The organism is Micromonospora sp. NPDC049891 (assembly GCF_040660295.1).
Classification (GTDB): Bacteria; Actinomycetota; Actinomycetes; order Mycobacteriales; family Micromonosporaceae; genus Micromonospora.
Genome location: NZ_JBFAML010000032.1, coordinates 1 through 57,671, shown reverse-complemented (window position 1 = coordinate 57,671; position 57,671 = coordinate 1). Strand labels below are relative to the sequence as shown.

Sequence of the window (57,671 nt, the reverse complement as noted above, 5' to 3'; positions counted from 1 at the left end):
GGGCGGCTCGGCCGCCACCGCGCGCCAGAAGAATCCGCCGTAGCCCGCGCCGCCGGGGCGGCCGTTCGTGGCCGGGCTACCCAACGTGACGTCGCGATCGGTGGGCGCGGCGAGGGTGCTGGTCAGGTCGAGCCGCCACGCGCTCCGCTGACCCGGCACCGCCGAGGCGGTGAGCACCCGCCGCTCGGTGAGCAGCACCCGACCCTCGGGGTCACACCAGTGCAGCCGGTGGTCGAGCCGGTCCGTCGCCAGGTGTTCCCATCCGGTGTGCACGATCCGGCCGTGGTCGGCGCGCCACGTGTAGCCGGTGCCCCGCACGTACGTCCGCCCGCCCCACAGGTTGGTGCCGGCCACGTCCTGCACGGCCAGCGACGCACCCAGGTGCCACACGTGATCGGCGGGCAGCACGTCGGTGACCTGGGTGCCGGCCAGGGTACGCACCGGATGCAGGTACGGCCGGGGCCCGTGCCGGACGTCGAGGTCGGGAGCGAGCACGTACCGGGCGACGGGCGTGCCGTCGACGACGAGCTGCGGGTCGGTCACGACAGCTCCGCGCGGGCGACCGGACGGCGTCGGGCGACGGCGTGCACGGCGGCCAGCGCGTACCCGGCCAGGATCGGCACCGCCACCGGAGTGACAAGCACACCCAGCACGACCACGAGGACTGCGGTGCCGGCGAGCGCGGCCCAGTTCGCGGGGTGGTCGAGGCAGGCGCGGGCGGCCCGGGTGACCGCCGACCGCCACCCGGTGCCGCCGGCACGCCCCACCTCGACCACGATCGCGGCGGCGTAGCCGAGCAGGGCCGCCGCGACGACGATTGTGAGAACCAGCGCCACCGTACCTCCCGGAACGCGGCCGGTGGCCAACGCGGCCAGGTCCGCGACGAGCAACCCGGCGGCGGCCGACCCGATCAGGACCACCGGCAGCCCCGGCAGCAGCGCCCGACCGAAGCGCGACAGCGTACGCCGAGCGGGCGGCCAACTGCCGGTGGTGAGCCAGTCGTGCACGGCCGCGCTGGCGGTGCCGACCGCGGCACCGGCGGTCAGCACCGGTGCCGCGGCGAGCACGGCCAGGATGCCAAGCAACGCGAGGTCGGCGGCGTCGCTGACGGTGTCGCGCCAGTCCCGCCCCGACCCGCGCCGCTCGGCGCGGGCGTCAGCCCTTGAGTCCACTGGTGTTGATCCCCTCGACGAGCATCCGCTGGAAGGCCACGAAGAACAGGAAGACCGGCAGCAGGGACAGCACCGCCATGGCGAACATCGGCCCGACGGCACTCTGGCTCGTCGAGTCGATGAAGAGGGTCAGCGCCACCGGGACCGTGTAGTCGCTCAGGTTGGACAGGAAGACAAGTTGCCGGAAGAAGTCGTTCCAGGTCCAGATGAACGAGAAGATCGCGGTGGTGACCAGGGCGGGCCGGCTCAGTGGCAGGATGACGTGCCGGAAGATGCCGAACGCGTTCGCGCCGTCGATCCGCGCCGCCTCGTCCAACTCGCGGGGGATGCCGCGCATGAACTGCACCATCAGGAAGACGAAGAACGCCTCCGTGGCCAGGAACTGCGGGATCAGCAGTGGCAGATACGGCCACTCCCCGCCGACCAGACCCAGGGTGCGGAAGAGGATGTACTGCGGGACGATCAGCACGTGCCCCGGCAGCAGCAGGGTGCCGATCATGACGGCGAACCACAGCCCGCGCAGCCGGAACTTCAGCCGGGCGAAGGCGTACGCGGCCAGCAGGCAGCTCACCGCGTTGCCGACCACGGTGAGCAGGCTGACCATGGCGCTGTTGAGGAAGAAGCGGGCGAAGCTGACGTCGAAGTTGGTCCACCCGGCCGTGTAGTTGCCCGGGGTGAAGTTCCGGGGCAGCAGGCCGATGTTGTTGACGATCTCCTCCTGCGACTTGACGGAGGTGCCGATCATCCAGAACAGCGGGTAGAGCACGACCGCGACAATGGCCAGCAGCACGACCAACCGGAGCCAGGAACGGCTGCGGGGGCGTTGCGGGCGGGTCGCCACGGGCGCGGCGACGGTACCGGCCAACATCAGCGGTCCTCCCCGTCGGAGTAGTGCACCCAGAACCGGCCGGTGCTGAAGAAGATCACCGTGATGGTCGCGATGGCGATCAGGAACACCCAGGCCATCGCGGAGGCGTAGCCCATCTCCAGGTCGGTGAAGCCGGTGATGTAGAGGTTGAGCGTGTACATCAGGGTCGAGTCGACCGGCCCGCCGGTGCCGTTGCTGAGCACGAACGCGGCGGTGAAGCCCTGGAAGCCGTTGATGGTCTCCAGCACCAGGTTGAAGAAGATCACCGGAGAGAGCATCGGCAGGGTCACGTTCACGAACTGCCGGAACTTGCCAGCCCCGTCGACCGAGGCGGCCTCGTACAGCTCGGTCGGCACCTGCTTGAGCCCGGCCAGGAAGATCACCATCGGCGCGCCGAACTGCCAGATGGCGAGCACCATAAGCGTCTCCAGCGCCCAGTCCGGGTCGTTGACCCAGGGCTTGCCCTGAATGCCGAAGAGGGCGAGGAACGAGTTGAACGCGCCGTCCCGGTTGAACATGTTGACCCAGACGATGGCCAGGGCCACGCTGCCGCCGAGCAGTGACGGCAGGTAGAACAGGCCACGGAACAGCCCGACTCCGCGCCAGGCCCGGTTGAGCAGCAGCGCGACCCCGAGTGCCGCGGCCAGTTTCAGCGGTACGGCGATCAGGGCGAAGCTGAGGGTCACCCGTACCGAGTGCCACCACGAGGGATCGCTTGTGAACATCCGCTCGTAGTTGGCCAGCCCCACCCACTCCACCTCGGAGAACGGGGTGAGGATGTCGTAGTTGGTGAAGCTCAGGTAGAGCGACAACAGCATGGGTATCGCCGTGATGCCCATCAGACCGATGAGCCAGGGCGACAGGAAGACATAACCGGCCAGACCTTCTCCGTGCCGGATCCGTCCGGTCCCGCGCCGGTTGGCGTCGGGCCGGACGGATCCGGTGCCGCGTCGGGTCGGGTCGGGCGCCGTGGTCAGGGCCACGAACTGCTCCTCTCCGGTGGTGCGGCGGGTCAGGAGGCGATTGCCGCCTTGCACGCTTCGACGAACTGGGCGGCGGCGTCGGCGGGGGTGGCCCGGCCGTACTGGGCGTTCTCGGCGGCCTTGGTCAGCTCGGCGCGTACCTTGCTGTGGCCCTTGATCGGCACCTGCGGCGACTCGCCGAACGACTCGGCCAGCTTGTTCTCGACCTCGATGGACTGCTTCATCGCCGGGTCGGTGGTGTCGTCGCTGACCACCCGACGCAGGTCCATGTTGGACGGCAGACCGCGGTCGGTGCCGAGCAGCTTGACCGCGTCAGGGTCGTTCGCCAGGAAGTTGATCACGTCGACGGCGATGTCGGCGTTCTTGCTGCCCCGGAAGACCGACCAGTACATCGAGGCACGGGCCCACTGGGCGCTCGGGTCACCCGGGTACGCGATGACACCCAGCTCGTCGGCGGTGTTCTTCTTCAGCTCGGGCATCTGGTTGACCCAGACCCAGCTGGTGCCGGCCTTGCCGGTCACCACCAACTGCTTGGTGATGTCGGTGGCGTTGCCCTCGTGGATGACGTCCGGCGTCGGGGTGGCTCCCCGGTCCCGGGCACCCTTCCACAGCTCGAACCACCTGGTCACGTCCTCGGCGGTGAAGCCCAGGTCGGTGCCGGAGTAGAGGTCCTTGCCCTGCTGGCGCAGCCAGACCCAGAACGCCTTGTAGTCGGCGCTGGGGTCCTGGGTGCCGGGTACGCCCGTCTTCTTGCTGACCTGCTCGGCCCAGGCGATGTGCTCCTCCCAGCTCATCCCGGTGGTCGGCTCGGGCAGGCCGTTCTTCTCCAGCAGCGTCTTGTTGTAGACCAGACCCTGGGTGTTCTCGCCGGAGGCGACGCCGGCGAGCTTGCCGTCGACCACGCCGTATCCGAGCAGGCTGGGCGGGAACTTCGTGGTGTCGAGCTTGCCCGAGTCCTGGTACGGCTTGAGGTCCAGGGTGGTGTTGCGGGCCGCGTACTCGGCGAGGAAGTTGTCGTCGATCTGGAAGATGTCCGGCGGGTTGCCACCGGCGGTGAGGGTGGCCAGCTTGTCGAAGTAGCCCTGGTTGGCCTGCCAGGTCTTCTCGAACACCACGTCGGGGTTCTTCTGCGTGTAGAGGTCCAGCGCCTGCTCGGTGAGCTGGGCCCGGGCGTCGCCGCCCCACCAGAAGATGGAGACCTTGGTCTTGCCGTCGGAGCCGGCGTCATCGCCGCAGGCCGCAGCCATGCCGACCATCGGCAGGGCCACGACGGCGGCGAGCATGCCGCGCAGCAGCCGGCGGCGTAGCAGGGGGGTACGGTAGGTGCGCCCGTCTGGCGCGCTGACGGTGGGGTGCGTTGCGGGGTGCATGTGCGCTCAACTCCTTGGCGTTAGGAGGCGACGACGTCACCGGCGGCCACGATCGGGTTGCCCGGGTCCGCACGGCGATGCGGGCCCGGGCCAGCGGCAGCGGTTCCGGGACGTTCCCGGCCGGCGTAGGGGCCCGGCCCGGTGGAGTCGCGGATGACCAACTCGGTCTGGAGCATTACCTGTGCGGTGGTGCGACGGACGCCGACTGCCACGCCGGCACCGCCGCCCCGCGCGGTACGCGGAACATCGGTGTCCTGTTGCAGCAACATGTCGACGGCCGTCCGGCCGGCGGCCGCGGTCGGCGTGGCCACCGTCGTCAGCTTGGGGCGGGTGAGCCGGCTCAGGGAGATGTCGTCGACGCCGACGACACTGATCTCCTGCGGCACCCGGACCCCGAGTGCGTCGAGCCCCTCCAGGAGGCCGATCGCCATCAGGTCGTTGTAGGCGAGGACGGCGGTGACGCCGGCCCGGCGGACCGGATCGGCCTGGGCGAAACCGCCGGTCTCGGTGGGCGGGTTGGGGCCGAGCACCGTCAGGTCCGCTCCCGCGGCCCGGGCGGCGGCGCTGGCCGCCCGGCGGATCTCCCGGCTGGTCCACGAGCCGCGTGGCCCGCCGAGTAGCGCGATCTCCCGGTGGCCCAGCCCGGCGAGGTGCTCGATGGCCGACCGGGCGCCCTGCCCGACGTCCATCAGCACGCACGGCAGCCCGGCCAGTTGGCGGTTCACCACCACAAGTGGCACCTCCCGGCTGAGCTGCTCGATCAGGCTGTTGCTCATCCGGGGGCTGCACAGCAGCACCCCGTCGACCTGCTTGGCCAACGCGTGGACCAGTTCCTCCTCGGCGGCGGCGTCCTCGTTGGTGTCGGCCACGAAGACGTGGTAGTCGCGGTGGCGGGCCTGGCTCTCCGCTGCCTTGATCAGTGGCGGGAAGAAGGGGTTGGCGATGTCGGCGATGATCAGCCCGATGTTGTGGGTACGGCCGGTGATGAGGGCGCGGGCGGCACGGTTGGGCCGGTAGCCCAGATCCTCGGCACACGCGAGCACTCGTACCCGGGTCTCCGGATTGACCAGGTGGGGCGCCGAGAAGGTGCGGGAGACGGTGGAGATGTGCACTCCGGAGGCCCGGGCGACGTCCCTGATGGTGACTGGCATCCAGGCCCCCTTCGTCGATGTGTCGGCGGTCACGGTGCCGCCAATTAATGCAAACGGTTGCTCCAGTGTCAACGGTGGATGGTTACAGCTGTGTTTCGGCAGGCCCCTCTCCATGCACAGTTAAGCCCCCAAACCAGGGCAAGGACCGCCGATTTTCGAGCCTTCGTTGACGCGAGCCGATCGACCGTGATTACTTCAATGCAAAGGTTTGCAGAGAGATCGAGGAGGATCGGTAGGTGTCACCGCAACCTGGCAGACGCTCCCGGCACGCCGTGGTCGGCACCGGCGCCCGCGCCGAGATGTTCGTCCGGGCGCTGGTGCGCGACCACGCCGACACCGCCGAGCTGGTCGCCTTCGCCGACGTCAACCAGGCTCGGATGGACGCCCACAACCGGTGGCTCGGCGAGCTGGGCCACCGTCCCGTGCCGACGTACCACGCGGACGACTTCGCCGCGATGCTGGTCAAGGAGCACGTCGACGTGGTGCTGGTGACCTCGGTGGACGTCACCCACGACGAGTACGTGGTGGCCGCGCTGGAGGCCGGCTGCGACGTGGTCACCGAGAAGCCGATGACCACCGACGCACCGCGCTGCCAGCGCATCCTCGACGCGGTACGACGTACCGGCCGGCGGGTGACGGTGGCCTTCAACTACCGCTACAACCCGCTGCACGAGCAGGTGCGTCGGCTGCTGGCCGACGGTGCGGTCGGCGAGATCGGTTCGGTGCACTTCGAGTGGCTGCTCGACGTGCGCCACGGCGCCGACTACTTCCGCCGCTGGCACCGCGACAAGGCCAGCTCCGGCGGCCTGATGGTGCACAAGGCCAGCCACCACTTCGACCTGGTCAACTGGTGGTTGGACGCCACACCCGTGCAGGTGTACGCCGCCGGCCGGCTGTTCTTCTACGGTGCCGCCGGCCGGCGTCACGGTTACGCCCGGGACTACGACCGGGCGCACGCCTCGCCGGCCGCCGCCGACGACCCGTTCGCGTTGCGCCTGGCCGAGCACCCCCGGCTGCGCGAGCTGTACCTCGACGCCGAGGCCGAGGACGGCTACCACCGGGACCGCAACGTCTTCGCCCCCGGAGTCAGCATCGAGGACGACATGGCGGTGCTGGCCACCTACTCCACCGGGGCGACCATGACCTACCACCTCACCGCGTACGCGCCCTGGGAGGGATACCGGGTGATGGTCAACGGCAGTCGGGGCCGGCTCGAACTGGAGGTCACCGAGAGCGAGTTCGTCAGCCCGGCCGCCGCCGGTGCGCTCAAGGGTGCCGCGCTGCACGGCGACCAGGCCGCCGACGAGGGTGGCGCCGCCACGCTGACCCTGCGCCCCTTCTGGTCACCGCCACAACGCATCGAGGTCGAGGGGTACACCCGGCACGGGCACGGCGGGGCGGACACCCGGATGACCCAGGTGCTGTTCGGCGGCGTACCCGATCCGCTGCACCGCGCGGCCAGCGCCCGCGACGGGGCCCTGGCCCTGCTCACCGGCCTGGCCGCCAACCGGTCCTTCGACACCGGCACCCCCGTGCGGGTCGCCGACCTGCTCACCCTCGACTGACTCGACCACAGGAGCCGCTCCCCGTGCCCACCTCGACCAGACCCGACCTGCTCCTCCCCGCCGAGCCGGGCCAACGCGCGCTGGCCCGGGAGCTGTACGCGCTGGTGGCGCAGTTGCCCATCATCTCCCCGCACGGGCACGTGGACCCGGCGCTGCTGGCCGAGGACCAGCCGTTCCCCGACCCGTCGCAGCTGCTCATCGTCCCCGACCACTACGTGACCCGGATGCTGCTCAGCCAGGGCGTCTCCCCCGGCGAACTGGGCGTACCCAGTCACGACGGCAGCCCGGTGGAGACCGACGGGCGACGGATCTGGCGTCGTTTCGCCGACCACTGGCACCTGTTCCGCGGCACCCCGTCGCGGCTGTGGCTGGAGCAGACCTTCACCGAGGTCTTCGGCGTCGACACCCGGCTCACCCCGGGCACCGCCGACAAGGTGTACGACGCCCTCGCGGCCCGGCTCGCCGAGCCCGGCTTCCGGCCCCGGGCCCTGTTCGAGCGGTTCAACATCGAGGTGCTCGCCACCACCGAGTCACCCCTTGACGACCTGGGCCGGCACGCCAAGCTCGCCGCCGACGGCTGGGGCGGCCCGGGCGGGCGGGTGGTCACCACCTTCCGCCCGGACAACGTGGTCGACCTGGACTTCGAGGGCTGGTCGACGAACGTCGACCGGCTCGGCGAGATCGCCGGAGAGGACACCGGGACGTACGCCGGATATCTGGCCGCCCTGCGTGCGCGCCGGGCCGCATTCATCGCCGCCGGTGCCACCTCCTCCGACCACGGCCACCCCACCGCCCGCACCCTCGACCTCGGAGCCGACGCGGCGACGCTGTTCGACCGGGCCCGGCGGGGCGCGGCGGAGCCGGGCGACGCGGAGGCGTTCCGCGCGCACATGCTGCTGGAGTTCGCCCGGATGTCGCTCGACGACGGCCTGGTCATGCAGCTGCACCCGGGCGCGGTACGCAACCACAACCGGTGGTTGCACGCCCGGCACGGCCGCGACGTAGGCGGCGACGTTCCGCAGGTCACCGAGTACGTGCACGCCCTCGCGCCGCTGCTGGACGCGTACGGCAACGACCCCCGGCTGCGGGTGGTGCTGTACACCCTCGACGAGGACACCTTCACCCGGGAGCTGGCGCCGCTGGCCGGCGGGTACGCCGCCCTGCTGCTCGGTGCCCCCTGGTGGTTCCTGGACTCCCCCGAGGTGCTGCGCCGCTTCCGCGAGTCGGTCACCGAGACCGCCGGCTTCTACAACACCGCCGGGTTCGTCGACGACACCCGGGCGTTCTGCTCCATCCCGGTCCGCCACGACGTGGCACGCCGCATCGACGCCGGCTACCTGGCCCGGCTGGTGGCCGAGCACCGGCTGCCCATGGACGAGGCCGCCGAGACCATCGTCGACCTCGCGTACCGGCTGCCGAAGCGGGTCTTCAAGTTCGGAGAGGAATCATGACCAGCATCACCGAGGTCACCGTGCACGACGTACGGTTTCCCACCGCCGCCAGCGGCGACGGCTCCGACGCGATAAACCGTGGCGACTACTCGGCCACCTATGTGGAGCTGAGCACCGACGGTGGACCGACCGGCGCCGGCTTCACCTTCACCAACGGTCGCGGCAACGAGATCACCTGCGCGGCGGTACGCGCCCTGCGCCACCACGTGGTGGGTCGTACGGTCGAGGAGATCACCGCCGAGCCGGTGGCGTTCTGGCGCTCGCTCGTCGCCGACGTGCAGCTGCGCTGGCTCGGTCCGGAGAAGGGGGTCATCCACATGGCCACCGGAGCGCTCGTCAACGCGGTGTGGGACCTGCGGGCCAAGCTGGCCGGCAAGCCCATGTGGCGTTACCTGGCCGAACTGCCCACCGACGAGCTGGTGGCAAACGTCGACTTCAAGCACATCACCGACGCGCTCACCGCCGACGAGGCCGCCGCGATCCTGGACAAGGGACGCGACGGGCTCACCGACCGGCTCGGTGTGCTGGAACGGGACGGTTTCCCGTCGTACACCACCTCGGTCGGTTGGCTCGGCTACCCGGACGACAAGGTCCGGGCGCTCACCCGGGCCGCGTACGCGCAGGGGTGGCGGGCGATGAAGATGAAGGTCGGCGGGCCGCCCGCCGACGACCTGCGGCGGGCCCGGATCATCCGGTCGGAGATCGGCCCGGACGCACTGCTGATGATGGACGCCAACCAGGTATGGGACGTCGACGAGGCGATCACCAACATGACGGCGCTGGCCGAGGTCGACCCGTACTGGATCGAGGAGCCGACGCATGCCGACGACATCCTCGGCCACGCCCGGATCGCCCAGGCGATGGGTGAGCTGACCGGCGGGCGGTGCCGGGTCGCCACCGGCGAGGTGGCCGCCAACAAGGTCATCTTCAAGCAGCTGTTGCAGGCCGAGGCGATCGGCGTGATGCAGATCGACGCCTGCCGGGTCGGCGGGATCAACGAGGTGCTCGCCGAGATCCTGATGGCGGCGAAGTTCGGAGTGCCGATCTGCCCGCACGCCGGCGGTGTCGGCCTCTGCGAGTACGTGCAGCACCTGGCGATCTTCGACTACCTGCGGGTGGGCACGAGTCTGGAAGGGCGGATGGTGGAGTACGTGGATCACCTGCACGAGCACTTCGTCGACCCGGTACGCACCCGCGACGGGCGCTACCTGCTGCCGACCGCACCGGGCTACAGCGCCACCATGCACCCCGAGTCGCTCGCCACCTTCCGCTTCCCGGACGGCCCGGCGTGGCGGTGACCGTGGGCGCGTCCCGACTCGGGTTGGGCGCGGTGCGCCGGTTGCCCACCGAATCCCGCCCACTTGTCCGCCCGGGCACGGTACCGGCCGGGGTGGTGCACCTCGGGCTCGGTGCCTTCCACCGGGCCCACCAGGCGATCTACACCGAGCAGGCGATCGGCCTGGCCGGCGGCGACTGGGGCATCGTCGGCGTGGCGCCCCGCAACGCGGCGCTCGTGGCGACCCTGGCCGCCCAGGACAACCTCTTCAGCGTCAGCACGCTCTCCGCCGCCGACCGGCGCACCCGCGTGGTCGGATCGCTGGCCGGGGTACGGCTGGCCGCCGCCGATCCGCAGGCGGTGGTGGCCCTGTTGGCCGACCCGGCGATCCGGGTGGTCACCCTGACCGTGACCGAGAAGGCGTACCAGCTCGACCCGGCCGCCGGCACGCTGCGCCCCGACGCCGACCTGGTCGCCGACCTGACCACCGACCGACCGCCGGCCACCGTGCCGGGGCTGCTGGTGCGCGGCCTGCTGGCCCGCGCCGCCGCCGACGCCGGGCCGATCGCCCTGGTCAGTTGCGACAACCTGCCCGCGAACGGCCGCCGGCTGCGCGGCCTGGTGACCCAGTCCCTGGCGTACGCGGGCACGCCGCCACCGGCGGTCGACTGGGTCGAGGCGCACGTCGGTTTCCCGGGCACCATGGTGGACCGGATCGTCCCGGCCAGCACCCCGGAGACCCTCGCCGCGGCCCAGCGGGCGCTCGGCGTCGAGGATCTCGCGGCGGTGGCGGCCGAGCCGTACACCCAGTGGGTCATCGAGGACGACTTCCCCGGCGGCCGTCCCGCGTGGGACCGCGCCGGGGCGGTGCTCTGCGCGGACGCGGGACCGTGGGAGCGGCTGAAGCTGCGCGCGCTCAACGGCGTGCACTCGGCCACCGCGTACCTCGGTGCGCTGGCCGGCTGCGAGACGATCGCGGACGCTCTCGCCCTGCCGCACCTGGACACCGTGCTGCGCCGGCTGATCGCCGAGGACGTGGCCGCCAGCTTCGCACCACCCGACGGGGTGGACGTGGTCGGCTACGGCGAGCAGGTGCTGGAGCGATTCGGCAACCCGGCGATCCGGCACCGCACCCTCCAGGTGGCGATGGACGGGTCGCAGAAGCTTCCGCAGCGCATCCTGCACACGATCGCCGACCTGCGCGCGGCCGGGCGGCCGGCCCGCTGGGCGACACTCGTCGTCGCCGCCTGGATCCGGTTCGCCCAGGGCAGCGCCGACGACGGTCGGGCCCTGCCGCTGAACGACCCGCTGGCGGAGCGGATCCGCGCGGCCCTGGCCGCCGCGCCGCAGACCCCGGCGGGGGCGGTGGACGCGGTGCTCGGTCTCGACGAGGTCGTCCCGCCCGAGGTGGCCGCCGACGAGCAGGTACGCGCCGACGTGTCGGCCTGGCTCACCGACCTGCACCACCACGGCGTACGGGCCACAGTGGCCGGTGCGGCGTGACGTCCGTCGACGGTCCACCGACGGCGTCGACCCGCGGCGCCGGCGTCGACGCCGGCCGGGCTGAAGCGGGACCGGCTCGGCCGACGGTGGCGCGGGGGTCGCGCGGTGCGCAGGTGCCCCGGGTGGCGCTGGTCGGCGCGAACGGGCACGGGCGCTGGCATCGTCGGGTGATCGGTCCGCTGCACGATGCCGGCCGGGTACGGCTGGTCGCCCTTGTCGACACCCGGCCGATCGAGCCGGAACCGGCGGCGCCGGTCCCGGCCGGGGTGCCGGTGTTCACCGATCACCGGGCGATGCTCGCCGATCTCGCGCCGGACGTGGTGGTCATCTGCACCCCACCGCACACCCATCTGCGGATCGCCCGGGACGCGGTGGCCGCCGGTGCGGACGTGCTGCTGGAGAAGCCACCGGTGCTGTCCACCGCCGAGCACGAGGAACTGGCCGGCGCACTGGCCACCACCGGTCGGGTCGTGCAGGTCGGGTTCCAGGCGCTCGGTTCGGCGGCGCTCACCGCGTTGACGGACGCCGTGGCGGCTGGCCGGGTGGGCGCGGTGAGCGGCATCGCCACGGTGGCCGCCTGGCAACGACCGGACGCCTACTACGCCCGTGCGCCCTGGGCCGGACGGCGCCTGCTGGACGGGCGGCCGGTGCTCGACGGCGCGCTGGCCAATCCGCTCGCGCACGCGGTGATGCAGTGCCTGGCGGTCGCCGAGGCGGTCGGCGGCGGGCCGGTGGAGCCGGTCAGCATCGAGGTGGAGCGCTACCGGGTGCGGCCGATCGAGGTGGACGACACGGCCGCGCTGCGGGTACGGCCGCGGCACGGTCCGCCGATCGTGGCCGCGGTGACCCTCGCCGGCGAGGACTTCATCGCCGGCGAGGTGATCGTCACCGGCGAGGCCGGCCGGGCCGTGCTGGAGTATCCGACCGACCGGCTGCTGCTGCCGGGCGAGGCCACCGCCGGTGAGGTGCCCGGCCGGTGCGGGCTGCTGGAGAACCTGCTGGCCCATCGGGCCGACCCACGGGTACCCCTGATCGCGCCGCTGGCCCGGACCGCGCCGTTCACCGCCGTACTGACCGCCCTGCAGGCGGCACCCGAGCCGACGCTGCTCGATGGTGAGCTGGTGGAGGCCGTCGGTGCCGGTCCGCAGCGGGTACTGCGGGTGCGCGGCGTCAACAAGGTGCTACGTCGGGTGGTCGACGAGGGTCGGCTGCCCTCAGAACTCGGCGTGCCCTGGGCGATAGCCCCTTGGCGAACCGTTCCGCTCGGGCAAGAATAGGAGGCGTCGCCGCAACAAACTGCAAATCTCCGGTCCACACAGGATCGGAGAAAATGCGATGAACAGCGGTTTCCCGACCAGCACACGTCGGGATGATGCCACTCGACACCATTAACTGCAACAATCCTGCACATCAATAATATTGACCCCAATAAAAACGTAACCGTAACCTTCGTCATTAATACGAAACAGCGACGAAGGAAACGGAACGAGCCGATGCGCAGACTTGCCGCCACCGCGGCATCGATCATTATCGCCCTGACCACCGCACCCACCGCCGCCGTGGCACGACCGTCGAGCGACGTGGGCGCGCCCGCCGGCAGCCACCTTGAGCGGGACGCCGGGAAACCACTCGCACCGCTGGCCCGTCAGCTCGGCCGCCAGGCCCTCCCGCCCGGCGACGGCTGGGCCGCCGCCGGCCCCGGCACCACCGGAGGCTCCGCCGCCTCGGCCGATCAGATCCATGTGGTGCACAGCCGCGCGGAACTTGTCGCCGCGCTCGGCGGCGACAACGCCACGAACGCGACGAACGCCACCCCGAAGATCGTGTACGTCAGCGGCAGCGTCGACGGCTTCGAGGCCGCCGACGGCCGGCTGCTCGACTGCACCGACCTGGCCGACCCCGGGTACTCGCTGGCGGCGTACCTGGCCGCGTACGACCCGGCGGTGTGGGGTCGGGTGACGCCGAGCGGGCCGCTGGAGGAGGCCCGGGTCCGGTCGGTCACCAACCAGACCCGGCAGACCCAGATCAACGTCGGCCCGAACACCACGATCATCGGGCTGCGGGGAGCCCGGCTGACCGGTCTCACCCTGATGATCGACCGGGCGCCGAACGTGATCGTCCGCAACATCACCTTCGACGACGCCCGGGACTGCTTCCCCGCCTGGTCCCCCACCGACGGCGACGCCGGCAACTGGAACTCGCAGTACGACCAGATCTCGGTGCGCCGCAGCGAGAACGTGTGGATCGACCACAACACGTTCACCGACGGCGACAACCCGGACAGCGCCCAGCCGATCCACTTCGGGCGGCCGTACCAGGTGCACGACGGGTCGCTTGACATCACCCACACCGCCAGCCTGGTCACCGTCTCCTGGAACCGGTTCTCCGGACGCGACAAGCTGATGCTCATCGGCTCGTCCAACACCGTCGGCCCGGACGTCGGCCGGTTGAACGTCACGCTGCACCACAACCTCTTCGACAGCGTGCTCCAGCGGCTGCCCCGGGTCCGCTTCGGCCAGGTCGACCTCTACAACAACGCCTACCGGCTCGGCGGCGACGGCTTCGAGTACGCCATCGGCGTCGGCGTCCAGTCCGCGGTGTACGCCGAGAACAACCACTTCAGCCTCGGCATCGGCGTCGGCGCCGCCGACCTGCTCTACGACTGGGGCGGCACCGCGATCACCACCAGGGGCAACTGGGTCGACCCCGCCACCGGCCCGTCCCGACCGGTGGACCTGGTGGCCGCGTACAACGCCGTACACGATCCCGACCTGGACCCCGACGCCGGCTGGACGCCGACGCTGCGCCACGGCCCGGTGCTGCCGGCCCCGCTGGTGCCGCTGGTGGTCGGCCCGCTCGCCGGCGCCGACCGCCTACCGCTGTGACCCACATCTGTTGAGCGAGCCCCTCCCCCCACCGCACCTCCGGCAGGGGCCCTCCGCACTCCACCACCACCATCAACAAGGAAGGTGAGACGAGGATGAGACGACACGTCGCATTCCGACTCCTCGCGGGACTGGCCGCCACCGCCACGGGCGCCGCGGTCTGCGTGGCCCTGACGACGCCACAGGCGTCGGCCGCGGTCGGCAGCGCCACCGGCTTCGCGACAAGCAACGGTGGCACCACCGGCGGCTCGGGCGGGCAGACCGTACGCGCCACCAGCGGAACCCAGATCCACGCGGCCCTGTGCAACCGGGCCAGCAGCAGCACCCCGATCATCATCCAGGTCGAGGGGACCATCAACCACGGCAACACCACAAAGGTGTCCGGTTCGAGCTGCAACACCGCCGCCGACGTGATCGAGCTCAAGCAGATCAGCAACGTCACGATCCTCGGCGTCGGCAACGGCGCCGTCTTCGACCAGATCGGCATCCACATCCGTGAGGCCAGCAACATCGTCATCCAGAACGTGACGGTGCGGAACGTCAAGAAGTCCGGCTCGCCCACCTCCAACGGTGGCGACGCCATCGGCATGGAAGCCAACGTCCGCAACGTCTGGGTCGACCACGTCACCCTGGAGGCCTCCGGCGGCGAGTCGGAGGGCTTCGACGGGCTGTTCGACATGAAGAACAACACCCAGTACGTGACGCTGTCCTACAGCATCCTGCGCAACTCCGGCCGGGGTGGCCTGATCGGGTCCAGCGAGAGCGACCTGTCCAACGGTTACGTCACGTTCCACCACAACCTGTACGAGAACATCGACTCCCGGGCGCCGCTGCTGCGTGGCGGCATCGCCCACATCTACAACAACCACTACGTACGACTCAACGAGTCCGGCATCAACTCCCGGGCCGGGGCACGTGCCAAGGTGGACAACAACTACTTCCAGAACGCCAAGGACGTGCTTGGCACCTTCTACACCGACCAGGCCGGCTACTGGCAGGTCAGCGGCAACATCTTCGACAACGTGACCTGGTCGAGCCGCAGCGGCGACACCAACCCGGCCGGCCCCAACCCGACCTCCAACACCAGCGTCAGCATCCCGTACTCGTACCGCCTCGACTCGGCCAGTTGCGTGCCGAGCATCGTCAGCCAGACCGCCGGTGCGAACAAGGGCATCCGTACCTCGAACGGCAACTGCACGCCGCAGAGCCCGACCGCCGGGCCGACCAGCCCGACGCCGGGACCGACGAGCACCACCCCGCCCCCGACCAGCAACCCGACGCCGACGCCGAGCCAGCCCGGCGGCACCAACCTCAGCATCGGCGCCGGCTCCGACGGCTCCAGCAAGGCCAGCGGCACCAGCTACGGTGACGTGCGCGACGGCAACATGAACACCGCCTGGTCACCGAGCGGAGCCACCGGCCAGATCTCGATCAAGTGGGATTCCGCCACCGCGGTGTCGAGGATCAACATCCGGGAGGCGTCCGGCGCCGTCGGCAACATCCGCAACTGGCGGGTGCTCAACCACGACACCGGCGCGGTATTGGCCTCCGGCACCGGAGCAGGTGTCATCAGCTTCACCAGGACGTCGATGCGCAAGGTCACCTTCGACATCACCAGCTCGACAGGCACCCCACGGGTCGCCGAGTTCGAGACCTACGCCAGCTGACGTCACCGCACCGAATGGTGGGAGCCGTCGGGTGTCGACGGCTCCCACCACTGTTCTCTCCCGCCGCCTTTGCTCTGCTTCACCTGACGCAACGGATTCGCCCCGGAACCGATGCGTGGGTTGAAGCACAGCAAAGGGGCCGTGACCGGGTAGGGCAGAATCTGCGGGCGATGCACGCGGCGGCCATCCTCACCGCGCTCGCCGACCTGGCCCCGGCCGGTACCGAGCGGGTCCTCGACGTCTCCGGGCCCGGTCGGCCGCTGGTCTGGCTGCCGGAACCGCACCGGGGCCCGCGCGGCGCGCGACTGGACCGGCTCGCCGCGCTCGACGCCCTGCACCGCGACGAACGGATCCTCCGCCTCGGGCTGGCCTTCCTCATCGGCACCGCCGACCTGGACGGCACGCGGCGACGCGTCCGACTGCCGCTGCTGGCGCAACCGGTACGCCTGCAACGCGGCCGACGCGGATACCGGGTCGTGCCGGCCGGTGACCTCGAACTGACCCCCCTCATCGAGGATCGGGAACTCGCCGCCCGACTGGAGGCCGCACCAGGGCTGGCCGGACCCGGTTGGTTGGCCGCCCCCGGCACCACCGCCTGGATCACCGCGGCGGCCGAGGCCGCTGGCGTCAAGGTGGCCACGGTCCAGGCGCGACCGCCGCGCGGCATCGATGAGGATGTCACCGGGGTCGCCGCGGCAGCGATCTTCGTGACCCGCGACGTGTTCGCCGGTCGCCTCCGGGACACCCTGTTGAGCTGGGCGGGCCGACCCGGGCTGGCGGACACCGCCCTGAACCGGCTCTACCTCGGTACCGACGGCACCGCGCAGGATCCGAGCACAGACGATCTCACCGACGCGGACGACGTGCTGTCGCCCCTGCCGCTCAACGCCGCCCAGCGGGACGTCATCCGACGGACCCGGACGGCACCCGTGGTGGTGGTCTCGGGTGCCCCGGGCAACGGAAAGAGTCACGCCCTGGTCGCCGCCGCGCTGGACACCGTGGCGCGCGGCGGGTCGGTGCTGGTGGCGACCCAGTCGACCCACGCCGCCGAGGTGCTGGGGGAACTGCTGCGCCGACATCCGGGCCCACCACCTGTGCTCTTCGGCGACGCCGAACGGCGTGGAGCCATCGCCACCGAGCTTGCCGGTGGCGTCGCCGTCGGCGTGGACGACGCACAGCTGCGCCGCGACAGCACCACCGTGTCGGCCGCCCTGGACCGGGTCACCGGAGCCCGAGCGGGCATCGCCGCCGCGCTGGAGCAGGAACGGCTCGCCGCCACGCTGTCCCACTGGCAGCCGTTGCTGCCCGCCCTGAGCCACGACGCCCCGGCGGTGTTCGAGCCGGACTCCGACCTCGCCGCGGTCCGCGCCGCCCTGCACGAGGCGAGCCGGAACGGCGACGACTGGTGGTCCCGGTGGCGTCGGTCCCGCGCCACCCGCCGGCTCCACCGGCTCACCGGAGCCGCCACCGGCGTACCCGTACCCCAGGTGCGGGCGGCGGTGGACGCGGCACACGCCGTACGCGCCGCCGCCCGGCTCTCCTCACACGGCGGCACGGACCTGGCGGACGCCTGGCGGGCGCTGGCCGAGGCGGACGTCGCGCTCGCCGAGGCGGTCGGCACGGCGCTGCGGAACCAGACCGCCAGCGCACGACGGTGGACCGGGGATGCCCGGCGCGCCGCCAGCGGCCTGGGCACCGCCCTGCGGGCCGGACGCAACCGCCGCCGGGAACTGCTCGCCACACTGGACGCCGACGCGCTGGTCCGGGCACTGCCCCTGTGGGTGGGCACGGTGGCCGACGTCGAGGATCTGCTGCCCCCGGCGGCCGGCATGTTCGACCTGGTGGTGCTCGACGAGGCGGCGCACATCGATCAGTTGCGGGCCGCCCCGGTGCTGGCCCGGGCCCGCCGTGCGCTCGTCGCCGGCGATCCACGGCAGCTGCGGTTCGTCTCCTTCGTCTCCGACGCGGACGTGACCGCGACGCTGCACCGGCACGGCCTGGAACGCTTCACCGACCGGCTCGACGTACGCCGGGCGAGCGCCTTCGACGTGGCAGCCGGTGCCGCACCCGTCACCTGGCTCGGTGAGCACCACCGCTGCGCACCGCACCTGATCGGATTCTCCGCTCGTCGGTTCTACGACGACCGGCTGGAACTTGTCACCCGGCACCCCGGCAACGAACGGGCCGACGCCATCGACGTGGTGACTGTCGCCGATGCCACCGTGGTCGACGGCGTCAACCAGGCCGAGGTGGCGACGGTGCTGGACCTGGTCGCCACTCTCGCGGCCCGACCCCCACAGGGCGGCGTCGCGGTGATCAGCCCGTTCCGCGCCCAGGCCGACGCCGTGGAGACGGCGCTACTGTCGGCGTACGACGTCGACGCGATCGAACGGCTGGGCCTGCGCACCGGAACCGTGCACGCGTTCCAGGGCAGCGAGGCGGACGTGGTGATCGCCACGCTCGGGCTGGTCGACGACGACCCGCCGGCCCGACACCGGTTCGTCGCCGAACCGAACCTGTTCAACGTCCTGATCACCCGGGCCAGGAAACAGCTCACCGTGGTCACCTCGCTCCAGGCCCCGGAGGGCATCGTCGGCGACTACCTCCGGTACGCCGGACAACCGCTTGCCGAAACCTACGCCGGACCGCTGGACACGACCGGGACTGGCTCCGCCGAACCGGACCCCTGGACCCGGGCGCTCGCCGTCGAGCTGACCCGGGTCGGACTGGCCGTGCGACCCGACTACCCCGTCGGCCGCTGGCGCGTCGACCTGTGCGTCAGTGACGAAGCCCCGATCGGCCTGGTGTGCGGGGTGCATCCGGACGGCGTGGCCGCGCACGTGGAGCGCCAGCGCAGCCTCACCCGGGCCGGCTGGCGCCTGTACGACGCGTTCGCCAGCCGCTGGTCCGACGACCCGATCCGCGCCGCCCTCGAACTCGCCACCCGCATCCGCGACGACGCCCACCGAAAGCCGACGCCGGCCGGCTCCTGACGTACTGCCACGGCGGCGAACCACGCGGAGGGCATGGCGGTCGTTCTGCCGAACCGCGTGACCCGTGATCAGGTAGCTTTGAAGACGGTATCCAGGTGCCATTCGAGGTACTCGGCGTTGGGCCGATCGGCCCGCCGCTCCGGGAGCGTGATGGACGTCCCGGCCTTCGCGTAGAACTGGTCGCCATTGCCGAATTCACTGCGCAATCGAGGGCTGACCATCAAGCGGAACTTGGGGTCCACACCCAGATATCCCCGGTCGAAGAGGATGTGCACGTCAGACTTGAGCAGCAGCCCGTTGTCGATCCGGTGCTCCCCGCCCTGCGGGAGCGGCCGGATGTGAGCCGCCTGCAACACCGGTTGGACCTTGTTGCCGGTGATGGCGCAACGCCGTCCGTAGGCACCCAGCACTACGGCTTTGAACGACTGCTGACCAAGACGCTGCGGCACGAGTCGCGGATCACCGTACACGGGCCCGGGTCGATGCCAGGGCTCGCGGCAACGCCACCGCCAAGCGGGAACTCTACGTCCGGTCGGCCGGCCTCCGCTGGGTCCCTGATCCCGCAACGGCTGGTCCGGCGGCGGCTGATGGCCCGTCACGCCGGAGGCTTCGGCGACTGTCGACGGTCAGCCCGTCGCCGCCTGCCGGGCGGGCCGTCGAAGGGCGGCGGGTCGCGAGGATGGCCAGGGTTTCCCGGCGTACGTCGTCGGGTTCGTCAATCAGGCGGCGGTGGGCGAAGCGGACCACCAGGATGCCGGCGGTCGCCAGCAGCGCGTCCCGCCGCAGGTCGATCTCGCGCTGACGGGGGTCGCCGTGGGTCGTCGCCCCGTCGAGTTCGATGTTGACCTGTTCCCGCTTGGCGAACAGGTCGAGATACATGATGCGGCGCCCGATGGCGACCCGTGTCTGCCGTTGGAACGCCGGCATCCCCGGGCCGATGAAAACGTGCTCGTGCCCCCAGATCTCCAGCGGGCTGCGGCAGCCCTCGGCCAGCCGGGTCAGCAAGGTGCGCAACGTCGACAGGTCGGGCAGCGTCGACGCGACCCGCAGGGCCGACGCCACCCGCTCCGGTGTGGTGAGCCGATCGTTGACGGCCTTGATGATCGGCGCTCGCCGTTCAGCCAGTGGCAGCACCGGCCAGGAGTCGACGAGGGCCTGCTCGACGCGGGTCACCGGACGTCCCTGGCGTACCACCACGTGCGGCGGTTCGAGGGTGAAGTCCCGCCGTCGGTGCACTCGCGCACCGGGTTGGCCGCGCAGGCCACTGTCGATCGGCACGCTCAGGTGCAGCGGCTCACCGTCCGCCTGCCGGCGTAGGCCCCACAGGTCGAGCGCGGTGAGATGGCTGAACGCCGCCCGGCCCCGCGCCCAGGCGCCCACCGCACGGTGTGCCATGGACGGGCCGAGCCGGCTGAGCGCGGGAGCGTCCCGCGGGCCGTGGGCCAGCAACTGCGCCGCCACGAACACCCCCGGCAGCACCCGCACCAGCTCGCCGGCCCCGCACGCCTTCTGGAGAATCCACCGGGGCACCACCTGCTCGACGGCCGTCCGGGTCACCAGACCGCCGCCCCGCGCCACCAGTTCCCGAAGCACCCCGTTCACGCCCCCACGGTGTACCCCACCCACCCCCTGCGCCACCCCGCTCGACCCCACCTGTGGACAACCACCCCACTGTGGAAAACCCCCACCCTCCCACCCAACCTGCTACGGCACCGAGAGGGCTGTCTGGATCTGTGGCAGTAAAGGTGCTCGCCGGTCGGCGTGTCGAGTACCGAAACTGCCACCGATCGGAAGGTGTCGCCGGTCCGTCGGAAGTGGGGGTGATCCGATATAAGGGACGGATGGAGTTGCCGCCGTATCTGGCCACGATGCCGATGCACGCGATCACCGAGATGCACGGCGAGGCCGGGCTGCGGGAGCGGTTCCGGCTGGAGGTGGAGGGGTTCGGGGCCGCGGAGCGGCAGCGGCTCGGGGAGGCGTTGGAGCTGGCTGCGTGGCTGCATCGGGATGACCGGCGGTCCCGGGAGCCGTACGTCAATCATCTGCTCCGGGTGGCGATCCGGCTGATGCACCACTACCAGGTACGCGACGTCGACGTGATCGTCGCCGGTCTGCTGCACGACACGGTCGAGGACCATCCCGCCGAGTTGGTCGGCGACGGGGACCTGGACGGTGGTGCGGGTCCGGGCCGTGGTGGGGAGCTGAACAGCGGTGGGGAGCTGGCCGAGGACCTGACCGACGCGGCGTTGGCTGTGCTCGCCGAGCGGTTCGGGGTACGGGTGGCGCGGCTGGTCGCGGCGGTCACCAACCCGCCCTGGGATCCCGAGCGCGACCGGTACGAGCAGTACCGGGAGCACGTCGCGGCAAGTCTGGAACGGGAGCCCTGGGCTCGGGTCATCAAGGTTTCCGACTTCACCGACAACGGCGTCGGGGTGATCCATTCCGTCGGCCCGAAGGTCGAGTCGTCGGCCCGCAAGTACCGCCCGCTGGTGCCGGTGTACCGCGACCTCGTCACCCGTGCCGACACTCCCCTGTCCGAGCCGGTCAAGCGGCACATCCTGGACCAGCTCGACCTGGCCGAGCAACGCTTCAGCGCCATCCTCGACCAACCCGCCCACCCCGCCTGAGCAACCCGAACATGCAACGCCGCGCACGCCACCCGGGCACAGCGGCGCACGCCACCCGAGCGACACCGCAGTTCCGGCCGCGCCGCTGATCCGTTCGCGCCAACAGCTCGACAGCGCGCTACGCACCCGGCTTGAGCAACGCCGCCAACCCCACCTGAGCAGCACCGCCCCCACACCCGTCAACTCGCCGGACGCGGGCCGGCTGTCACCGTTCGGCCGGGGCACCGGCGGGTGGGGCGGTTGGCAGGTTGAGCCTGCTCACCAGCAGTTCGGCCTGGGCCACCGAACCGCCGCCGACCCCGAGTCCACCACGGGCGGCCCGGTAGAACCCGTCGCGTGCCTTGTTGGCCCGGTGCAGCAACGTGGCCCGGTCGGCGTCGGCCTCACCGTCCCGGGCCAGCCGCTCGACCTCCCAGACACTGTCCCGCCAGGCCCGCGCTGCGGTGACCGTCGGCTCGTCGCCGAGCAGCAGCGTGTTCTCCCAGGCCAGGGTGTGCCGAAAGTCGGCCTCCGCGAGCGCGGCGAGCGCCGCGTCCCGGTCGAGGTAACCGCCGATCAGCCGGCTGGCGATGGTGTGCGTCTCCTTGAGCGCCCGGGCGAACTCGGCGTACGCGTCGAGCCGGCGCTCGTCCCAGCGCACCGTCTGGTTCCGTCGCCATCGTGACCTGTCGGCCAGCGAGGTGGCGACGATCGTGCCGATGGTGCCGACCAGCACGCCGAGTAGTGCCGGTAGCTGCGCAGCGATACCGTCCATGGCCGGACAGCCTGGCAGCAGGTGGCAAGCGGCGTCCATGCCTCGACAGTGGATCTGCTGTGGGTACGATGCGGTGATCTACGCCCTTCCCGACGACCCCTCCGTTAGGAGCCGGCATGGTCAGCCCGGATCCCGACCTCGCCGCAAGGCTTGAGCCCGACGTGCCGCACGCCGCGCGGATCTGGAACTACTGGATGGGCGGCAAGGACAACTTCCAGGCCGACCGGGCGGCCGGTGACGCCGTGGCGGAGGTCTATCCGGAGATCGTGCTGATGGCTCAGCAGTCCCGCCGGTTCCTCATCCGGGTGGTGCGTCACCTGGCCGCCGAGGCGGGTATCCGGCAGTTCCTGGACATCGGCACCGGCCTGCCCACCATGCAGAACACCCACGAGGTGGCCCAGCAGGTCGCGCCGGAGGCACGCATCGTCTACGTGGACAACGACCCGATGGTGCTGGTGCACGCCCGGGCCCTGCTGTCCAGCACGACCGACGAGGGGGTCACCACCTACGTGCCGGCCGACTACCACGACCCGGAGACGATTCTCGCCGAGGCGGCCCGGACGTTGGACTTCGACAAGCCGGTCGCGGTCATGTTCATGGGTGTGATGGGCTACGAGCCGGATCCTGACGTGGTGCGCTCGCTGGTGTCGCGCGTGATCGATGCCACCGCCTCCGGCAGTCACCTGGTGCTGTGGGACGGCACCGACACCAGTCCGTCGGTGGTGGCCGGCGCCAACCGACTCGCGCAGAGCGGTGGTGTGCCGTACATCCTGCGCAGCCCGGAGCAGCTCGCCAGTTGCTTCGACGGGTTGACGATGGTGGAGCCGGGGCTGGTGCCGATCCCGCTGTGGCGTCCGGACGAACCGGACGCCGAGGCGATCGACGCGTACGGCGGCGTTGGCCGCAAGCCCTGATCGGCCGTGACCACGACTGTGAATCCGCTGACCCAGCTGTCCCTTGCCGAGCTGCGGCGACGCACCAGCGTCAAGTGGCGCAGGTACGCCGACGACGTGCTGCCCCTGTGGGTGGCCGAGATGGACGTACCGTTGGCCGCGCCCGTCGCCGAGGCGCTGCACGACGCGGTCGGACGCGGTGACACCGGGTACGCCTACGGGACGGCGTACGCGGAGGCGCTCGGCGACTTCGCGGCCCGGCGGTGGGGCTGGTCCGACCTGCCGGTCGATCACGTCGCCCTGGTGCCGGGCGTGATGCTCGGCATCGTCGAGGTGCTCCGGCTGCTCACCGATCCCGGCGACGCGGTCGTGTTCTGCGCGCCGGTGTACCCACCGTTCTACGCCTTCGTCAGCCACGCCGACCGGCGGGTGATCGAGGCGCCGCTCGGCGCGGACCGGCGGATGGACCTGTCGGCACTGGAGGAGGCGTTCCGCCGGGCCGGTACGGGCGGCCGCCGGGCGGTCTTCCTGCTCTGCAACCCGCACAACCCGACAGGTGTCGTGCACCGCCGCGACGAACTCGAAGCGGTCGCCGACCTCGCCGGCCGGTACGGGGTGCGGGTGGTGTCCGACGAGATCCACGCCCCGCTGGTGCTGTCCGGGGCGCGGTTCACTCCGTACCTCACGGTGCCCGGCGCCGAGGACGCGTTCGCTGTGCTGTCCGCCTCGAAGGCGTGGAACCTGGCCGGGCTGAAGTCGGCGCTTGTGGTGGCGGGCCGGCACGCGGTGGCGGACCTGCGGCGGATGCCGGAGGAGGTCGGCCACGGGCCCAGCCATCTGGGGGTCATCGCGCACACCGCCGCCTTCCGCGACGGCGGTGAATGGCTGGACAGTCTGTTGGACGGCCTCGACGGGAACCGCGAGCTGCTGGGGACACTGCTGGCGCGGCACGCCCCGAGCATCGGGTACCACCGGCCCGAGGGCACCTACCTCGCCTGGTTGGACTGCACCGCGTTGGGCATCGACAGCGGGCCGGTCGGCGAGGAGCCCGGCGTGGTGACCGACATCGCCGGGCCGGCGGCGCTGTTCCTCGACCGGGCGCGGGTCGCCCTCAGCTCCGGGCACGTCTTCGGCACCGGTGGTGCCGGCTTCGTGCGGCTCAACTTCGCCACCTCGCCGGAGATCCTGACCGAGGCGGTGACCCGGATGGGCCGCGCCGTCACCGAGCACCGCGCACCGGCCGGCTAGTGCGGGGGCGCGCCAGGCTGCATCGCGGCGGCGGTGTTCGCGGCGACGGCGAGCGGGGCGATGAGCGGTCGATCGAGTAGATGGCCGAGGTCGGAGCTGGTGTTGTTGAGGAAGCCGTGCCGCACGCTGGTGGCGATCGAGGCGAGCATCGGCGGCTGGAACGGCAGGAGGGTGTCATCGGCGAGTAGCTGAGCGCGGTACTCCGCAAGCCCGATCGTGCGGTGCGCACGTCCGAGATGCTCAGCGATGTCGGTGGCGGTGAACGGGTCGCCGACCAAGTCGTAGATTCTGCCGGCGTGCGCGGTCGCGTCGCTTGCGACGATGGCCGCAGCCGCAGCCAGGTCCGCCCGCGCCACCGCGGAGAGCGCGCCGTCGCCGAACGCCGATTCCAGTCCGTCCGGCACCCAGGTCAGCAGAGCGCCGAAGAGTTCGGCGTAGAGCCCGTTGCGCAGGACGGTCCATCCGAGCCCGCTGGCTTTGATCATGCGCTCGGTGGCTCGATGGGGCAGCGCGAAGCCGAGGTGGTCCCCGGCACCGGTCAGGCTGGTATAGACCACATGGCTCACGCCATCGCGGACCGCGGCGTCGAGAACCGCCCGGTGACGAATGATGACCCGGTCGTCCTCGGCGTACCCAGCCGAGACGAGGAGCAGTGTCGAAACACCTGTGAGATCAAGGCTTGTGGGTTTGTCGAAGTCGAGGTGACGTTGCTCGGCCGTGGGGGTGCGGCTTGCGCCCAGGGCGGGCACATCTCGCCGGGCCAACTCCTGCAAGGCGAGAGAGGCCAGCTGTCCGTTCGCGCCAGTCACCATGATCATTACGCTTCGATCTCCCACTGTGGTTCTTTTCAGTAACTACAGTGGGAATCCTGAATCGGCCACCCTCGGCCCACAAGGAGGCAGTTTCGTGTCACCGACGAACACGGAGGTAACCCCCAGCGCCGCCGAACTCGAACCCTGTGGGCAGGCGGATCACCCCGACTGCGGGATCCGCGACGTCCTCGACCGGATCGGGGACAAATGGTCGGTTCTCGTGATCGTCGAACTTGCCAGCGGACCGCGGCGTTTCCGGCAACTCCAGCGCGCCATCGATGGGATCTCACAACGGATGCTGACCCTCACGGTGCGCCGGTTGGAGCGAGACGGCCTCGTCCGTCGTACCGTCTATCCCACCGTGCCCGCCTGGGTCGACTACCGCCTCACCCAGACCGGCGCGAGCCTCACCCACCTCGTCAAGGCACTCGCCGACTGGTCACTCCAGCACCGCACCACCATCGCCCAGGCCCGCCAGGACTACGACAGCGAACACCCCGGCAACGAGATCCGATGACCGCTGGAGCGTCGTCAACGCGCTGACCCGGCCTGTGTAGACACGGCCAACCGGCACGGGACGGGTCAGACGAAGAAACCGGCGCGCAGGTTGATGCCGTGTTCCAGCCACGCCTTCAGGCAGCAGAGCATCTGGGTCCAGCCCTGGCAGTTGCCGTACGAGGCCTCCTGCCCCTCGGGGGTGGGCCGCCACCCGTGCTCGGCGATGGTGACCAGGGTCCGATCGTCACCGAGTGCCTCGAACTCCATCGTGACGGTGGTGGAGTAGGACGCGCCGGCGACCGGCTCGTCGGTGGTGGACTGGGCGCCGTCGGCCGCTTCCCAGCGCAGCACGATCCGCCGGTCCTGCTCCACCTCGACCACCTCGACCGGGAAGGCGCCGGGGAAGTCGGCGAAATCCCAGGTGACGGTGGCACCGGTGACCAGTCGGCCCTTCGCGCCGCCGGTGGTGAAGTACCGGGAAAGCTGGTCGGGGTCGACCACCGCCTCGAACACCTCGTGCACCGGACGGCTGATCCGCCCGGCGATCTTGAATCGCAGGTCCATGGCGGTCCCCTCTCGCATCGTCGACATGTTATAGCTTTATAACATGTCGAGTCGTCGTGGCGAGCCTTCCCGCCCGGATCCGGTCGACGAGGACCGCGTTTTCAAGGCGCTGGCGTCGTCCACCCGGCGGCAGATCCTCGACGCGCTCAAGGACCAGCCGAGGACCACAGGTGATCTCTGCGAACGGTTCCCGCAGCTGGACCGCTGCACGGTGATGCAGCACCTGCGGGTGCTGGAGGCGGCCGGGCTGGTCATCGCCCAGCGCAAGGGCCGCGAGCGGTGGAATCACCTCGACCCGCTACCAATCAAGCACATCCACGACCGGTGGATCGGCGACTACGCCAACGCCGCGGTGGGGATGCTGGCCACACTCAAGAACGACCTGGAAGGCCGTACGTCCGACAAAGGGTCCAACCACGAGACAGGGTGACCGGACGCCGGCGACGAGCCCGTCGGCAGGTTCACCGCGTCGCTCGTCGCCGGCACCGCCACGTCAGCCCGCGCCCACGCCCGTGCCTGTGACGAAGACGCAGAACGGGTGACCCTCCGGGTCGGCGTACACCCGGAACGGCTCGTCGGGGCCGGTCAGTCGGTCGGCCAGCAGGCGACCGCCGAGGGCGAGCACCCGCTCGTGCTGCGCCACCAACTGCTCGGTGGAGGTCACGCTCAGGTCCAGATGCAGCTGCTGGGGCACTCGACCCTCCGGCCAGGTCGGTCGCGGCAGCTGTTCGACCTGCTGGAAGGCCAGTTGCGGGCTGCCCTCCGGCGTTCTCAACACGAGCCAGTCGGTGCCACGTTCGTCTGCCTGCCCGGGCTCGGGTGGTTCGTCGCCGGGCCGGTAGACCAGGCCCAGCAACGACCGGTAGAACTCCGCGAGCGACCTGGCGTCGGTGCAGTCGAGCACCACCTGGCACAGTCTGGGCGTGTTCTCTGGCTCAACCACCCCGGGTCACCTCCGACAACTGGGGGAATCATGGCGACGCGGTCGGGGACCCCGCGGCGGGGTGATCACTTTCGGTCGGGCGCCGGCCCGTTGTCGTTGAACCGGAAGCTGCTCGTCGGCGGCGCGTCGCCCAGCTCCTCCAGGATCAGACCGGAGTTCTGCGAGTTCCGCAGGTAGGCCGAGTTGTTGCTGATCAGGAACCCCTCGTCCGCGTCGGCGGCGGAGATGGTGAACTGCTGCCGTGGCTCGTCCTCCCGGCAGTCGGCACCCTCCACCACCAGCGGTCGGCCGCCGCCCGGGTTGAGCGCCTGCCAGCAGACCGGCTCGCCGGTCCCGGGGCCACCGCCGGCCCCACGGTACGACTTGATCAGATAGTTCTGCCCGGTCAGCGGGGTCGGCACGAACAACTGCCGGCCACTGTCGTCGTCCACCTCGGCCAGCCGATCGTCATCGGTCAACGCCAGTCCCGCTTCGAATCCGTCGACCCGGGTGATGGTGATCTGGCGAGTGCCGGACAACACCGCCGGGGTGGCGGTCGGCGCCGGGCTGGCCGACTCCGACGCCGTGGGCGTGGGTGCCGCGGTGGCGGTCACGTCGGCGATCGGCGTACCCGTGGCCGTCGGTGACGCGGAGACCTCGTCGGTGGTACCCGTCCCGCCGCAGCCTGCGGTCCCGACGGCCAGCGCCACCAGCCCTGCTCCGGCGAACCAGTTTCGCATCGACATTTCTCGCTCCTCATCCCGGCCGCGCCGGTCCCTCTGATCGGCATACCGCGCCCCCACGGCCGTCCTCCTTGATCGACGTACCCGGGAGGCAGCGCAGGTATGCGGCAGCGTCCGGGTTACTACTCAGGTCGTAAGTCGAATGCCGTCCTGCGCCAGATGTCGCGCCGACGGCGCTCACGCAGGCTGGCACCAGGCCTCGGGTGACGCCGTACGGAAGCTCTCCGGACACCCGTACGGCCCGGAAGGTGGCAACCGACCGTGACTCACGAGACCGTGACCCGACCCCGCTCACCCCGACACCTGCCGCGTCGCGTACGCATCGCCGCGGCCCTGGCCACGGTGGTCGCCGTCGCCGCGACGGTGGCGGGGTGCGGCACCGCGCAGACCGACCCGGCACCGCCCGACCCGGCGCCGGCCGCCCGGGCTGAACCGGCCGCACTGACCGGCGCGAACGTCAACGCCTGGCTCGACGGGCTGCTGCCGGCCGCGCTGGCCCGCACCGGCGTCGCGGGGGCGAGCGTCGCGGTGGTCCGGGACGGCGAGATCCTCACCGCCCGGGGATACGGACACGCCGACACCGGCGACGGCGGTACGGACGCGGTGCCTGTCGACCCCGATCGGCACCTGTTCCGGGTCGGATCGGTGTCCAAGCTGGTCACCGCCACCGCGGTGCTGCAACTCGTGCAGAGCGGCAGGCTCGACCTGGACACCGACATCGCCGAGTACCTCGATTTCACAGTGCCCCGCCGCTACCGCCAGGCCATCACGCTGCGGCACCTGCTCACCCACACCGCCGGGTTCGAGGAGCGGATCGCCGGCCTCATCGGCACGGACGGCACCGACGTCGACCTGCGGGCCGCCCTGACCAACGACCCGCCGGAGCAGATCTACGAACCGGGCAGGGTGCCGGCCTACTCCAACTACGGCAACGCGCTTGCCGGTTACCTCGTCGAGCGGGCCAGCGGCACCCGCTTCGAGGAGTACGTCGGCAGCAACGTCCTGGCCCGTGCCGGCATGTCCTCGTCCAGCTTCGAGCAGCCGCTGCCCACCCACCTGAGCGACCGGATGTCCAACGGGTACGAACGAGTCGGCGCGCCCGCCGCGCCGTTCGAGATCGTGGGCACTCCCCCGGCCGGCGCGCTCAGCGCCCCGGCGACGGACATGGCCCGGTTCATGCTCGCCCAACTGGGTGAGCGGGTGGGCGAGGCACCGCTGCTCGACCCGGCGACGCGGGAACTCATGCAGCGTCCGGCGCTCGACGCGGCGTCGCTCGGTACGCTCGCCGACGGCCCCCGGATGACGCTCGGCTACTTCGAGGAGAACCGCAACGGACACCGCATCCTCGGCCACGGCGGCGACACCCTGTACTTCCACTCCCACCTGCAGCTCTACCCCGACGACCGGACCGGCATCTACCTCTCGCTGAACAGCACCGGTGCGGGTGCGCTGGACAGCCACGAACTCCGGCAGGCCGTGCTGAACGGCTTCGCCGACCGCTACTTCCCGGCCGAGGGCACGCAACCGGCCGGCGACACGCAACCCACTGGCGACACGCGACCGGCCGGGGGCGTCCAGCCTGCCGGGGGTGTCGACGCGGCCACCGCCGCGGAGCACGCCGCGCTGGCCGCCGGGACGTACGAGAGTTCGCGGGCGGTGCGGAGCAACTTTCTGACCGTGATCGGTCTGGTCGGGCGTACCACCGTCAGCGTCACCGACGGCGACCGGTTGCTGTTCGAGCCCGCGCCGCTGTCCGACTCTGCCGCGGTGTACGAGGAGGTCTCGCCGTGGGTGTGGCGCGAGGTCGGCGGGCAGCGCACCGTGGCGATGCGGGTGGCCGACGGCCGGGTGGAGGCGATCAGCTTCGACTCCGCGTTCGCGCTGCTGCCGGTGCCGTCCGAACGCGACTCGGCACTGGTGTTGACGGTGCTCGTCACGTCCACGGTCGTCCTGCTGCTGGTGGTCCTCTCGTGGCCGGTACGGGCCGTCGTCCGCCGCCGCCTCGGCCGGGCCCCCCGGGACCGGGCCGGCCGGACCGCGCGCATCCTCACCCGGGTCGCCGTCGCCGGCACGCTGCTCGCCCTCGCGGGCTGGGCGGTGAGCGTGGTCAGCATCATGGAGCTGCGGGACGTCTCCGGTGCGAGCCTGCGCGTGGTGCAGCTGATGCAGCTGATCGGCCTGCTCGGGGTGCTGCCGGCCGCCGTCCGGCTGGTCGACGACCTGCGCCGTCGGGCCGGCTGGCACCGGGTCACCGGCAGCGTCGCGGTGCTGCTCGCGCTGGCCGGCGCGGGTTGGTTCGCCGTCGAGTTCATGCTGCTGGCCCCTAGCATCTCCTACTGACCGACACGAACCGGAACGATCCGGAGCGAGGATGGCCATCGCATGTCCGACCACAGCGGCACCGTTCCGGACGCCGTCGACGTGCCGGGCCCACCCCGGCTGACCGGGTGGTTCGACGAGCGGCTCACCCGGGTCGGGGTGACCGGCCGATTCGCGCGGGACTGCCTGCTCGCGGCGGTGCTCACCGTGCTGACGTTCCTGATCCTGACGCTGTTGTTCCGGTACGTGGCACCGGCGCAGGGGCTCACCTTCAGCCCGGCGCGGGCCTGGCTGGTCGTCGCCCTGTGCACCGGGCAGACGATGCTGCTCTGCCTGCGCCGGGTCCGGCCGCTGCTCTGCCTCGCGCTCGTCGTCAGTGTCCAGGCGCCGGTAGTCGTCCTCTCGGTGCCCGAGGCGACGATCCGCGGCATCGCACCGTTCGTCGCGGCGTACACCGTGGGCGTGCTCCTTCCGGTACGCACCGCGCTGCTGGCTGCCGGCGCGGCCGTGCTGGTCGAGACGGCCAGCGCGGCAGTGGCGGTGCGGGCTGCCGACGCGGCCGACTTCGCCGCCGGTGGGCCTGGTTCCGGACCGGTCGCCGCCACCATCGGCCAGTTCGCCGCTGGCGCGTTGACCTACGTCGGTCTCGTCTTCGTCGGCAGCTACGTGGCCACCTACCGGCGCTACCTGCACCTGATGCGGGTCCGGGCGGACGAAGCGATGCGGGCCCAGCAGGCCACGGTACGTGCCGCGATCGGCGCGGAACGCGCCCGGATGGCGCGGGAACTGCACGACGTCGCCGCCCATCACCTGTCCGGCATGGTGGTGCAGGCGGCGGCGGCCGAGCGGCTGATCGACCCTGACCCGTCGGCGGCGAAGGTTGCGGTGGCGTGGATCCGGTCCCAGGGCAAGGAAACCCTCGACAATCTCCGGCTCGTCGTGGGGGTGCTGCGCGGCCGCCCGGGAGACAGCGACGGCAACGCTCCGGTGCCCGGGTTGGCCATGCTCGACGACCTCGTACGCGACGCCCGGCAGCTCGGCAGCCCTGTCGAGTTCGTCCGGGACGGGCAGCACCGCGACGTGCCGCCGATCGCCGACGTCGCGCTGTTCCGGATCGTCCAGGAGTCCCTCTCCAATGCCCGCCAGCACGCCCCGGGCGCACCGGTCCGCGTGGACCTGCGATTCCTGCCCCGAAAGGTCTCACTTGAGGTGCGCAACGACCGGCCGACCCGGCGGGCCGAGCCGAGGTCGTCGTCCACCGGCGGGGTCGGTCTGGTGGGCATGCGCGAGCGGGCGAATCTGATCGGCGCGCAGTTCACCGCCGGCCCGACGACGACCGGCGGATGGTCGGTCGCGGTGACGGTGCCGACGACAGACGATGCCCGCGCCACCGGGGCGACGGCGACCGTGAACGGGGAAGACCAGAGATGATCACAGTGATGCTCGTCGACGACCAGTCCGTCGTGCGGGCCGGCTTCCGCGTCATCCTGGAGCAGGCGGGCGACATCGAGGTGGTGGGTGAGGCGTCGAGCGGGTCCTCGGCCGTCGAGCTGGCCCGCCGGCTCCGCCCGGAGGTCATCTGCATGGACGTACGCATGCCCGGCGGCGACGGGCTGACCGCGACCCGTCGGATCGTCACCGAGGCGGTCGGGTCGCCACCGGCCGTGCTGGTGGTCACCACCTTCGACCTCGACGAGTACGTCTTCGGCGCGCTGGAGTCCGGTGCCAGCGGTTTCATTCTCAAGGACTGCGAGCCGGAGGAGCTGATCGAGGCGGTCCGGCGCCTCGCCGCTGGTCAGGGGCTCGTCGACCAGGCCGTCACCCGACGCGTGATAGCGGAGTTCGCCCGTCGTACCCCGGCACCGGCGGGCGATGCCGCTGCGGCGCACCAGCTCACCGCGCGGGAGGTCGAGATCATCGGTCTGCTCGCCCGAGGGCTGTCGAACGTCGAGATCGCCGACGAGCTGTTCATCGAGACCAGCACGGTCAAGTCGCACCTCGGTCGCGCCATGGCCAAGATCGGCGTACGAGACCGGCTCCAGACTGTCGTCTGGGCCTACCGCAACGGCGTCGCGCCACGTTGACCCCCGGCGCACCGCCAGTTGCATACCCAGTATGCTCGCCTGCCATGCGATCGGAACCTGGCAACCGACATGTGGCGCTCGCCGCCGTCCTGGGTGGCATACTGCTCGGCTCCGTCGACTTCCTCTGGATCAAATACCTGCCGTACCCCGTCGGCAACCTGGGCAACTCCAGTGCGGTGTGGGCGGTTGCCGCCTTCTGCTTCGGCTACTGGGTCCGGTCGGGCCAGCTGCGCGCGGCGATCGGCGCCGCCGCCGGGCTCGTGATCGCGGTACCCAGCTACTACGTCACGGCGGCGCTCGTGCAGGGCGACGACTGGGCCGTGCTGTGGGCACCGACGTCACTGCTCTGGATGTGCTTCGGTGTCCTCGCCGGAGTGCTCTTCGGCATCGCCGGGGTATGGGCGCGCGGGCCGGGTTGGCGACAGGTGGTCGGGCCCGCTCTGCCGGCAGCAGTGCTCTTCGCCGAGGCGGGGCTGGAGATCCGCCGGATCGGCGACCCGAACTACGGTGACGATCCGATCTGGGACGCCCTGATCAGGATCGCGCTCGGCCTGCTGGTCCTCGCCCTGGCCGGGCGTACGAACCGGCAGCGCGCACTGGCTCTCGTCGCGGCGTTGCCGCTGGCGCTCACGGGCCTGGCGGCATTCCTGCTGGCCGGCTTCCGCTGACCACTGCCCTGACGCCACAGGGGCGCGGCTGTTCGACTGCGGAACTCAGGCGAGGGACAGGAAGAGCTTTTCCATCTGTTCGAGGTTGGCCTTGCGGTCCTCCCCGGCGGAGCCGCTGACGCACTGCTCCAGGCCACTCGCGATGATCTTGAATCCGGCCCGGTCCAACGCGCGGGAGACCGCCGCGAGCTGGGTCACCACCTCGGCGCAGTCCCGGCCGTCCTCGAGCATGCCGATGACACCGCGAATCTGACCCTCGGCACGGCGCAGCCGCTTGACCACGTCACCTACCGCGTCCTCGTCGACCTGCATCCCCCACCCCTTCCGGCTCGTCGAACAACAGTACACCGGGGGGTATCTCCCGACCGGTGGCCGAGAGCGCCACAGCCGGCCGTTTGCGATTCTCCGATCCCTGGTCAATACTCGGAACCAGATACCCCCGGGGGTATGCAACCACGAACCTGAGGATGGAGTGTCCCGTGACCGCCAGGAACAGTTCGCCGACCATCGACGCGCCCACCGCACAAGCCCTGATCGCCGACAACCCCGATGTGCTGATCGTCGACGTACGCACCCCTGGCGAGTTCGAGAGCGCGCACGTGCCCGCCTCGATCAACCTGCCGCTCGATCAGGTCGACGCGCACCTGGGCCGGATCGTCAACGACGCGGGCGGCCGAATCCTGCTGATGTGTCAGTCCGGCGGCCGGGCCACCGCGGCCTGCGCCCGGCTGGCCGACGCCGGCCTGACCGACGCCACGGTCATCACCGGTGGCATGAACGCCTGGGTCGCCGCGGGCGGACCGGTCGAGCGCGGTCGGCAGCGGTGGAGCCTGGAACGCCAGGTCCGGCTCGTCGCCGGCGGTCTCGTCCTGCTCGCCGTGGTGGCGAGTGTCTGGGTGCCCGCCGCCCGGTTCGTGGCCGGCTTCATCGGCGCCGGCCTGACCTTCGCCGCCCTGACCGACACCTGCGCGATGGGCGCGATGCTGTCCCGACTGCCCTACAACCGCGGCACCGGTTATGACGTCGACAGTTCCCTCGCCCGGCTGCGCAACGAGCGGCAGCAGTCGTGAACGCTACGGAGTACGTCCGGCAGGACCGCTCCGGGGCGGCCCGGGTGGTACCCCTGCTCGGGTGGTTGCGCCACTACGACCGCCGCGCCCTGCGCCACGACCTGATCGCCGGTCTGACCGTGGCGGTCATGCTGGTCCCGCAGAGCATGGCCTATGCCGCGCTGGCCGGCATGCCCCCGGTCACCGGGCTCTACGCCTCGGTCGTGCCGCTGCTTGTCTACGCGTTGCTGGGCAGTTCCGGATCGCTCGCCGTCGGGCCGGTGGCCATCACCGCGTTGATGACCGGAACCGCGCTGGCCCCCCTGGCCCACGGTGACCCCGCTCGGTACGCGGCCCTCGCCGGCCTGCTCGCGCTGCTGGTCGGCGCGATCCAGGTGCTGATGGGGGTGCTCCGCCTCGGCGCTCTGGTCAACTTCATGTCCCACTCGGTGCTCTCCGGCTTCACCTCCGCCGCCGCGATCGTGATCGCGGCCAGCCAGGTGAAGGACCTGCTCGGACTCGACGCCGGGCGGGCGGAGACCTTCCCGGAGATCGTCGCGTCGCTCTGGCGGTCGGCCACCACCGTGCACGGGCTGACGGTCCTGGTCTCGCTGGCAAGCGTCGCCGGCCTGCTGCTGCTACGCCGCTACCTGCCGAAACTGCCAGGGGCCCTGCTCGTGGTGGCTGGCGTCACAGTGGTGAGCGCCGGGTTCTCCCTCGGCACGCACGGCGTACGGATTCTCACCGAGGTCCCCGGCGGGCTGCCCACCCCGGCCCTGCCCGCCCTCGGCGGCTCGGACGTGACGGCGTTGCTGCCGGCGGCCGTGGCGATCGCCCTTGTCGCCTACATGGAGGGCATCGCCGTGGCCAAGTCCCTCGCGGCGCGCAGCCGCCAGCAGATCAGCCCCAACCAGGAACTCGCGGCTGTCGGTTCGGCAAACGTCGCGGCCGGTCTGTTCCAGGCGTTTCCGGTGGCCGGCGGGTTCTCCCGCAGTGCGGTGAACTTCTCCGCCGGGGCGCGTACCCCCCTGGCCAGTGTGGTCACCGCCCTGATGGTGGCCCTGACGGCGGTGTTCCTCACGCCGGCCTTCCATCACCTGCCCAAGGCGGTGCTCGCCGCCATCGTGGTGGTGGCGGTGCTCGGACTTGTCGACCGCCGGTCGGCGGTGGCCGCGTGGCGGACCCGCCGCTCGGACGGCCTGACCCTCGCCCTCACCTTCGTGGTCACCCTGCTGTTCGGGGTCGAGCCCGGTCTCGCCGCCGGTGTGGCCTTCGGCCTGGCGATGTTCCTGTGGCGCTCCGCCCGGCCGCACCTGGCCGAACTCGGCCGGGTGCCGGGTACGCAGACGTACCGGAACGTGGCGCGCTACTCCGGCCTGGTCACCGACCCCCGGGTCGCGATCGTCCGGGTGGACGGACCGCTGTACTTCGCCAACGCCCAGTTCCTGGAGGACCGGCTGCTCAGCCTGGCCGAACAGCGGCCGGAACTGACGGCACTGGTGCTCGACGCGAGCGCGATGAGCGACACCGATGCCGACGGTGCCCATGCCGTCGCCGAGCTGCGGCAGCGCCTCGCGGCCCGCGGCGTGGCGCTGCACCTGGCAACGGTCCGTGGGCCGGTGCGCGACCTGCTCGGCCGGGCGGGTGTGTGGCAGACGATGCACGGCGGCGGCCAGGTGCACGTCGACCTCACCGCCGCGGTGGCGGCCACCGGCGGCGGCGCCGCGCAGCCGATTGTCGACACGCCCGCACGCCCACCGTCACCACAGGAGGTGTTCTAGTCGTGCCCGACCGGTTCGCCACGCTGCTGAGCTGTATCGACGGCCGCATCCAGCGCCCCCTCGACGAGTGGGTGAGACAGCATCTCGACGTCGAGTACCTCGACACCATCACCGAGCCCGGGCCGGAGGCGGTGCTGGCCACGACCGGCGAGGCCCGGCTGGACGCACTCCTGGAGAAGGTGCGGATCTCCCAGCGCGCCCACGGCAGCGCCACTCTCGTCGTCGCCGCGCACTCCGACTGCGCCGGGAACCCGGTGAGCGTGGCCGAGCACCATCGTCAACTGCGTACCGGCCTGTCCCGGTTGGCCGCCCGACTGCCCGGCACCCGCATCCTCGCCGTGCACGCCGGTACCTGCGGCCACCGGTGCTGGGCACCCGAACTCGTCGCGGAGGTGACCCCGCCCGCGACCGGACCGTAGCACTGTGCCCGTCACATACCCCCCGGGGTATTAAGGAACCGAACCCAGCAAAGGAGCTCACCGTGCTGTTCACCCAGTACTACCTGGACTGCCTGTCCCAGGCCTCGTACCTGATCGCCGACGACACCACCGGCCGGGCGATCCTGGTCGACCCGCGCCGCGACATCGAGGAGTACCTCGCCGACGCCCGGGCCCGCGGGCTGACCATCGAGGGCGTCATCAACACCCACTTCCACGCCGACTTCCTCGCCGGCCACCTCGAGGTGGCTGCGGCGACCGGCGCCTGGATCGGCTACGGCCGACGCGCCGAGACCGAGTACCCGATCCGCAAGCTGACCGACGGCGACCGGATCAGCCTCGGCGAGGTGACCCTGCAGATCATGGAGACACCCGGCCACACCCCGGAGTCGGTGAGCGTGCTGGTGTACGAGCACGCCGACGACGCCGCCCCGTACGGGGTGTTGACCGGCGACGCGCTGTTCATCGGCGATGTGGGCCGGCCCGATCTGCTCGCCTCGTTCGGCGTCACGGCCGACGAGCTGGGCAGCATGCTCTACCACAGCGTGCACCACAAGCTGATGACCCTGCCCGATGAGGTGCGGGTCTTCCCGGCCCACGGCGCGGGCTCGGCCTGCGGCAAGAACCTGTCGACCGAGCGGCAGTCCACCATCGGCGAGCAGCGCCGCACCAACTACGCCTGCGCGCCGATGAGCGAGGAACAGTTCGTCGCGCTGGTCACCGGCGGCCAGCCGGCGGCACCGGGATACTTCGCCTTCGACGCGGTGCTCAACCGCAAGGCCCGCGACCTGTTCGACCACGCACGCCCCGCCCGGCCGCTCACGCCCGCCGAGTTCCTCGCCGCCCGCGCCGACGGCGCCGTCGTGGTCGACACCCGCGACCCGCACGAGTACGCCGCCGGACACGTCCGGGGTGCGATCAACATCCCCGCCGACGGCCGGTTCGCCGAGACCGCCGGCAGTGTCGTCGCACCCGAGGGCACCATCCTCGTCGTCGCCCAGCAGGGCCGCGAGGAGGAGATCGTGACCCGCCTCGCCCGGATCGGCTTCGACCACGTCGCCGGGTACCTGCCCGAGCCCGAGGAGGCGTTCCGCGAGATGGCCGCCGAGCTGACCCCGGCCAGCCGGGTCACCGCCACCGAGCTGCGCGACGCCCTGGACCGGGCCGAGCCGCCGTGCGTGCTCGACGTGCGCAACGCCGGGGAACGCGACAACGGTGCCGTCGACGGCTCGCTGCACATTCCGCTTGCCGAACTGCCCCGGCGACTCGACGAGGTGCCCGACGACCGACCCGTCGTCGTGCACTGCGCCGGTGGTTACCGCTCCTCCGTCGCGGCCAGCCTGTTGCGTGCGGCCGGCCGTACCGACGTCTCCGACCTGCTCGGCGGCTACGGCGCCTGGCAGACGCTGCGGCACCCCGCAGCGGCCTGAGCCCCGCCGGTGGGGGGCGGTCCGCCGGAGCGGCAGGCCACCCCCACCGGCACGCCCCCTGCCCGTCAGCCGTGGAGCTTGAGGGCCCGGAGCAGGTCGTCGTTCTCCTCGGGGGTGCCGATCGACAGCCGGACGCCGCCGTCGATCACGCCGCTGCGGTCCCGCAACCTGATGCCCTGTTCGGCCAGGGCGGCGCACAGCCGCTGCGGATCCCCGGTGCGCAACAGCAGGAAGTTGGCGTCCGAGGGAAACACCTCGATCACGGTCGGCACCTGCGCCAGGGCGCGCCGCACCCGGTCCCGTTCGGCGACGATGCGGTCGATGTTGCGCCGCCCGTAGGCGATGCCCTCGGACGAGACCGCCGCGCCGATCGCGCGGATCGCGGTGACGGTGAGTGGGTACGGCGGCATGATGCGGCGGAGCACCCCGACCACCTCCGGGTGTGCCAGCGTGATGCCGCAGCGCTCACCGGCCAGGCTGTACTCCTTGGACAGCGAGCGCACCACGACGAGATTCGGCTGATCGGCGATGTCACAGGCGAGGGACGGCCGACCCGAGTAGTCCAGGTAGAGCTCGTCGACCACCACCATCGCCCGGCCGCGCAGCCGCTCGGCGAGACGCAGCACCGACGCCCGGTCCATCAGGTTCGCGGTCGGGTTGTTAGGTGAGCAGACGAAGACGAGCTTGATCGCCGGGTCGGTGTCGCAGGCGGCGAGCATCGCGTCGGTGTCGAGCTGGAACGACCCGGGCAGCAGGGGTACCCGACACACCGAGGCACCCTGGATGGCCGCGGCCGTCTCGTACATGACGAAGGTCGGCGGTGTGATCAGGATGCCGTCCCGGCCGGCCGCGCAGAACGCCCGGACCAGCAGGTCGATGGCCTCGTCCGCACCGCGCGAGAGGAAGAGCTGCTCCACCGGCAGCCCGTAGATCTCGGAGAACCGGCGCAGCAGTGCCGGCGGTTGCGGTTCCGGGTACCGGTTGAGGCCCTCCTGCTCGACCCCGCCCGGGTACGGCGGGTAGGGGTTCTCGTTCGCGTCGAGGTGGATCCGGGCTGCCTGCTCGGCCTCGACGCGCGCCGAACTGTACGGCCGCATCGCGTAGATCTCGGGCCTGACCAGCGAAACGATGTCGTCCACGAGCTGCGCTGTCCTCTCCGGCCGGGCCGGGAGTGCCCCGGTAGGCGCAGGGTACCGCCCACCGGGGTCGATCTCGTCGGTGCGTGGAGCGGGCGGGGCACCGGCGACGTCAGCTGTCCGCGCCACCGGCTGCCTCCCCGGCGTACGCCCTCGCCTGGATGCCGAACAGTTCCGCGTAGAGGCCGTCGCGCGCCATCAGTTCCTGGTGGCTGCCGACCTCGGTCACCCGCCCCTGCGACAGCACCACGATGAGGTCGGCCATCCGGACCGTCGAGAAGCGGTGCGAGACGAAGACGGTGACCGCGCCGGACTCCGCACCGACCCGGCGGGCGTTCTCCGCGTACCGCTCGAAGAGCACGTGCTCGGCCTGCGGGTCGAGCGCCGAGGCGGGCTCGTCGAGGACGAGCAGGAGCGGACCGCCGCGCATCATGGCCCGGCCCACCGCCAGCTTCTGCCACTGCCCGCCGGACAGCTCCACACCCTCGGTCCAGGACTTGCCCACCTGGGTGGCGAGGCCGTCGGCGAGGCGGTCCACGACGTCCTCGGCCCGGGCGCGACCCAGCGCCGCGCGGACGGCCGCGGCGTCGTCCCGGCGCGGCAGGTCACCGACGCCGACCACGTGTCCGGCGGGCAGCTCGAACCGGACGAAGTCCTGGAACGCCGTGGCCAGCCGGGCCCGCCACCGCGCGGCCGGAATCGTCGTGAGGTCGACGCCATCCACCAGGATCCGCCCGCCCGTGGGCCGGTAGAAGCCGCAGAGCAGGTTGATGAGGGTGGTCTTGCCGGCGCCGTTCTCGCCGACGATCGCCACCGTCGAGCCGGCGGGCAGGCGCAGGTCGACACCGTGCAGCACCGGCTTAGCGGTCCCCGGGTAGGTGAACGAGACCCCCGCCAGCTCGATGCCGGACCGGATCCGGTCAGGCACCGTCGCGGTGGCCGTCCCGTCCGCCCGCGCCGAGGCGACCTGCCGCAGCCAGTGCAGACGGGTCATGCCCTGGGCCATCCGCTGGAGCTTGCGGAACAGGTCCAGGGCGGCGGTGACCTGCTGGTTCACCTGCACCGCCAGGACGATGACGAGCACCACGTCGCCGACCCCGGCGTGCCCGGTGATCGCGTCCCGCAGGACCAGCAGGACCGCGCCGACGTAGGCGACGCCGAAGACCAGTTGGCCGCCCGCCTCGACCAGGGCGGCCCGCCGCTCGGCGCGCCACAGCACCGCCCCGACCGCCTGCCACAACGTCGCGTGCCGACGCCGCAGCTCGGACTGCAACCGGAACAGGCGTACCTCCTTGGCGGGTCGGGCGCTGGTGGCCATCCCGAAGAGATGACTCGCCTGGCGGGTCGCACCCGCCGACTCCTCCTTGGCCCGGTTGACGATCCGCTGCGCCCGCTGGCTCGCCAGCACCGGCGGAAGCGCGGCCAGCGGCAACAGCAGCAGCCACGGGTTGACGAAGACCAGCAGCAGCCCGGTGAGGACGACCGAGGTCACCAGCGACACCAACGACATCAGACCCAACATGCCGTCGTGGAACTCGGCCATGCCCTTCTTCAGCAGCTCGATCTTGTCGGCGTACTCGGCGCTCTCGTACTGCTCGATACCGGGCGCGGTGTTGGCCAGCTCGATCAGTTCCGCCTCAAGGGCGATCGTCGCCATCTCGGTTGCCTCCGCGTACGGCACGTACGCGAAATGCTGCAGGATGAGCGCGCCGATCAGGCCGGACACGATGAACGCCGCCGCGACGGTGGTGCCGGCGGTGTCTCCGGCGAGGGCGGCGTTCACGCCGATCTTGAGGGCGAGGGCCAGCAGCGGCCACGACGCGCCGCCGAGTGCCATCAGGACGATGGACACCGCCATCTTGCGGCGGCTGGTTCGCCAGGCGATCTGCAGCATGCCCCGCATGCTGGTCAGGGCCGTCACGGCTGCACCTCCACGGCGGCACCGGCGTCGTCCTCGGCGAAGCGTCGGGCCTGTAGGTCGAACAGATGCGCGTAGGTGCCGGCGGCGGCCATCAACTCGACATGTGAGCCGTCCTCGATGATCCGACCGCCCGACAGCACGATGATGCGGTCGGCGTGCCGCACCGTCGCGAACCGGTGCGAGATGAGCAGCGTGGTGATGCCCCGGGTCAGCGCGGCGAACTCGTCGAAGAAGGCCGCCTCGGCGCGAACGTCGAGCGCCGCCGTCGGTTCGTCCAGGACGAGTACCCGCGCGCCCGCCGCGACCGCGTACAGCGACCGGGCGATGGCCAGCCGCTGCCACTGACCGCCGGAGAGCTGCTCGCCGTCGGCATGCCGGCGGGTCAACAGCGTGTCCAGGCCGTCCGGCAGCCCTTCGAGCACCTCGAGCACGCCGGCCTCCTTCGCGGCCCGGCGCAGCGCATCCGAGGTGGCTGGCGCCTCGACGGCACCGAAGGCGATGTTCTCGCCGGCCGTCAGCTCGTAGCGGTTGAAATCCTGGAAGATCACCGCGAGTTGACGACGCCACCCGTCGATCGGCAGGTCGCGGAGGTCGCAGCCGTCCACGAGCACCGCGCCGGCGGGCGGGTCGTACAACCGGGACAGGAGCTTGACGAGTGTCGTCTTGCCGGCGCCGTTGAGTCCGACGATCGCGGTGCACTCGCCGGCCCGCAGCGTCAGGTCGAGGCCGTCGAAGACCGGCGCGGACGCCCCGGGGTAGGTGAAGGACACCCCGGCGAACCGGATCTCCCGCGTCGGTAGTCCGCCCGGGTCGGTCGGCGCCGGCGACCCCGTTCGGCCGGTGCGCCGCTCGTTGTCCGCCAGGTCGGACACCTGCCGCTCGAAGGTGTCCATCGCCCGCGCCGCGAGCATGCCGAACTGCGTCGCCGTGTCCGCCTCGTGGTAGAACTCGCCGAGCAGCACCGCCGCCACCAGCGCCTGCAGGGTCAGGGTCAGCGCGAACAGTGACAGGTCCCCCGCAGCCGCCGCGCGCAGCACGGACGCCAGCACCAGGAAACTGATCACCAGGCTCGCGGCGGTGAACCAGACGAAGTTGACGACGCTGACCCGGCGACGTTCACGCCAGACCGGGCGCAGCGCCTCCAGCGCGGCCGACCGGTAGCGCTCACCGACCCAGTCCGCCAGGCCGAAGACCCGCATCTCCTTGGCGTTCTCCGCACCCATGCCGAGAACCCGGAAGTACTCGGCTTCCCGTCGGTAGCGCGTCCGGTGCGGCCACAGTCTGGTGTACATCCGGACCCCGCCGCGTTGGCCGTAACGGAACATCATCGTGACGACGCCGATGGCGGCGGCGGCCCACCACGCGTACGCGACGCCGATGACGCCGAGGAACCCGAGCAGCCGCGAGTAGCGCAGCACCAGAGCGAGCGTGCCGGCGGCCGCGTCGCCCGGAGTGCGGTTGCCCTTCTCCAGCCCTTCGGCGGCCTGTTCGAGGTTGGACAGCGACGCCTGGTCCTCCAGCGGCGTGATCCCTGCGGTACGCAACGACGCCGCCATCAGGCGGTCCTGAAAGCGCCCGTCGACCTGGTGCTTGAGCCGCTGCCCGAGCGACACGGACAGCGGGGTCAGTTGTTGTTGCAGCAGGAACAGCACGCTCGCCACGACGAAGGCGTACGTCAACTCACGCCAGGCCGGCGAGCCGAGACCACCGGACACCGCATCGGGCGCCCGGCTGATCACCGTACTGGTGGCCACCACGAAGCCGACCGGCAGCAGCCCGACCACGACGTTGAGCACCGCGATCATCGCGGTGAGCCCGGCCGGAACCTCCCTCAGCTGGGCGAAGAGGAACAGCCGTGGCTCCACGGCCTCGGCCCAGTACCGCCGCATGCGTGCCCGCATCAGCTGCCCTCCGCCGGCTCGCCCAGCAACGTCTCGGCCACGTCACGCACGCGCAGTTCCTCGCGCAGGGCTCGCGACAGCAGCGGGCTCAGGGTCCGCAGGAAGTGGCGGATCCGCTCGGGCGGCAGGACGGCGGTATCGGCCAGCAGGAACACCTCGCAGTGCGCCCCCCGTTGGGCCAGTCCGAGGCAGAACGTCATGTCGCTGTAGTCGATGCCGCGTACCAGGAACGGCTCGCCGGCCGGTCCGGCGGCCGGATCGGGCTGCCACTCGCGGCCGAGCCGGGCGTCGTTGAAGTACCAGGACAGATCCGGCCGGCCGGTGGTACCGACCTCGTCCCGCAGCGCCGCCAGCGCGATCGGGTCGCAGCGGCCGTTGAAGTAGGCCTCCGTCGCCGTCCGGTACGTCTCCTTGATCGTCTCCGACAGGGTCCGGTCGTCCCCACCGTGGTGGACGACGAGCGCGTCCTGCACGGTGGGCCCGGCGTTGCGCCGTTCCCGGGGGGTGAACCGGTTGCCCGAGATGAGCAGCAGCCCGACGGTGTCCTGCCGTTGCAGTGCGGCCGTCGCGATGGCCGCGAGCGTCACCATCACAGTGGACGTGGAGGTACGCGTCCGCGCCGCGAGTTCGGCAGCGTGCGTCGCGACGTCCGCCGACCACAGCGCCCAGCGCTGCCACGGCGGATCCATTCGTGACACCTCCGGCCGTACGCTCACCGGCGGCAGCTCGGTCAACCGCTCCCGCCAGTAGGCCAACGCCTGCTCGCTGCGTCGCTGCCCGCGAGGTGAGCGTTCCTCGGCGACCTCGTCGGCGGGCTGCACCGGGTCGGGCAGCGCGACGGAGTCGCCCCGGACCCACCCGGCCAGACTCTCGGTGAGGCGCTCGATGCTCCATCCGTCGAAGGCCAGGTGGGACGCGACGACCGCGATGGAACGGACGCGGCCCTCGACGCGGATCAGGCAGAGGCGTACCGGCCACTGCCGGGCGTGGTCGAACGGTTCGGCCGCGAGCCGCGTGGCGCGGGCCTGAGCCGAGCTGTCGATCTCGTCGGGCTCGGCATCGAGTACCTCGACCTGGAGGTCACCGTTGGCCGCGACCCGCTGTACCGGTTCATCGCCGGTCCCGACGAACCGGGTGCGTACCGGCTCGTAGGTCTCGGCGAGGCGGCGGACCGCGGCCAGGCAGATGTCGATCTCGGCGCCCGGGGTGCCGAGATCGACGAAGCGGGTGATGTTGAGGGCGGCGAACGCCGCCCCGTACCACTGCAGGGGTCGCCACATGTGCAGCTGCCCCCAGGTCAGCGGAGCCGCCCGGCCGGGACCGGAGAACGGCACCGGCACCCGCTGGATCCGACCGGTCGGGTCGGCCACGACCGGCTCGTCCGCCTCCGGCTCGACGCTCTCGACCTCCACTGTGGAGGTCGTCACGGCGGCGACCGGCGCCACCGCCCCCGGACCGGGACGGCGAGCCAGCGCGGCCAGGGCCCGTGGACTGGCGTGCTCGAAGAATTCGCTTATGGAGACCTCGACGCCGGCCTCCTGGGCCAGCGATATCGCCTGCACGACGTTCACGGAGTCGCCGCCGAGGTCGCGGAAGTTGTCGTCCGCGCCCACCCGCTCCAGTTGCAGCACGTCGGCGAAGATGTCGCAGAGCGCCTTCTCCTCCGGCGTGGCCGGTTCCCGGAACGTACCCGCCGTCTCGGGCCGGATGCCCCGGCTGCCGGCCAGACGCGCATAGTCGATCTTGCCGTTCGGAGTCAGCGGGAACTCCCGCGTCACCAGATAGTGCGAGGGAACCCACGGCTCGGGCAGCTCGGCGAGCAGGCGCTCACGGATGACCCCCACCGACGGTTGCTCACCCGGTGCGGACCGCAGCAGGGCGGTCAGCCGCGGCACCTCCTGGCTGTCCGGGATGACCGACACGACGGCCTCGGCCACCCCTGGACAGCGCAGGACCGCCTCTTCCACGGTGGGCAGCGCGATGCGGTGCCCACGGATCTTCACCTGCCGGTCGGAGCGCCCGAGAACCTCGACGATGCCGTCCGGCCGCATCCGGGCCAGGTCGCCGGTGTGCAGCAGCCGTTCGCCGGGCCGCCCCCACGGATGCGGCCGCCAGCGCCGGGCGGTCAGCGCCGGGTCGCCGTGGTATCCGCGCCCGACGACCGCACCCGCCAGGCACAACTCGCCGACCTCGCCGTACGGAAGTCGCTGACCGTCCGGACCGAGGACGTGCACCTCCGCGTTGATGATGGGTGCGCCCACCGGGAGCCGGTCCCCGATCGGCTCGTCGCCGCGGATCCAGTACCAGGTGGCCCCGCAGGTCTCGCTCATGCCGTAGTGGTTGGCGTAACGCGATCCGGGACTCTCGGCCATCCAGTCGGCCAACGCGGGCGTGCGGACCAGCGGCTCGCTGCCGATCATGTACAGCCTGGCCAGACTCGCCACGTCGCCGATCGAGGTCAGCGCGCGAACGTGCGAGGGGGTGAGCTTGAGGAAGCCGCACCGTCCCTGCCGCGCCTGGTCGCGCAGTTCGTCGAAGGCCACCGGCTCGGGTGCCACGTCCAGTTCCCAGCCGGCCACCAGCGCGGTGAACAGCGTCATGACCGAGCCGACGAAGTACAGCGGCGCGTGCAGCAGCGCGCGCTCGCCCGGCTCCAGGGCGAACTCCTCGGCACACCACCGCACGTAGTTGACAAGCTGCCGGTGGGTGCCGAGCACACCCTTCGGCGGCCCGCTCGTCCCGGAGGTGTACGCCACATAGGCGAGGTTCTCCCCCGCCACCGGCGGGAACTCGGCCGGGACGTCGCCCTCCCCGTCGTCGTCCAGCAGCGTGACGACGCCGTCGTAGCCGGCGAGCGCCGCCCGGCCGGCGTCGTCGGTGAGCACGGGCGGGTTGCCGGCGTCGCGCAGGACCATGCGCAGCCGCGCGACCGGGTCGGCGGTGGATATCGGAAGGTACGGCGAGCCGGACCTGAGTACCCCGACGATCGCCACGACGGCATCGGCGGATCTGGGCAGCAGCACGGCGACGGGCTTCTCCGGGCCGGCGCCGAGGGCCGCCAGCCGGGCCGCCAGCCGTCGGGTCCGCCGGGCCAGCTCGGCGCGGGTCACCGTGGTGCCGGCGAACCGGATGGCGATCTCGTCGGGGAAGCTCTCGTTGCGCCTGTCGATCAGGTCGGCGATTCCGGTGTCCGGGATCGGCACGGCAGGGCCACGCGCGCCGGAGCTTTCCGCCACGACCTCGGGCGGGCGCTCCGCGTCCAGATGCCACGGCCGAGGGCCCGGCGACCGTACCGATCGGGGACGCATGTCCGTCCAGGTGCGACCGATGTGTTCGAGACACTCGTCCTCGCTGCCGGCAACGCCTGTCGACGTCCACCCGGCCGGCGGCGCCGTCTCCGCCGGCCAGATGGAGAACTCCAGTTCATCGTTGCGTACCACGACGAAGCCGCCGGTCGTCGGCCTGTCCCTGTCCTGCATCACCGCTCCTTGCGTCTTCGGGTCGTCCTGCCGTGCCAGTCCGGTCACGTCACCACCAGACCGAGAAGATCCGCAGCGGCTCGGCACCGGTGTTGACCACCTGATGCGGCACCTTGCTCGGCATGAACACCATGTCGCCCGCGGCCACGTCGACCGCGTCGTCGTCCGAGACCAGTCGGCCGCGACCGGAGCTGACCATCCAGATCTCCTCCACCTCATGGACGTCGAGGTCACTCACCGCCCCGGGCGGCACCTCCCAGCGCGACGAGTTGAACGGGACCGGGCGAACATCGCCGCCGGGTAGCACCGCCAGTTCGACCGACATGCCGCCGGGAGACCTCTCGGGGCAGCGGAAGCCGATCGCCACCGGACGGCTCCCGATCGGCTCGGCCTCGGGCTCGGCCTCGGCCGGCACGGTTTGTGATGGCGCGACCGCCGCCGTTGGCACGGGACCGAACTGGGAGGTGGACTGTTCCCGCTCGGTGTCGTAGACCTGCCGCCCGTAGATCGAGTTGATGATGCGGGCGCTGCGCCAGGCGGCGAGGCTGAGGTTCGGATCGGCGATACCGTGGGTGTGCTCGGCCGCGTTCTGCACGTAGATCGACAGCGGCTCGGGGCCGCCCCAGTCCAGTCGGTAGTCCCGGCCGATGCGCAGCTGGCCACCGTCCCGGCGCGGCTGCGGGTCCAGCCCGGCCAGGTAGGCCGGCGTGCCGCCCCGGTAGCCGGTGCAGAAGACGATCACGTGTGCGGGCACCTCGAACTGCCCGGTGCCGTCCAGTTCCTTCACCAGTGCGACGTAGCGGTCGCCGTCCGGCCGTAGCGCCTCGACGTGGCAGGCGGTACGGAGATGATGCCGGACCTGACCTTCGCGGACCATGTCCAGGTAGTAGAGCCGGCGGTAGATGTCCCGCAGCGTCGACTCGGAGATGCCGTCGCTGGCCAACCGGTGCGTCCTGAGCAACGATTCCCGCCGGTCCCGGGGCAACGCGTAGAAGTGGTCGACGTAGCCCGGGAAGAACCATTCGTTGGTGAACGGCGAGTCGTCGAGCGGTTGGAAGCCACTGCGCTTGGAGAGCCAGGTCAGCGACGCCGGCAGGCCGTCGGTGTCGGAGAGGAGATAGTCCACCACCTCGCCGCCGCTCTGCCCGCCACCGACGACAAGTACGTCCTTGCCCGCGACGTCCAGCGCGCCGACCATGAGGTCGCTGCTGTGCAGCACGCGCCGACCGCGCAGTTCGGCAGCGAACGGCGGCAGGTAGGGCTGCTTGCCGGTGCCGAGCACCAGCGTGGACGCGGACGCCCGGACCGCACCGGTGGTCGTACGCACCGTCGCCTCGAACCGGTCACCGACCACCTCGACACGTTCGACGGCGTGTCCCCACCGCACCCCCGACAACCGTTCCGCGGACCACCGGTAGTACTTCTCGAACTCCTCGCGGTAGGTGCCGCTGGTGGCACAGGCGATCAGGAAGCGGTGCAGCTTGCCCTGCTCAGCCAGGTAGTTGAGGAAGGTGAACCTGCTCGTCGGATCGACGGTGGTCACCAGGTCCTTCAGGAAGGACACCTGGAGCTGCCCCTCCGGCACCATCATGCCGGCATGCCACTGGAAGAACGGCGCAGCCTCCAGGAAGCACGCCCGTCTGCCGTCCAGCGGCTCGTGCAGCGCACCGAAGCTCAGGTTCGCCGGCCCCAGGCCGATCCCGAGGATGTCGGTGTCGATTGTCTCGTCAGTCAGTCGAGTCACGGGTCACCACCTCGCTCATCTGGATGTCACCGGCCTGCAACGCCTTGCCCACCTGGTCCAGACCGACGACGGCCGACCGGTCCACCGGCAGCGCGTCGCGGTCGGCCCACGGCACCTCGTGCACGTGTCCCGGCAGCCCCAGCGCCGCCCAGACCTGCTGGGCGGTGGCCGGCGCGATCGGGCTGAGGGACAGTGCGAAGACAGCTGCGGCCTCCACCTCCAGGCCGACGGCCTCGGCGAGGCCGTCGGTCCCGGCACGCGACGCGTCGTGCGCGGCACCGAAGTCCGCCGCCTCCCGGACCAGCAGGTCGAGCAGGTCGACGGCGCGCCGGGTGGAGAACTCCGCGGCGCCGAGTGCCTGATCCACCTGGTCTGCGATCGCCTGGACCCGCGCTCGGAACCGCCGCTGCTCGACGGTCCGGTCGGCTCGCAGACGCGGCGCGCCCGCGGTCGTCGTGGCGCGGCGGCTCAGCTCGTTCCACCACTGCGCCCACCGGGGCAGCAGGACCTGTCGGATGTGCCTGTCGAACTGCGGCCAGGTGAAGTTGGTCTCCGCCACCGCGGGCCCCTCGGCGGCCAGGTACAGCCGCAGCAGGTCCGCGGGCACCTCGTCGAGCACCTCCCGCAGCCAGATCGCGTGCCGCCTGCTGGTGGAGAACTTCAGCCCGTCGAGCTGGTAGAACTCGTTGGTCACGAAGGCCGTCGGCGGCCGGACGCCCGGGTCGAAGGCGGTCATCAGTGCCGGGAAGAAGGCCGCGTAGAAAAAGGCGTTGTCGTACCCGGAGAACTGGACGACCTGGCCGGAGCGACGCCACACCTCCGGATGTCCCGGGTACGTGCCGAGATATCCGGCGGCCATCTCGGCCCACACGTAGATCCGTTGGTCGGTGAACCCGGAGACGGTGGCCGGGATGCCCCAGTCGCCCGGGTAGCTGACCGCGAGGTCCGGCAGTCCGGCGCTGGCCGCCTCCCGACAGAGCCGGGCGACGTGCGGGCTCATCACGGTGTCGGCCCAGTAGGCGGTGAGCCGGTCCCGGTGGGGTTCGAGCGGGAAGACGAGCTGACGGACCTGCCGGATCTCACACCGCGTCCCGCACACCGTGCAGGTCGGATCGCTGAGGTCGGCGCACTGGTTGGGCCAGCCGCATCCCTCGCAGCAGTTTCCGCCGGTGCCGGCGCCGCAGTGGGGGCAACCCCCGGAGACGTACGCCTCGTAGCACCACCGCTCGCAGCCGGCGCAGTACGGCAGCGGCCGCTCACGGGGCACCACCTGCCCACCTTCGTACAGCACCCGGATGAAGTCCTGCACGAAGGTGGTGTACCGGGCCGATGCCCGGGGCCGAACCATCACGTCGATCGACATGTTGGCGCGTTCCAGCGCGGACTCGATGCGGGCCCCGAAGTCGTCGGCGACCTGGTCCGGTGTCCGCCCGTCGCGGATGCCCTGCAGGGCCGTGTACGTTTGATGGTCGTCCAGCCCGCACAGGTAGACGGCCGGCGCGTCCTTGCGTCGCTGGTGGCGGGCGAAGATGTCCGCGGCCAGGTACGGCCCGGAGAGGTGCCCCAGGTGCAGGTCGCCGTTGGGCGTCGGCGGCGGCGCGATGGCCAGCCACGGCTGCGGCGAGGCTTGGTCGGCTGGCCTGTTCACAGCGCCTCCGGGAAGATCTTCTGCCGCCACTGCGGACTCACGTCGAGGTCCCGGCAGAACGCGTCGACCGAGGTGCGGTAGCTCGCCACGACCATCTCGTCCTCGGCGTGGCGCAGCTCGTCGTCGCGGAGCTGGGTGATCCGGCGCGGCTGATAGCTGTAGGCGTCGCCCTGGCCGTGGATGCCGGGCACCACGTACTCCTGCGGCTCGTCCGGATAGTGGATCCTGGCGTCGGCGGAGTTGAGATCACCCGAGGCACCCCAGCCGCTGAGCAGGCGCTCGTCGAAGAGGTCACCGATCCCGATCCGGTCGAACAGCCAGCGGACGGTCTCGACCGGCGCGCGGCTCGCCTCGTACGGGAAGTGGGTGGTGGTCACCCCCGCACGTCGGGCGAAGGCGCGCATCCGGTCGTAGTTGGCCGTGCTCAGCAGGAAGTTCTCGATCACCCGGGTGCGGCCGATCTTCTCGTGCCACTTGCCCATCCAGGAGTCGAGTGAGTCCCGCGGTTCCCGATCGAGCACCAGCAGGTGGAGGCGATCCGCCGGCCAGCCGGCCGCCATCAGGCACTCGATCGGATTGAACAGGGCCTCGTACGGCAGATACGGCCCGGCCATCTCCTTGGCGAAGAGGATGCGTTCCCCCGGTCCGAACCGCCACGGCGATCCCGCGCCGCCGACCAGTCGGAACCGCGCGATCGTCTTGACCGGTTGGTAGTAGGCCGCGGCACCGGCGATGCCGAACAGGTTGGTCATCGCGGTCGACCCGACGCGACAGCGGCCCCAGCCCACGACCAGGAGCGGGAAGTCCGTGACGTCCTCGAAGCCGGCGCGCAGGACGCCGGACACCGCGTCGGACAGGCCCCGGATCGTGACCTCCTGGCGCTGATAGCGGCCGTCGGGTGGCAGCGGGACGTCGACGAGACCCGGGTCGTCCGCTGTGGCGGCAGCACGAAGCGATGCGAAGAGCGTGGTCATGACTGTCCTTCCGACTTGTTCCTGGCGGCGCCGGGCGAGAGCCGGCGCGGTGTCATGCGATGGCGAGCCGGTCGACCGTCCGCGCGGCCATACCGGGGGCGAGACGCACACCCGAGCCGGAGCCGGCACCGGCGAACAGCAGGCTGTTCTCCGCGTCGAGGGAGAGCACCGCCGGGAGGCGCTGAGCCTGGTAGAGGTCGGTGCCGGCTCTGCCCCCGGCGCAGGTCGCGGCGAACGACGGGCCGACCCGACGGGCGAGTACAGCCCGGCCGGCCGCCTGGTCGGACGGCGTGGGGACGTGGTCGCCGTTGCCCGGCGGCTGGTCCCACCGGTCGAGGTAGAAGCTCGTGACCGTGTATCCCAGGCGCGGTTCGGGCAGCAGGAAGACGTCGTCGTCGAGGAAGTACACCGCCCGGTCGGCTTCCGTCGGAGCGTTGTAGGCGTGCAGGGCGGCCACCCGCTTGCGCCCGCCTGGCGGATGGGCGGCGGGCGGCATCGGGACGTCCAGCGCTGGCAGGTCCCATGGCCCGACCGCGAGGATCACGCGGCCGGCCGCGGTCGCCCCACCGTCGTGTTCCACGATCCACTGTCGCTCTCGGCGACGGACGAGGTTCACCGACGCGGCGACGAAGCGTACGTTCGGCGACGCCATGACGAGCTGGCCGGCGAGGTCGCTGGCCCTGGCCCGGTACGCGCCGTCGAGCCGCAGAATCTCGTGCCCGGCGAGGTCGCACTCCGGATAGCGGTGCGCGAGCCAGTCGAGGTCGTCGGGAGTCGGCTCGTGGGCCGCCCCGCCGGCCATCGTGGCCAGGAACGCGCTGGGCGCGGTGGTCCGCAGGACGACCAGGAACCGCAGCTCGCGGATGGTGTCCTCGGCGACCCATGAGCGGTACCCGGCGAAGACCGGCGCGCCGTCGCGGACGAGTGACCGGATGCCGGTGGTGGCGCCGAACGGCACGTGGAGCCCGGCCGACGAGGCCGTCGTTCCGCACCCGATGCCGCGGGGATCCAGCAGGTGGACCTCCCAGCCGGGGTTGCGGCTCGCGGCCTGGTGAGCCACGCTCGCGCCGATGATGCCGCCACCGATCACGAGGCAGTCGATCATCGGCGGCGACGCCGGGCGGCCGATAACGTTTTACTAGGCATCACGCAGGATGCACCCAGGCATGTGCTCACGAATAGCTCCCCCGTTGGCCCAGCGGGCCGAAAATCATCCTTGTTCTGCGTAGCACGAGTCCAAGAAAGGAATGGTGCCCCTTGTGCGAGCCCCCGCGCCGGTGCGGGCGACCTGCTCCGCAGACGCCTCATGATTGATGTGGGCCTATCCCAATGTCAACCACGTTGGTCAACAAAGTGCATTTGGGCTGGTCGCGGTGGCGCGGGCGAGCTGGGCCGTCTCAGGTAATGGTCCGCCGAAGCCGGCGACCAGCGAAGCGACATATCGACGAAACCCGCTGTTAATGAGGTCGACGACGGCGCTGTCCCCCGTCGCTTCACCGAGATGGACGCCGCCGGGACCTGGCCGCCGCACGAACGGTCGCGGCCGTCGTCAGCGACTCCCCGGAGGCGCTGCGCGCCATCGCGCGGTACGGCAGGTATCAGGAGCGGGCCGACCCCCGCTCGCCGTCGATGCGCCGTTGCTCGGCATCGCCGAGCTTCTGGTAGTGCTCCGCCCTGGTGTGGTCGCCGACTTTGCCGGCGGCCTCGGCAGCGGTCCGCAACACCACAAAGGGCAGTCTGGGAACCTCGATCGCCTGCCGGTCCGCCTCGGCGAACACGACCTCAGCCAACCCAGCGTCCGCCGCACCCGCGAGAAGGAACAGTTCCGCCACGTACATCCGGCCCAGGCCGACCTCCCGCCAGCCGGTCACACCATCGAGGGCCCGACGGCACTGCCGCAGCGCTTCCCAGGCGGCGGGATGGTCGCCGGCCTGGCGCTCCAACGTGGCCAGGGACTGCCACGCCGACGCGGCGTCCCACGGATCGTCGGCGAAGACCAGACTCTCCCGCTGTGCCCTGGCGGCCTCGGCGAACGCCCCCAGATCGGCGAGCTGGTACCGAAGCTCGCTCAGTGTGTCCTGGTCGCGCCGACGACCCGACGCCCACCGGTCCAACCACTTGCGGGCCAGCCCGTCGTCACCGATCAGCCTGGCCCGATGCACCCAACGAAGCGGGTCCTCGGCCGCCGGGTCGGCGGGGAACCGCGACCGCACGGCCGGCCACCACCGGGTCAGATCCTCCGCTGACACGTACGGCTGACCGTCCCCGTCGAGCAGACGCTCCAGCACCTCGTCGCGGTCGCTGTGCTCGCTGTCGCGGACGAAGTCGATTGTGTCCTGCACTCCGGCAGCAAACAGGTACTCGACGTCGTAGGCACACCACGCGTCGAAGTTGGCCCGCTTCATCTCCCAGTGCCGCCACACATCCTCCACGCGCTGGTACCCGGCAAGCAGAAAGCCGGCCAGTTCGGCCTCCTCACCCAGCCCCTGGAACGCCGCCTCACGTCGGCACACCGCTTCCTGCTCGGCCAACCACCGCACCAGCGGCAGATCCTCCGCCCGTCGGTCGTACTGCAACGCCCACAACACCATCGCCCGCCGCGCCGCACGACTGTCGCAGTCGTCCCCGCCGGCGCCCGTGGCCGGCTCGTAGCGCAACTCCGGCCAGACCAGCGAGGAGTTCCGCATCCGGTCCAGCTCACCCCGCGCAGCCTCCATCACCCGCCAAAGATCCCATCACCGGCGACGCCTTGTCACGTTGTCCCGAACCCCTGTCAAGGAGCCACATTCGGCGAGGGCGCAGTCGCGTACCGCGTTCCCGGGACGCCCCTGCCCGTCTCAGCGGTGGGCGAAGACGAACCCGCCCGCGACGTTCGGGGCTGGACGGTGCGCCAGCTCGGCCTCGACGGTGAAGCCGGCGGCGTCCAGCCAGGCCGCGACCCGACCCGGCGGGCGGCGGTGCACGTACACGTTCATCGGGTGTCCGCCGTAGCCCTGCGTCTTGAGCTCGCTGCCGTCACCGGCGTGGAACCCGAGCAGCAGGACCCCGCCGGGCCGTAGCACCCGGCGGAACTCGGCAAGCACCGCCGGCATCCGGTCGTCGGGCACGTGGATCAGGGAAAACCAGGCGAGCAGTCCGGTCAGGTGACCGTCGGGCAGTTCGAGGCCGGTCATGGTGCCGACCTCGAAGCGCAGACCGGGGTGGTCCCGCCGGGCCACGTCGATCATCGCCGGCGACAGGTCGATGCCGAACGCGTCCAGACCGACGCTGCGCAGGTGGGCGGTGATCCGGCCCGGACCACAGCCCACGTCGGCGACCGGCCCGGCGCCCTGGGCACGGACCAGTTCGGCGAAGAGCGCGAGGATGCCCCGCTGGAACGGCTCGCCGGCCAGAGCGTCACGCAGCAGATCCGCGTAGCTGACCGCCACCGTGTCGTAGGAGGTCCTGGTGTCGTCGAGCCAACCGGGCACACTCATGCGCAGCACGATAGCCGCCTGACCGACGGCATCGCCTGACCGCCAGCACCGTCCACTCACCAGCTCGGACCGAGATCAGGTCATCCGGCAGCCGGCGACCTACGTGGCGTTGGACCAGGCTCGGCTCGACAACACGAGTCGGTAGCCGTCCGGATCCTCCACCGTCACGCCCCACCGGTCCCAGTACGCGCTCTGGCTGACCTGGCGGCCACCGGCCTCCTCCAATTCGGAGATCATGGCTTCGTCGACCGGCCTGGACAGGTACAGCACGAGCAGATCCTCGGCGGTCGGCGACGGGGCGACGCCCAGGTTCGATCCTCCGACGAGTTCGAGATGCCACGAGGCTTCCGGCCAGCCGAGCATGACCAGGTCATGCTCGGCTGGGGACACGGCGGTCGCCCGGTGGAGCACGTGCAACCCCAGCCCCTGTACGTAGAACCGTTCGGTGTCCGCCAGGCGTCTGCTGGGTCGGGCGAGGCGGATCGTCGCCGTCGGGTTGATCAATTCAATCGCACCGTCCTTCCGGTCTCCGACCACGATCCATGCTGAACCGCACTTCAGGTCAACGGGCGGCCCGCTTCTGATGCGGCCGCAAGGTCGAAGGTGGCACGCCCTCATTGCGGCCAGCACGGTGGGAAGGGCGTTCCGTCGGACCTGACGACGGCAGCGTGGTCTCTGCCCACGGCGGAATGCTTTGCATTCCCCGATGACTGTTGGAGATGCTCAGCGGGTGCCTGAGCGGATGGACGTCATGGTCGGAGACCTGCGCTTCGCACTGCGGGTGTGGCGGGCCGTCGACGAGGGCAGCACGGCGGTCGTGCTGCTGCACGCCACCGGGAAGACCGCACGCGACTGGGACGTGATCGCCTCGGGTCTTCACGCCGAGCGCACCGTGTACGCCGTCGACCTGCGGGGCCACGGTGCCAGTGCCTGGCCCGGTGGCTACCACATGGATCTGATCTCACAGGACGTCATCGGCATCCTGGACCAGATGGATCTCGGCCCGGTGGATCTGGTCGGTCATTCCCTCGGTGGCCTGGTGGCCTGCCGGGTGGCCGCCGCACGGCAGGGACAGGTTCGCAAACTCGTGCTCGAGGACATCGGGTTCCCGCACCCGCGGCCGCCGGGACTTCCCGACCGTCCCGCAGGAGAGCTGCCGTTCGACTGGCACATGGTGGAGCAGATCAGACCCCAGATCGACGATCCGGATCCAGGGTGGGCCGACATCATCGGCCGGATCACCGCGCCCACGCTGCTCATCGCCGGTGGAGCCACGAGCCCGGTGCCCCAGCGGCACATCGTCGAACTCGCCTACCGGCTGACCGACGCCCGGATGACGACGATCACGGCCGGGCACCTGGTCCACGAGACCATGCCAGCCGAGTACCTCAGAACCCTCGTCGCGTTCCTCGCCGAATGAGCGAGGCCCCCGCCGGTGCCGCCGGCAGGGGCCTCCTGCCCCCGCACCTCCCGCCACACCACCGCCGCGTTGTCCAGGTGGGCGGATCAGGGAACGATCACGACGCCACCTCGCACGCCGCCTCGGGCCAGCCGCTCGTGGGCGGCTGCCGCGTCGGCGAACGGGTAGACCCCGGCGACCCGTAGCGGGATCTCCCCGCGTTCCACAAGTTTCACCAGCTCGCCCAGCCGGGTGCCGTCCGGCAGCACCTCCAGGGCGTACGTCCGGATTCCCCGCACCGGCTCCGGTCGCAGTGGCGGTGAGGCGGCCACGAAGCCGCCGCCGTCCCGGACCAGGCCCAGCAGCGACGGGCCGATCACGGCCAGGTCGACGACCGCGTCGAAGCCTCCCGCCGTCGCCCCGGTCGGATCGTCCGAACGGGGCACGAACGTCGCGCCCTGCGACTCGACGAACTCGCGGTCGCCGTCGCCGGCCAGCCCGGTGGCGCGCAGGCCGGCGACCCGGGCCAACGCCAGGGTGAACCCGCCGACCTGCCCGGCGGCGCCGGTGACGAGCACGGACGAGCCCGCAGGGAGCGCGAGCAGGTCGAGCGCCTGGGCGGCGGTGAGGCCGTTTGTCGGCAGGGTGGCGGCCTCGTGGGCGGGAACCCCGCTGGGTGCGGCGGTCAGCCACGCCGCATCGAGGACCACGTGCTCCGCGTGCGCGCCGACGGTGGTACGCAGCCACGGTGAGAAACCGATGACGTTGTCGTCCACCGCGAGGTCGCTGACCGACGGGCCGACCGCGTCGACAGTCCCTGCCACGTCCCACCCGGGGACGTACGGCAGCCCGACCGGCAGTGGTGCCGGGAACCGACCGGCACGAACCATGAGATCGACCGGGTGCAAGACGGACGCGGCGACCCGTACCCGCACCTGCCCCGGTCCCGGCTCCGGCACCGGCAGGTCCGCCACCACGTGCAGAACCTCCGGCCCACCGAACTGTGTATAGCTGACTGCGCGCATCGCCATGTCCTCCGCTCAATGTCAGGATCGTCCTCACGGTAGGTACCGTTGGGCACTGTCAGGGAGTAGGTACCTGTAAGTGCCTAGGGCACCGGCGAGGTGGTGGATGATGGCGACGACAACCGCTGGACAGCGACGAGAACAGGCCAAACGCGACTACGACGCGTTCCTGGCCGCCTGCCCGACCCGGGAACTGTTGAGCACGCTCACCGACAAGTGGGCGGCGCTGGTCATCGCGGCGCTCGCCAGCGGTCCACAGCGGCACAGCGAACTCGCCCGCCGCATCGCCGGCGTCAGCCAGAAGATGCTCACCCAGACCCTGCGCACGCTGGAACGCGACGGTCTGCTCACCCGCACCGTCACCGCCTCGGTGCCGGCCCGGGTCGACTACGCGCTCACCCCGGTCGGCCACGACCTGCTTCCGCTGATGGTCGCGATCAAGACCTGGGCGGAGACCCACATGGATCGCGTCTTTGAGGCCCGCGCCCAGTTCGACGCGCGATCATGAAGTCGCGTCCGCACGGATCATCGAGACCCGAGCAGCCTGCCGCGGTCGAGCAGGCCCTCTACTCCCGGCTTCGCAGCGAGGACGAGGCCCGGCGCGTCTGGCAGGTCTCCGAGCAGCTCACCGGCGCGTCCTTCCCGAACCAGCTTGTCGGACCACCGCACTAGTCTGCCGTCATGGCGAGCGCCGAGCTGAATGAGTTGATCGTCGCGGACGCCGAAGCGCTGCGGGCCTGGTTGTCGGCCAACCACGCCACGTCGCCCGGCGTCTGGCTCGCGCTGACCAGGAAGGGCGGCTCGATCACCACGCTGACCTGGCAGCAGGCGGTCGACGAGGCCCTCTGTTTCGGATGGATCGACGGGCAGGCCCGCAAGCGGGATCACGAGACCTCCTGGATCCGGTTCACCCCTCGCCGGCCCCGCAGTTCCTGGTCACAACGGAACGTCGAACACGTCGCCCGGCTGGAGGCGCAGGGGCGGATGCTGCCAGCCGGCCGCGCCGCGGTGGAAGCCGCGAAGGCGGACGGCCGGTGGGCGGCCGCCTACGCGCCGCCGTCGGAGGCCGAGGTGCCCGCCGACCTCCTCGCCGCCATCGCCGCCGACCCCGCCGCCCAGGCCATGTTCGACGTACTCACCAAGACCAACCGGTTCGCGCTCATCCACCGCGTCAACGGCGTCAAGCGGGCGCAGACCCGCGAGCGGAAGATCCGCGAGTTCGTCGCCATGCTGGCCCGTCACGAGACGATCTATC

At 71.2% G+C, this 57,671-nt stretch carries 51 protein-coding genes (1 of these 51 running past the window's edge); 25 read left to right on the top strand and 26 right to left on the bottom strand.

What is annotated here, in order from left to right; all coding sequences use genetic code 11:
• The 6 genes in view from AB0I71_RS28200 to AB0I71_RS28175 are tightly spaced (at most 29 nt apart) and all read right to left on the bottom strand, a layout consistent with a single transcriptional unit that may run on beyond the window.
• Nucleotides 1-543, bottom strand: partial view of a PmoA family protein gene (locus tag AB0I71_RS28200; RefSeq protein WP_357589667.1) — the 5' portion only. 297 nt of this gene lie to the left of the window's left edge; only the first 543 of its 840 coding nucleotides appear in the window; its start codon is at nucleotides 541-543; the stop codon falls past the left edge of the window.
• Complete coding sequence (locus tag AB0I71_RS28195; RefSeq protein ID WP_357589665.1) at nucleotides 540-1,172, bottom strand: hypothetical protein; 633 nt, start codon at nucleotides 1,170-1,172, stop codon at nucleotides 540-542. The genes AB0I71_RS28200 and AB0I71_RS28195 overlap by 4 nt, the downstream gene beginning before the upstream one ends.
• Nucleotides 1,156-2,040, bottom strand: a complete 885-nt coding sequence (locus tag AB0I71_RS28190) for a carbohydrate ABC transporter permease (RefSeq protein WP_357589663.1) — start codon at nucleotides 2,038-2,040, stop codon at nucleotides 1,156-1,158. The genes AB0I71_RS28195 and AB0I71_RS28190 overlap by 17 nt, the downstream gene beginning before the upstream one ends.
• Entirely contained in the window at nucleotides 2,040-3,023 is a 984-nt protein-coding gene (locus AB0I71_RS28185) for a sugar ABC transporter permease (RefSeq protein ID WP_357589661.1), read from the bottom strand. The genes AB0I71_RS28190 and AB0I71_RS28185 overlap by 1 nt, the downstream gene beginning before the upstream one ends.
• Nucleotides 3,024-3,052: 29 nt before the next feature.
• Nucleotides 3,053-4,393: an extracellular solute-binding protein gene (locus AB0I71_RS28180; RefSeq protein ID WP_357589659.1), complete on the bottom strand. Its 1,341-nt coding sequence runs from the start codon at nucleotides 4,391-4,393 to the stop codon at nucleotides 3,053-3,055.
• A gap of 20 nt (nucleotides 4,394-4,413) precedes the next feature.
• Nucleotides 4,414-5,544: a LacI family DNA-binding transcriptional regulator gene (locus AB0I71_RS28175; protein WP_357589657.1), complete on the bottom strand. Its 1,131-nt coding sequence runs from the start codon at nucleotides 5,542-5,544 to the stop codon at nucleotides 4,414-4,416.
• Nucleotides 5,545-5,780: 236 nt separating this feature from the next.
• Between AB0I71_RS28175 and AB0I71_RS28170 the strand changes: the two genes are divergently transcribed.
• The 8 genes from AB0I71_RS28170 (at nucleotide 5,781) to AB0I71_RS28135 (ending at nucleotide 18,884) form a co-directional block, all read left to right on the top strand.
• Entirely contained in the window at nucleotides 5,781-7,109 is a 1,329-nt protein-coding gene (locus AB0I71_RS28170; protein WP_357589655.1) for a Gfo/Idh/MocA family oxidoreductase, read from the top strand.
• A 23-nt stretch (nucleotides 7,110-7,132) separates the two neighbouring features.
• On the top strand, nucleotides 7,133-8,560 hold the full coding sequence (uxaC, locus tag AB0I71_RS28165) for a glucuronate isomerase (RefSeq protein ID WP_357589653.1): 1,428 nt from the start codon (nucleotides 7,133-7,135) through the stop codon (nucleotides 8,558-8,560).
• The gene (locus AB0I71_RS28160; protein WP_357589651.1) at nucleotides 8,557-9,858 is read left to right on the top strand and encodes an enolase C-terminal domain-like protein; all 1,302 of its coding nucleotides are present in this window, start codon (nucleotides 8,557-8,559) and stop codon (nucleotides 9,856-9,858) included. Before uxaC ends, AB0I71_RS28160 begins: the two co-directional genes overlap by 4 nt.
• Nucleotides 9,849-11,339 (top strand): mannitol dehydrogenase family protein, encoded by a 1,491-nt coding sequence (locus AB0I71_RS28155; protein WP_357589649.1) that lies wholly within the window; start codon nucleotides 9,849-9,851, stop codon nucleotides 11,337-11,339. Before AB0I71_RS28160 ends, AB0I71_RS28155 begins: the two co-directional genes overlap by 10 nt.
• Before the next feature lie 113 nt (nucleotides 11,340-11,452).
• On the top strand, nucleotides 11,453-12,616 hold the full coding sequence (locus AB0I71_RS28150) for a Gfo/Idh/MocA family oxidoreductase (RefSeq protein ID WP_357589647.1): 1,164 nt from the start codon (nucleotides 11,453-11,455) through the stop codon (nucleotides 12,614-12,616).
• A 216-nt stretch (nucleotides 12,617-12,832) separates the two neighbouring features.
• Nucleotides 12,833-14,224 carry a pectate lyase gene (locus AB0I71_RS28145; protein WP_357589645.1) on the top strand — a complete coding sequence of 464 codons (1,392 nt, stop codon included), beginning with the start codon at nucleotides 12,833-12,835 and terminating at the stop codon, nucleotides 14,222-14,224.
• A 95-nt stretch (nucleotides 14,225-14,319) separates the two neighbouring features.
• Entirely contained in the window at nucleotides 14,320-15,891 is a 1,572-nt protein-coding gene (locus AB0I71_RS28140; RefSeq protein WP_357589643.1) for a pectate lyase, read from the top strand.
• Between the two features lie 170 nt (nucleotides 15,892-16,061).
• Nucleotides 16,062-18,884 carry an AAA domain-containing protein gene (locus tag AB0I71_RS28135; protein WP_357589641.1) on the top strand — a complete coding sequence of 941 codons (2,823 nt, stop codon included), beginning with the start codon at nucleotides 16,062-16,064 and terminating at the stop codon, nucleotides 18,882-18,884.
• 68 nt (nucleotides 18,885-18,952) lie between these two features.
• On the opposite strand, the gene AB0I71_RS28130 is transcribed toward AB0I71_RS28135, so the two are convergent.
• Together AB0I71_RS28130 and AB0I71_RS28125 are read right to left on the bottom strand one after the other, a co-directional pair.
• Nucleotides 18,953-19,333: an HNH endonuclease gene (locus AB0I71_RS28130; RefSeq protein WP_357589639.1), complete on the bottom strand. Its 381-nt coding sequence runs from the start codon at nucleotides 19,331-19,333 to the stop codon at nucleotides 18,953-18,955.
• A 73-nt stretch (nucleotides 19,334-19,406) separates the two neighbouring features.
• Nucleotides 19,407-20,486, bottom strand: coding sequence for a DUF559 domain-containing protein (locus tag AB0I71_RS28125; RefSeq protein WP_357589638.1), 1,080 nt, complete (start codon nucleotides 20,484-20,486; stop codon nucleotides 19,407-19,409).
• A gap of 239 nt (nucleotides 20,487-20,725) precedes the next feature.
• Here AB0I71_RS28125 and AB0I71_RS28120 point away from each other — a divergent pair, with 239 nt between their 5' ends.
• Complete coding sequence (locus AB0I71_RS28120) at nucleotides 20,726-21,511, top strand: phosphohydrolase (RefSeq protein ID WP_357589636.1); 786 nt, start codon at nucleotides 20,726-20,728, stop codon at nucleotides 21,509-21,511.
• Nucleotides 21,512-21,716: 205 nt separating this feature from the next.
• Here the strand turns inward: AB0I71_RS28120 and AB0I71_RS28115 are convergent, their stop codons facing one another.
• Nucleotides 21,717-22,265 (bottom strand): hypothetical protein, encoded by a 549-nt coding sequence (locus AB0I71_RS28115; protein WP_357589634.1) that lies wholly within the window; start codon nucleotides 22,263-22,265, stop codon nucleotides 21,717-21,719.
• A 116-nt stretch (nucleotides 22,266-22,381) separates the two neighbouring features.
• Between AB0I71_RS28115 and AB0I71_RS28110 the strand changes: the two genes are divergently transcribed.
• Both AB0I71_RS28110 and AB0I71_RS28105 read left to right on the top strand, forming a co-directional pair.
• A complete protein-coding gene (locus AB0I71_RS28110) occupies nucleotides 22,382-23,179 on the top strand; it encodes an SAM-dependent methyltransferase (RefSeq protein WP_357589632.1) in 798 nt (265 codons plus the stop codon).
• A 6-nt stretch (nucleotides 23,180-23,185) separates the two neighbouring features.
• Nucleotides 23,186-24,406, top strand: coding sequence for a MalY/PatB family protein (locus tag AB0I71_RS28105; protein WP_357589630.1), 1,221 nt, complete (start codon nucleotides 23,186-23,188; stop codon nucleotides 24,404-24,406).
• Here AB0I71_RS28105 and AB0I71_RS28100 read toward each other — a convergent pair.
• The gene (locus AB0I71_RS28100) at nucleotides 24,403-25,218 is read right to left on the bottom strand and encodes an NAD(P)H-binding protein (protein ID WP_357589628.1); all 816 of its coding nucleotides are present in this window, start codon (nucleotides 25,216-25,218) and stop codon (nucleotides 24,403-24,405) included. The genes AB0I71_RS28105 and AB0I71_RS28100 overlap by 4 nt on opposite strands.
• 94 nt (nucleotides 25,219-25,312) lie before the next feature.
• Here AB0I71_RS28100 and AB0I71_RS28095 point away from each other — a divergent pair, with 94 nt between their 5' ends.
• Nucleotides 25,313-25,735: a helix-turn-helix domain-containing protein gene (locus tag AB0I71_RS28095; RefSeq protein ID WP_357589626.1), complete on the top strand. Its 423-nt coding sequence runs from the start codon at nucleotides 25,313-25,315 to the stop codon at nucleotides 25,733-25,735.
• A gap of 65 nt (nucleotides 25,736-25,800) precedes the next feature.
• Here AB0I71_RS28095 and AB0I71_RS28090 read toward each other — a convergent pair whose 3' ends face one another.
• A complete protein-coding gene (locus tag AB0I71_RS28090; RefSeq protein ID WP_357589624.1) occupies nucleotides 25,801-26,298 on the bottom strand; it encodes an SRPBCC family protein in 498 nt (165 codons plus the stop codon).
• A gap of 25 nt (nucleotides 26,299-26,323) precedes the next feature.
• Between AB0I71_RS28090 and AB0I71_RS28085 the strand changes: the two genes are divergently transcribed.
• Nucleotides 26,324-26,710, top strand: coding sequence for a metalloregulator ArsR/SmtB family transcription factor (locus AB0I71_RS28085; protein ID WP_357589622.1), 387 nt, complete (start codon nucleotides 26,324-26,326; stop codon nucleotides 26,708-26,710).
• 63 nt (nucleotides 26,711-26,773) lie between these two features.
• Here the strand turns inward: AB0I71_RS28085 and AB0I71_RS28080 are convergent, their stop codons facing one another.
• Together AB0I71_RS28080 and AB0I71_RS28075 are read right to left on the bottom strand one after the other, a co-directional pair.
• Nucleotides 26,774-27,223, bottom strand: coding sequence for a VOC family protein (locus tag AB0I71_RS28080; protein WP_357589620.1), 450 nt, complete (start codon nucleotides 27,221-27,223; stop codon nucleotides 26,774-26,776).
• Nucleotides 27,224-27,288: 65 nt separating this feature from the next.
• Complete coding sequence (locus tag AB0I71_RS28075) at nucleotides 27,289-27,948, bottom strand: hypothetical protein (protein WP_357589618.1); 660 nt, start codon at nucleotides 27,946-27,948, stop codon at nucleotides 27,289-27,291.
• 258 nt (nucleotides 27,949-28,206) lie between these two features.
• On the opposite strand from AB0I71_RS28075, the gene AB0I71_RS28070 reads away from it, so the two are divergent.
• From AB0I71_RS28070 to AB0I71_RS28055, 4 genes are read left to right on the top strand one after another with little or no spacing between them, the layout of a single operon-like run.
• Complete coding sequence (locus AB0I71_RS28070) at nucleotides 28,207-30,285, top strand: serine hydrolase domain-containing protein (protein ID WP_357589616.1); 2,079 nt, start codon at nucleotides 28,207-28,209, stop codon at nucleotides 30,283-30,285.
• A gap of 42 nt (nucleotides 30,286-30,327) precedes the next feature.
• A complete protein-coding gene (locus AB0I71_RS28065) occupies nucleotides 30,328-31,695 on the top strand; it encodes a histidine kinase (RefSeq protein ID WP_357589614.1) in 1,368 nt (455 codons plus the stop codon).
• Entirely contained in the window at nucleotides 31,692-32,348 is a 657-nt protein-coding gene (locus tag AB0I71_RS28060) for a response regulator transcription factor (RefSeq protein ID WP_357589612.1), read from the top strand. Before AB0I71_RS28065 ends, AB0I71_RS28060 begins: the two co-directional genes overlap by 4 nt.
• A 44-nt stretch (nucleotides 32,349-32,392) precedes the next feature.
• Nucleotides 32,393-33,016, top strand: a complete 624-nt coding sequence (locus AB0I71_RS28055) for a DUF6518 family protein (RefSeq protein ID WP_357589610.1) — start codon at nucleotides 32,393-32,395, stop codon at nucleotides 33,014-33,016.
• A gap of 45 nt (nucleotides 33,017-33,061) precedes the next feature.
• Here the strand turns inward: AB0I71_RS28055 and AB0I71_RS28050 are convergent, their stop codons facing one another.
• Nucleotides 33,062-33,328 carry a metal-sensitive transcriptional regulator gene (locus AB0I71_RS28050; RefSeq protein ID WP_099846331.1) on the bottom strand — a complete coding sequence of 89 codons (267 nt, stop codon included), beginning with the start codon at nucleotides 33,326-33,328 and terminating at the stop codon, nucleotides 33,062-33,064.
• A 167-nt stretch (nucleotides 33,329-33,495) separates the two neighbouring features.
• Between AB0I71_RS28050 and AB0I71_RS28045 the strand changes: the two genes are divergently transcribed.
• The 4 genes from AB0I71_RS28045 (at nucleotide 33,496) to AB0I71_RS28030 (ending at nucleotide 37,713) form a co-directional block, all read left to right on the top strand.
• Nucleotides 33,496-34,086, top strand: a complete 591-nt coding sequence (locus tag AB0I71_RS28045) for a rhodanese-like domain-containing protein (RefSeq protein WP_357589607.1) — start codon at nucleotides 33,496-33,498, stop codon at nucleotides 34,084-34,086.
• Nucleotides 34,083-35,846 carry a sulfate permease gene (gene sulP / locus AB0I71_RS28040; protein WP_357589605.1) on the top strand — a complete coding sequence of 588 codons (1,764 nt, stop codon included), beginning with the start codon at nucleotides 34,083-34,085 and terminating at the stop codon, nucleotides 35,844-35,846. Before AB0I71_RS28045 ends, sulP begins: the two co-directional genes overlap by 4 nt.
• 2 nt (nucleotides 35,847-35,848) lie before the next feature.
• Entirely contained in the window at nucleotides 35,849-36,265 is a 417-nt protein-coding gene (locus AB0I71_RS28035) for a carbonic anhydrase (RefSeq protein WP_357589603.1), read from the top strand.
• Nucleotides 36,266-36,327: 62 nt separating this feature from the next.
• Nucleotides 36,328-37,713 (top strand): rhodanese-like domain-containing protein, encoded by a 1,386-nt coding sequence (locus AB0I71_RS28030; protein WP_357589601.1) that lies wholly within the window; start codon nucleotides 36,328-36,330, stop codon nucleotides 37,711-37,713.
• 65 nt (nucleotides 37,714-37,778) lie between these two features.
• Here AB0I71_RS28030 and hisC read toward each other — a convergent pair whose 3' ends face one another.
• From hisC to AB0I71_RS27975, 11 genes are all read right to left on the bottom strand, one after another.
• Nucleotides 37,779-38,852, bottom strand: a complete 1,074-nt coding sequence (gene hisC / locus AB0I71_RS28025; RefSeq protein WP_357589599.1) for a histidinol-phosphate transaminase — start codon at nucleotides 38,850-38,852, stop codon at nucleotides 37,779-37,781.
• A gap of 109 nt (nucleotides 38,853-38,961) precedes the next feature.
• A complete protein-coding gene (locus AB0I71_RS28020) occupies nucleotides 38,962-40,770 on the bottom strand; it encodes an ABC transporter ATP-binding protein (protein WP_357589597.1) in 1,809 nt (602 codons plus the stop codon).
• Complete coding sequence (locus AB0I71_RS28015) at nucleotides 40,767-42,671, bottom strand: ABC transporter ATP-binding protein (protein ID WP_357589595.1); 1,905 nt, start codon at nucleotides 42,669-42,671, stop codon at nucleotides 40,767-40,769. The genes AB0I71_RS28020 and AB0I71_RS28015 overlap by 4 nt, the downstream gene beginning before the upstream one ends.
• The gene (locus AB0I71_RS28010; protein ID WP_357589593.1) at nucleotides 42,671-46,150 is read right to left on the bottom strand and encodes an amino acid adenylation domain-containing protein; all 3,480 of its coding nucleotides are present in this window, start codon (nucleotides 46,148-46,150) and stop codon (nucleotides 42,671-42,673) included. Before AB0I71_RS28010 ends, AB0I71_RS28015 begins: the two co-directional genes overlap by 1 nt.
• Before the next feature lie 49 nt (nucleotides 46,151-46,199).
• Entirely contained in the window at nucleotides 46,200-47,894 is a 1,695-nt protein-coding gene (locus AB0I71_RS28005) for a SidA/IucD/PvdA family monooxygenase (RefSeq protein ID WP_357589591.1), read from the bottom strand.
• Nucleotides 47,878-49,542: a class I tRNA ligase family protein gene (locus AB0I71_RS28000; RefSeq protein ID WP_357589589.1), complete on the bottom strand. Its 1,665-nt coding sequence runs from the start codon at nucleotides 49,540-49,542 to the stop codon at nucleotides 47,878-47,880. Before AB0I71_RS28000 ends, AB0I71_RS28005 begins: the two co-directional genes overlap by 17 nt.
• Nucleotides 49,539-50,516, bottom strand: coding sequence for a hypothetical protein (locus AB0I71_RS27995; RefSeq protein ID WP_357589587.1), 978 nt, complete (start codon nucleotides 50,514-50,516; stop codon nucleotides 49,539-49,541). Before AB0I71_RS27995 ends, AB0I71_RS28000 begins: the two co-directional genes overlap by 4 nt.
• A 52-nt stretch (nucleotides 50,517-50,568) precedes the next feature.
• Nucleotides 50,569-51,621 carry an FAD-dependent oxidoreductase gene (locus tag AB0I71_RS27990; RefSeq protein WP_357589585.1) on the bottom strand — a complete coding sequence of 351 codons (1,053 nt, stop codon included), beginning with the start codon at nucleotides 51,619-51,621 and terminating at the stop codon, nucleotides 50,569-50,571.
• Between the two features lie 493 nt (nucleotides 51,622-52,114).
• On the bottom strand, nucleotides 52,115-53,233 hold the full coding sequence (locus tag AB0I71_RS27985; RefSeq protein ID WP_357589681.1) for a hypothetical protein: 1,119 nt from the start codon (nucleotides 53,231-53,233) through the stop codon (nucleotides 52,115-52,117).
• Nucleotides 53,234-53,353: 120 nt separating this feature from the next.
• Nucleotides 53,354-53,992, bottom strand: a complete 639-nt coding sequence (locus AB0I71_RS27980) for a class I SAM-dependent methyltransferase (protein ID WP_357589583.1) — start codon at nucleotides 53,990-53,992, stop codon at nucleotides 53,354-53,356.
• Between the two features lie 99 nt (nucleotides 53,993-54,091).
• Nucleotides 54,092-54,496 (bottom strand): VOC family protein, encoded by a 405-nt coding sequence (locus tag AB0I71_RS27975; protein ID WP_357589679.1) that lies wholly within the window; start codon nucleotides 54,494-54,496, stop codon nucleotides 54,092-54,094.
• A 202-nt stretch (nucleotides 54,497-54,698) separates the two neighbouring features.
• Here AB0I71_RS27975 and AB0I71_RS27970 point away from each other — a divergent pair, with 202 nt between their 5' ends.
• Nucleotides 54,699-55,412: an alpha/beta fold hydrolase gene (locus tag AB0I71_RS27970; RefSeq protein WP_357589581.1), complete on the top strand. Its 714-nt coding sequence runs from the start codon at nucleotides 54,699-54,701 to the stop codon at nucleotides 55,410-55,412.
• An 86-nt stretch (nucleotides 55,413-55,498) separates the two neighbouring features.
• Here the strand turns inward: AB0I71_RS27970 and AB0I71_RS27965 are convergent, their stop codons facing one another.
• The gene (locus AB0I71_RS27965; protein WP_357589579.1) at nucleotides 55,499-56,422 is read right to left on the bottom strand and encodes an NADP-dependent oxidoreductase; all 924 of its coding nucleotides are present in this window, start codon (nucleotides 56,420-56,422) and stop codon (nucleotides 55,499-55,501) included.
• Between the two features lie 103 nt (nucleotides 56,423-56,525).
• On the opposite strand from AB0I71_RS27965, the gene AB0I71_RS27960 reads away from it, so the two are divergent.
• The 3 genes from AB0I71_RS27960 to AB0I71_RS27950 all read left to right on the top strand — a co-directional run.
• Nucleotides 56,526-56,924: a helix-turn-helix domain-containing protein gene (locus AB0I71_RS27960; protein ID WP_357589576.1), complete on the top strand. Its 399-nt coding sequence runs from the start codon at nucleotides 56,526-56,528 to the stop codon at nucleotides 56,922-56,924.
• On the top strand, nucleotides 56,921-57,088 hold the full coding sequence (locus AB0I71_RS27955) for a hypothetical protein (RefSeq protein WP_357589574.1): 168 nt from the start codon (nucleotides 56,921-56,923) through the stop codon (nucleotides 57,086-57,088). Before AB0I71_RS27960 ends, AB0I71_RS27955 begins: the two co-directional genes overlap by 4 nt.
• A gap of 9 nt (nucleotides 57,089-57,097) precedes the next feature.
• Nucleotides 57,098-57,671 (top strand): YdeI/OmpD-associated family protein (locus tag AB0I71_RS27950; protein WP_357589572.1); only part of this gene is annotated, 574 nt, incomplete at its 3' end.

Excerpts from the sequence above, each read along its gene's own strand:
- AB0I71_RS28190 (WP_357589663.1), bottom strand. The coding sequence starts at position 2,040 with ATGTTGGCCGGTACCGTCGCCGCGCCCGTGGCGACCCGCCCGCAACGC.
- AB0I71_RS28180 (WP_357589659.1), bottom strand. The coding sequence starts at position 4,393 with ATGCACCCCGCAACGCACCCCACCGTCAGCGCGCCAGACGGGCGCACC.
- AB0I71_RS28175 (WP_357589657.1), bottom strand. The coding sequence starts at position 5,544 with ATGCCAGTCACCATCAGGGACGTCGCCCGGGCCTCCGGAGTGCACATC.
- AB0I71_RS28160 (WP_357589651.1), top strand. The coding sequence starts at position 8,557 with ATGACCAGCATCACCGAGGTCACCGTGCACGACGTACGGTTTCCCACC.
- AB0I71_RS28145 (WP_357589645.1), top strand. The coding sequence starts at position 12,833 with ATGCGCAGACTTGCCGCCACCGCGGCATCGATCATTATCGCCCTGACC.
- AB0I71_RS28140 (WP_357589643.1), top strand. The coding sequence starts at position 14,320 with ATGAGACGACACGTCGCATTCCGACTCCTCGCGGGACTGGCCGCCACC.
- AB0I71_RS28135 (WP_357589641.1), top strand. The coding sequence starts at position 16,062 with ATGCACGCGGCGGCCATCCTCACCGCGCTCGCCGACCTGGCCCCGGCC.
- AB0I71_RS28120 (WP_357589636.1), top strand. The coding sequence starts at position 20,726 with ATGGAGTTGCCGCCGTATCTGGCCACGATGCCGATGCACGCGATCACC.
- AB0I71_RS28115 (WP_357589634.1), bottom strand. The coding sequence starts at position 22,265 with ATGGACGGTATCGCTGCGCAGCTACCGGCACTACTCGGCGTGCTGGTC.
- AB0I71_RS28110 (WP_357589632.1), top strand. The coding sequence starts at position 22,382 with ATGGTCAGCCCGGATCCCGACCTCGCCGCAAGGCTTGAGCCCGACGTG.
- AB0I71_RS28100 (WP_357589628.1), bottom strand. The coding sequence starts at position 25,218 with ATGGTGACTGGCGCGAACGGACAGCTGGCCTCTCTCGCCTTGCAGGAG.
- AB0I71_RS28090 (WP_357589624.1), bottom strand. The coding sequence starts at position 26,298 with ATGCGAGAGGGGACCGCCATGGACCTGCGATTCAAGATCGCCGGGCGG.
- AB0I71_RS28085 (WP_357589622.1), top strand. The coding sequence starts at position 26,324 with ATGTCGAGTCGTCGTGGCGAGCCTTCCCGCCCGGATCCGGTCGACGAG.
- AB0I71_RS28075 (WP_357589618.1), bottom strand. The coding sequence starts at position 27,948 with ATGTCGATGCGAAACTGGTTCGCCGGAGCAGGGCTGGTGGCGCTGGCC.
- AB0I71_RS28065 (WP_357589614.1), top strand. The coding sequence starts at position 30,328 with ATGTCCGACCACAGCGGCACCGTTCCGGACGCCGTCGACGTGCCGGGC.
- AB0I71_RS28060 (WP_357589612.1), top strand. The coding sequence starts at position 31,692 with ATGATCACAGTGATGCTCGTCGACGACCAGTCCGTCGTGCGGGCCGGC.
- AB0I71_RS28055 (WP_357589610.1), top strand. The coding sequence starts at position 32,393 with ATGCGATCGGAACCTGGCAACCGACATGTGGCGCTCGCCGCCGTCCTG.
- AB0I71_RS28050 (WP_099846331.1), bottom strand. The coding sequence starts at position 33,328 with ATGCAGGTCGACGAGGACGCGGTAGGTGACGTGGTCAAGCGGCTGCGC.
- AB0I71_RS28015 (WP_357589595.1), bottom strand. The coding sequence starts at position 42,671 with ATGCGGGCACGCATGCGGCGGTACTGGGCCGAGGCCGTGGAGCCACGG.
- AB0I71_RS28010 (WP_357589593.1), bottom strand. The coding sequence starts at position 46,150 with ATGCAGGACAGGGACAGGCCGACGACCGGCGGCTTCGTCGTGGTACGC.
- AB0I71_RS27995 (WP_357589587.1), bottom strand. The coding sequence starts at position 50,516 with ATGACCACGCTCTTCGCATCGCTTCGTGCTGCCGCCACAGCGGACGAC.
- AB0I71_RS27990 (WP_357589585.1), bottom strand. The coding sequence starts at position 51,621 with ATGATCGACTGCCTCGTGATCGGTGGCGGCATCATCGGCGCGAGCGTG.
- AB0I71_RS27985 (WP_357589681.1), bottom strand. The coding sequence starts at position 53,233 with ATGGAGGCTGCGCGGGGTGAGCTGGACCGGATGCGGAACTCCTCGCTG.
- AB0I71_RS27980 (WP_357589583.1), bottom strand. The coding sequence starts at position 53,992 with ATGAGTGTGCCCGGTTGGCTCGACGACACCAGGACCTCCTACGACACG.
- AB0I71_RS27970 (WP_357589581.1), top strand. The coding sequence starts at position 54,699 with ATGACTGTTGGAGATGCTCAGCGGGTGCCTGAGCGGATGGACGTCATG.
- AB0I71_RS27965 (WP_357589579.1), bottom strand. The coding sequence starts at position 56,422 with ATGGCGATGCGCGCAGTCAGCTATACACAGTTCGGTGGGCCGGAGGTT.
- AB0I71_RS27960 (WP_357589576.1), top strand. The coding sequence starts at position 56,526 with ATGGCGACGACAACCGCTGGACAGCGACGAGAACAGGCCAAACGCGAC.
- AB0I71_RS27955 (WP_357589574.1), top strand. The coding sequence starts at position 56,921 with ATGAAGTCGCGTCCGCACGGATCATCGAGACCCGAGCAGCCTGCCGCG.